50 protein-coding genes and 1 other RNA gene (1 of these 51 cut by a window edge) are annotated in these 56,008 nt (G+C 63.2%); 34 read left to right on the forward strand and 17 right to left on the reverse strand.

Annotation, left to right across the window (positions count from 1 at the left end; translation table 11 throughout):
- Positions 1 to 1,188: oligopeptide/dipeptide ABC transporter ATP-binding protein (locus tag AC0L2B_RS13385; RefSeq protein ID WP_473745654.1), on the forward strand; the 1,188-nt coding region annotated here is incomplete at its 5' end.
- Between the two features lie 13 nt (positions 1,189 to 1,201).
- Here the strand turns inward: AC0L2B_RS13385 and AC0L2B_RS13390 are convergent.
- A complete protein-coding gene (locus AC0L2B_RS13390) occupies positions 1,202 to 1,792 on the reverse strand; it encodes a transglycosylase SLT domain-containing protein (protein ID WP_287076877.1) in 591 nt (196 codons plus the stop codon).
- Positions 1,793 to 2,010: 218 nt separating this feature from the next.
- Between AC0L2B_RS13390 and AC0L2B_RS13395 the strand changes: the two genes are divergently transcribed.
- Both AC0L2B_RS13395 and AC0L2B_RS13400 read left to right on the forward strand, forming a co-directional pair.
- Entirely contained in the window at positions 2,011 to 3,549 is a 1,539-nt protein-coding gene (locus AC0L2B_RS13395) for a trimethylamine methyltransferase family protein (RefSeq protein WP_473745655.1), read from the forward strand.
- A gap of 91 nt (positions 3,550 to 3,640) precedes the next feature.
- Positions 3,641 to 6,082, forward strand: a complete 2,442-nt coding sequence (locus AC0L2B_RS13400) for a GcvT family protein (protein ID WP_473745656.1) — start codon at positions 3,641 to 3,643, stop codon at positions 6,080 to 6,082.
- Between the two features lie 112 nt (positions 6,083 to 6,194).
- Here the strand turns inward: AC0L2B_RS13400 and AC0L2B_RS13405 are convergent, their stop codons facing one another.
- Positions 6,195 to 6,971, reverse strand: a complete 777-nt coding sequence (locus tag AC0L2B_RS13405) for a VOC family protein (RefSeq protein WP_287242385.1) — start codon at positions 6,969 to 6,971, stop codon at positions 6,195 to 6,197.
- A gap of 218 nt (positions 6,972 to 7,189) precedes the next feature.
- Between AC0L2B_RS13405 and AC0L2B_RS13410 the strand changes: the two genes are divergently transcribed.
- From AC0L2B_RS13410 to AC0L2B_RS13430, 5 genes are all read left to right on the forward strand, one after another.
- Positions 7,190 to 8,554, forward strand: coding sequence for an NAD(P)-dependent oxidoreductase (locus tag AC0L2B_RS13410; RefSeq protein ID WP_473745658.1), 1,365 nt, complete (start codon positions 7,190 to 7,192; stop codon positions 8,552 to 8,554).
- A gap of 2 nt (positions 8,555 to 8,556) precedes the next feature.
- Positions 8,557 to 9,870 (forward strand): NAD-dependent dihydropyrimidine dehydrogenase subunit PreA, encoded by a 1,314-nt coding sequence (preA, locus tag AC0L2B_RS13415; protein ID WP_473745659.1) that lies wholly within the window; start codon positions 8,557 to 8,559, stop codon positions 9,868 to 9,870.
- 328 nt (positions 9,871 to 10,198) lie between these two features.
- Entirely contained in the window at positions 10,199 to 10,717 is a 519-nt protein-coding gene (locus AC0L2B_RS13420; RefSeq protein WP_473645171.1) for an RrF2 family transcriptional regulator, read from the forward strand.
- Positions 10,718 to 10,728: 11 nt separating this feature from the next.
- Positions 10,729 to 11,187, forward strand: coding sequence for a carboxymuconolactone decarboxylase family protein (locus AC0L2B_RS13425; RefSeq protein ID WP_473745660.1), 459 nt, complete (start codon positions 10,729 to 10,731; stop codon positions 11,185 to 11,187).
- Between the two features lie 63 nt (positions 11,188 to 11,250).
- Positions 11,251 to 11,628, forward strand: a complete 378-nt coding sequence (locus AC0L2B_RS13430; protein ID WP_473745661.1) for a DoxX family protein — start codon at positions 11,251 to 11,253, stop codon at positions 11,626 to 11,628.
- Between the two features lie 84 nt (positions 11,629 to 11,712).
- On the opposite strand, the gene AC0L2B_RS13435 is transcribed toward AC0L2B_RS13430, so the two are convergent.
- The gene (locus AC0L2B_RS13435; RefSeq protein WP_473745662.1) at positions 11,713 to 12,342 is read right to left on the reverse strand and encodes a TetR family transcriptional regulator C-terminal domain-containing protein; all 630 of its coding nucleotides are present in this window, start codon (positions 12,340 to 12,342) and stop codon (positions 11,713 to 11,715) included.
- A gap of 254 nt (positions 12,343 to 12,596) precedes the next feature.
- Here AC0L2B_RS13435 and aptA point away from each other — a divergent pair, with 254 nt between their 5' ends.
- The 3 genes from aptA to hydA all read left to right on the forward strand — a co-directional run bounded on the left by aptA (position 12,597) and on the right by hydA (position 16,748).
- Positions 12,597 to 13,925 (forward strand): omega-aminotransferase AptA, encoded by a 1,329-nt coding sequence (gene aptA, locus AC0L2B_RS13440; RefSeq protein ID WP_473745664.1) that lies wholly within the window; start codon positions 12,597 to 12,599, stop codon positions 13,923 to 13,925.
- A gap of 56 nt (positions 13,926 to 13,981) precedes the next feature.
- Positions 13,982 to 15,232 (forward strand): Zn-dependent hydrolase, encoded by a 1,251-nt coding sequence (locus tag AC0L2B_RS13445; protein ID WP_419693805.1) that lies wholly within the window; start codon positions 13,982 to 13,984, stop codon positions 15,230 to 15,232.
- Positions 15,233 to 15,296: 64 nt separating this feature from the next.
- The gene (gene hydA / locus AC0L2B_RS13450; protein ID WP_473479954.1) at positions 15,297 to 16,748 is read left to right on the forward strand and encodes a dihydropyrimidinase; all 1,452 of its coding nucleotides are present in this window, start codon (positions 15,297 to 15,299) and stop codon (positions 16,746 to 16,748) included.
- 77 nt (positions 16,749 to 16,825) lie between these two features.
- Here hydA and AC0L2B_RS13455 read toward each other — a convergent pair whose 3' ends face one another.
- Complete coding sequence (locus AC0L2B_RS13455) at positions 16,826 to 17,230, reverse strand: cupin domain-containing protein (RefSeq protein WP_027153830.1); 405 nt, start codon at positions 17,228 to 17,230, stop codon at positions 16,826 to 16,828.
- 107 nt (positions 17,231 to 17,337) lie between these two features.
- Here AC0L2B_RS13455 and AC0L2B_RS13460 point away from each other — a divergent pair, with 107 nt between their 5' ends.
- The 6 genes from AC0L2B_RS13460 to AC0L2B_RS13485 all read left to right on the forward strand — a co-directional run bounded on the left by AC0L2B_RS13460 (position 17,338) and on the right by AC0L2B_RS13485 (position 22,442).
- Entirely contained in the window at positions 17,338 to 18,129 is a 792-nt protein-coding gene (locus AC0L2B_RS13460; RefSeq protein WP_473745665.1) for an ABC transporter ATP-binding protein, read from the forward strand.
- 106 nt (positions 18,130 to 18,235) lie between these two features.
- Positions 18,236 to 18,754: an endonuclease domain-containing protein gene (locus AC0L2B_RS13465; RefSeq protein WP_473745666.1), complete on the forward strand. Its 519-nt coding sequence runs from the start codon at positions 18,236 to 18,238 to the stop codon at positions 18,752 to 18,754.
- Positions 18,754 to 19,632, forward strand: coding sequence for an ABC transporter permease (locus AC0L2B_RS13470; protein WP_023798697.1), 879 nt, complete (start codon positions 18,754 to 18,756; stop codon positions 19,630 to 19,632). Before AC0L2B_RS13465 ends, AC0L2B_RS13470 begins: the two co-directional genes overlap by 1 nt.
- A complete protein-coding gene (locus AC0L2B_RS13475) occupies positions 19,629 to 20,765 on the forward strand; it encodes an ABC transporter permease (protein WP_473745667.1) in 1,137 nt (378 codons plus the stop codon). Before AC0L2B_RS13470 ends, AC0L2B_RS13475 begins: the two co-directional genes overlap by 4 nt.
- Positions 20,766 to 20,848: 83 nt before the next feature.
- Positions 20,849 to 21,820: an ABC transporter substrate-binding protein gene (locus AC0L2B_RS13480; RefSeq protein ID WP_023798699.1), complete on the forward strand. Its 972-nt coding sequence runs from the start codon at positions 20,849 to 20,851 to the stop codon at positions 21,818 to 21,820.
- Between the two features lie 172 nt (positions 21,821 to 21,992).
- Complete coding sequence (locus tag AC0L2B_RS13485) at positions 21,993 to 22,442, forward strand: CHRD domain-containing protein (RefSeq protein ID WP_287252271.1); 450 nt, start codon at positions 21,993 to 21,995, stop codon at positions 22,440 to 22,442.
- Positions 22,443 to 22,530: 88 nt separating this feature from the next.
- On the opposite strand, the gene AC0L2B_RS13490 is transcribed toward AC0L2B_RS13485, so the two are convergent.
- The 3 genes from AC0L2B_RS13490 to AC0L2B_RS13500 all read right to left on the reverse strand — a co-directional run bounded on the left by AC0L2B_RS13490 (position 22,531) and on the right by AC0L2B_RS13500 (position 26,446).
- Positions 22,531 to 24,180, reverse strand: coding sequence for a thiamine pyrophosphate-binding protein (locus AC0L2B_RS13490; protein ID WP_473745668.1), 1,650 nt, complete (start codon positions 24,178 to 24,180; stop codon positions 22,531 to 22,533).
- Positions 24,177 to 25,352 (reverse strand): CaiB/BaiF CoA transferase family protein, encoded by a 1,176-nt coding sequence (locus AC0L2B_RS13495; protein ID WP_473745669.1) that lies wholly within the window; start codon positions 25,350 to 25,352, stop codon positions 24,177 to 24,179. Before AC0L2B_RS13495 ends, AC0L2B_RS13490 begins: the two co-directional genes overlap by 4 nt.
- A 158-nt stretch (positions 25,353 to 25,510) precedes the next feature.
- Positions 25,511 to 26,446, reverse strand: a complete 936-nt coding sequence (locus AC0L2B_RS13500) for an alpha/beta fold hydrolase (protein ID WP_473745670.1) — start codon at positions 26,444 to 26,446, stop codon at positions 25,511 to 25,513.
- Between the two features lie 196 nt (positions 26,447 to 26,642).
- Between AC0L2B_RS13500 and AC0L2B_RS13505 the strand changes: the two genes are divergently transcribed.
- The 5 genes from AC0L2B_RS13505 (at position 26,643) to AC0L2B_RS13525 (ending at position 32,374) form a co-directional block, all read left to right on the forward strand.
- Positions 26,643 to 27,668, forward strand: a complete 1,026-nt coding sequence (locus AC0L2B_RS13505) for a ribonuclease T2 family protein (protein ID WP_473745671.1) — start codon at positions 26,643 to 26,645, stop codon at positions 27,666 to 27,668.
- Between the two features lie 157 nt (positions 27,669 to 27,825).
- Entirely contained in the window at positions 27,826 to 29,475 is a 1,650-nt protein-coding gene (gene ettA / locus AC0L2B_RS13510; protein ID WP_473745672.1) for an energy-dependent translational throttle protein EttA, read from the forward strand.
- Between the two features lie 43 nt (positions 29,476 to 29,518).
- On the forward strand, positions 29,519 to 30,289 hold the full coding sequence (gene tam / locus AC0L2B_RS13515) for a trans-aconitate 2-methyltransferase (protein WP_473745673.1): 771 nt from the start codon (positions 29,519 to 29,521) through the stop codon (positions 30,287 to 30,289).
- Between the two features lie 208 nt (positions 30,290 to 30,497).
- On the forward strand, positions 30,498 to 31,619 hold the full coding sequence (locus tag AC0L2B_RS13520) for a beta-ketoacyl-ACP synthase III (protein WP_473745674.1): 1,122 nt from the start codon (positions 30,498 to 30,500) through the stop codon (positions 31,617 to 31,619).
- A gap of 137 nt (positions 31,620 to 31,756) precedes the next feature.
- Entirely contained in the window at positions 31,757 to 32,374 is a 618-nt protein-coding gene (locus tag AC0L2B_RS13525) for an MOSC domain-containing protein (RefSeq protein ID WP_473745675.1), read from the forward strand.
- A gap of 109 nt (positions 32,375 to 32,483) precedes the next feature.
- Here the strand turns inward: AC0L2B_RS13525 and AC0L2B_RS13530 are convergent, their stop codons facing one another.
- Together AC0L2B_RS13530 and tsaA are read right to left on the reverse strand one after the other, a co-directional pair.
- Complete coding sequence (locus AC0L2B_RS13530; protein WP_473745676.1) at positions 32,484 to 32,795, reverse strand: DUF2293 domain-containing protein; 312 nt, start codon at positions 32,793 to 32,795, stop codon at positions 32,484 to 32,486.
- A complete protein-coding gene (gene tsaA, locus AC0L2B_RS13535) occupies positions 32,792 to 33,328 on the reverse strand; it encodes a tRNA (N6-threonylcarbamoyladenosine(37)-N6)-methyltransferase TrmO (protein ID WP_473745678.1) in 537 nt (178 codons plus the stop codon). The genes AC0L2B_RS13530 and tsaA overlap by 4 nt, the downstream gene beginning before the upstream one ends.
- Before the next feature lie 144 nt (positions 33,329 to 33,472).
- On the opposite strand from tsaA, the gene AC0L2B_RS13540 reads away from it, so the two are divergent.
- Together AC0L2B_RS13540 and metF are read left to right on the forward strand one after the other, a co-directional pair.
- Positions 33,473 to 34,495: an ArsR/SmtB family transcription factor gene (locus AC0L2B_RS13540; RefSeq protein ID WP_473493937.1), complete on the forward strand. Its 1,023-nt coding sequence runs from the start codon at positions 33,473 to 33,475 to the stop codon at positions 34,493 to 34,495.
- On the forward strand, positions 34,495 to 35,412 hold the full coding sequence (gene metF, locus AC0L2B_RS13545) for a methylenetetrahydrofolate reductase [NAD(P)H] (RefSeq protein WP_023798712.1): 918 nt from the start codon (positions 34,495 to 34,497) through the stop codon (positions 35,410 to 35,412). Before AC0L2B_RS13540 ends, metF begins: the two co-directional genes overlap by 1 nt.
- A 511-nt stretch (positions 35,413 to 35,923) precedes the next feature.
- Here the strand turns inward: metF and AC0L2B_RS13550 are convergent.
- Complete coding sequence (locus AC0L2B_RS13550) at positions 35,924 to 36,838, reverse strand: DMT family transporter (protein ID WP_473745679.1); 915 nt, start codon at positions 36,836 to 36,838, stop codon at positions 35,924 to 35,926.
- A gap of 217 nt (positions 36,839 to 37,055) precedes the next feature.
- Here AC0L2B_RS13550 and AC0L2B_RS13555 point away from each other — a divergent pair, with 217 nt between their 5' ends.
- A complete protein-coding gene (locus AC0L2B_RS13555) occupies positions 37,056 to 38,276 on the forward strand; it encodes an alanine racemase (RefSeq protein ID WP_473745680.1) in 1,221 nt (406 codons plus the stop codon).
- Between the two features lie 167 nt (positions 38,277 to 38,443).
- Here the strand turns inward: AC0L2B_RS13555 and AC0L2B_RS13560 are convergent, their stop codons facing one another.
- Positions 38,444 to 39,175 (reverse strand): SDR family oxidoreductase, encoded by a 732-nt coding sequence (locus tag AC0L2B_RS13560; RefSeq protein ID WP_473745682.1) that lies wholly within the window; start codon positions 39,173 to 39,175, stop codon positions 38,444 to 38,446.
- Positions 39,176 to 39,307: 132 nt separating this feature from the next.
- Between AC0L2B_RS13560 and AC0L2B_RS13565 the strand changes: the two genes are divergently transcribed.
- Entirely contained in the window at positions 39,308 to 40,201 is an 894-nt protein-coding gene (locus AC0L2B_RS13565; protein ID WP_473745683.1) for a LysR family transcriptional regulator, read from the forward strand.
- A 133-nt stretch (positions 40,202 to 40,334) separates the two neighbouring features.
- Here the strand turns inward: AC0L2B_RS13565 and AC0L2B_RS13570 are convergent, their stop codons facing one another.
- Both AC0L2B_RS13570 and AC0L2B_RS13575 read right to left on the reverse strand, forming a co-directional pair.
- Positions 40,335 to 41,510 (reverse strand): lytic murein transglycosylase, encoded by a 1,176-nt coding sequence (locus AC0L2B_RS13570; RefSeq protein WP_473745684.1) that lies wholly within the window; start codon positions 41,508 to 41,510, stop codon positions 40,335 to 40,337.
- 80 nt (positions 41,511 to 41,590) lie between these two features.
- A complete protein-coding gene (locus tag AC0L2B_RS13575) occupies positions 41,591 to 42,382 on the reverse strand; it encodes a glycoside hydrolase family 25 protein (protein WP_287138262.1) in 792 nt (263 codons plus the stop codon).
- 225 nt (positions 42,383 to 42,607) lie between these two features.
- Here AC0L2B_RS13575 and AC0L2B_RS13580 point away from each other — a divergent pair, with 225 nt between their 5' ends.
- Positions 42,608 to 43,987: a serine hydrolase domain-containing protein gene (locus AC0L2B_RS13580; protein ID WP_473745685.1), complete on the forward strand. Its 1,380-nt coding sequence runs from the start codon at positions 42,608 to 42,610 to the stop codon at positions 43,985 to 43,987.
- Between the two features lie 536 nt (positions 43,988 to 44,523).
- Here AC0L2B_RS13580 and AC0L2B_RS13585 read toward each other — a convergent pair.
- From AC0L2B_RS13585 to AC0L2B_RS13595, 3 genes are all read right to left on the reverse strand, one after another.
- The gene (locus AC0L2B_RS13585) at positions 44,524 to 45,210 is read right to left on the reverse strand and encodes a class I SAM-dependent methyltransferase (protein ID WP_473745686.1); all 687 of its coding nucleotides are present in this window, start codon (positions 45,208 to 45,210) and stop codon (positions 44,524 to 44,526) included.
- Complete coding sequence (locus AC0L2B_RS13590; protein ID WP_473745688.1) at positions 45,207 to 46,454, reverse strand: BtaA family protein; 1,248 nt, start codon at positions 46,452 to 46,454, stop codon at positions 45,207 to 45,209. Before AC0L2B_RS13590 ends, AC0L2B_RS13585 begins: the two co-directional genes overlap by 4 nt.
- Before the next feature lie 82 nt (positions 46,455 to 46,536).
- Positions 46,537 to 50,469 (reverse strand): hydantoinase B/oxoprolinase family protein, encoded by a 3,933-nt coding sequence (locus AC0L2B_RS13595; RefSeq protein ID WP_473745689.1) that lies wholly within the window; start codon positions 50,467 to 50,469, stop codon positions 46,537 to 46,539.
- A 200-nt stretch (positions 50,470 to 50,669) separates the two neighbouring features.
- Between AC0L2B_RS13595 and AC0L2B_RS13600 the strand changes: the two genes are divergently transcribed.
- The 7 genes from AC0L2B_RS13600 to AC0L2B_RS13630 all read left to right on the forward strand — a co-directional run bounded on the left by AC0L2B_RS13600 (position 50,670) and on the right by AC0L2B_RS13630 (position 55,027).
- Entirely contained in the window at positions 50,670 to 50,870 is a 201-nt protein-coding gene (locus AC0L2B_RS13600; RefSeq protein ID WP_023798723.1) for a hypothetical protein, read from the forward strand.
- Between the two features lie 329 nt (positions 50,871 to 51,199).
- On the forward strand, positions 51,200 to 51,919 hold the full coding sequence (locus AC0L2B_RS13605; protein ID WP_128174196.1) for a J domain-containing protein: 720 nt from the start codon (positions 51,200 to 51,202) through the stop codon (positions 51,917 to 51,919).
- Complete coding sequence (locus AC0L2B_RS13610) at positions 51,916 to 52,677, forward strand: N-acetylmuramoyl-L-alanine amidase (RefSeq protein ID WP_473745691.1); 762 nt, start codon at positions 51,916 to 51,918, stop codon at positions 52,675 to 52,677. The genes AC0L2B_RS13605 and AC0L2B_RS13610 overlap by 4 nt, the downstream gene beginning before the upstream one ends.
- Before the next feature lie 183 nt (positions 52,678 to 52,860).
- A complete protein-coding gene (locus AC0L2B_RS13615; RefSeq protein ID WP_473745692.1) occupies positions 52,861 to 53,670 on the forward strand; it encodes a lytic transglycosylase domain-containing protein in 810 nt (269 codons plus the stop codon).
- A gap of 78 nt (positions 53,671 to 53,748) precedes the next feature.
- An RNA gene (rnpB, locus tag AC0L2B_RS13620) (RNase P RNA component class A) lies at positions 53,749 to 54,146 on the forward strand.
- A 306-nt stretch (positions 54,147 to 54,452) separates the two neighbouring features.
- Positions 54,453 to 54,728 carry a type II toxin-antitoxin system ParD family antitoxin gene (locus AC0L2B_RS13625; protein ID WP_473745693.1) on the forward strand — a complete coding sequence of 92 codons (276 nt, stop codon included), beginning with the start codon at positions 54,453 to 54,455 and terminating at the stop codon, positions 54,726 to 54,728.
- Positions 54,725 to 55,027, forward strand: a complete 303-nt coding sequence (locus tag AC0L2B_RS13630) for a type II toxin-antitoxin system RelE/ParE family toxin (protein WP_473745694.1) — start codon at positions 54,725 to 54,727, stop codon at positions 55,025 to 55,027. Before AC0L2B_RS13625 ends, AC0L2B_RS13630 begins: the two co-directional genes overlap by 4 nt.
- Before the next feature lie 9 nt (positions 55,028 to 55,036).
- On the opposite strand, the gene AC0L2B_RS13635 is transcribed toward AC0L2B_RS13630, so the two are convergent.
- Positions 55,037 to 56,008, reverse strand: partial view of a cystathionine gamma-lyase gene (locus AC0L2B_RS13635; protein ID WP_473745695.1) — the 3' portion only. It continues 156 nt past the right edge of the window; only the last 972 of its 1,128 coding nucleotides appear in the window; its start codon lies beyond the right edge, outside the window — the gene reads right to left on this strand; it ends in the stop codon at positions 55,037 to 55,039.

The following is a 56,008-nucleotide window of genomic DNA, read 5'->3' on the forward strand; positions in this document are numbered from 1 at the left end:
CTGCCGCCCGGCGCCAAGAAGGTCAACGAGCGCGTCGAGCCCGGCGCGCCGGTGCTCAAGATCGAGGATCTCAAAAAATACTACAAGGTTAGCGGCAGCGAGGTGTTCGGCTCGAGCGAGGGCCGCGTCGTCAAGGCCAATGAGACGATCTCCTTCATGGCGCGCGAATCCGAGACCGTCGCCATCGTCGGCGAGTCCGGCTGCGGAAAGTCGACGCTGGCCAAGGTGCTGCTCGGGCTGGAGACGGCAAGCTCCGGCAGCGTGACGCTCGGCAACCAGCGGATCGAGTCGACCGGGGTTGAAAACCGCAGCGTCGAGACGGTGTCGTCGATCCAGATGGTGTTCCAGAATCCGTTCGACACGCTCAACCCCAGCCATACGGTCGGCTCGCAGATCATCCGCACGCTGGAAAAGTTCAATGTCGGCAACACCGTTGCCGATCGCCGCAAGCGCATGCTGGAACTGCTCGACCTGGTGAAGCTGCCGCGGGCGTTCGAGACCCGCAAGCCGCGCCAGCTTTCAGGCGGCCAGAAGCAACGCATCGGCGTGGCGCGGGCTTTTGCCGGCGATGCCAAGGTGGTGGTGGCCGACGAGCCGGTCTCGGCACTCGATGTGTCGGTGCAGGCGGCGGTGACCGAACTGTTGATGGACATCCAGCGCAAGAACAAGACGACGATGCTGTTCATCAGCCACGATCTGTCGGTGGTGCGCTACATCGCCGACCGCGTCGTCGTCATGTATCTCGGCTATATCGTCGAGCAGGGCACGACCGACCAGATCTTTTCGCCGCCCTATCATCCCTATACCGAGGCGCTGCTGTCGGCGATCCCGATCGCCGACACCAGCGTGATCAAGAAACACATCGTGCTGGAGGGCGACATCCCGTCTGCGATGAACCCGCCAACCGGCTGCCCGTTCCAGACCCGCTGCGGCTACAAGAAGCTGGTGCCGGACAATCTTTGCGAGACGCAGGTGCCGCCGGTCAAGCATCTCGGCGACGGCCATATGAGCCTGTGCTGGCTCGCCGACGACGTGCTGGCGAAAATGGAGCCGGTGATCAAGTTCGACAAGGAGCATGCCGCCAATGAAGGCGTGCCCGACGACGCGCCGCAGGGCGTCGGTCCGGGCTTTGCCGGCGCTCCGCCGCAGCGTCCGCACGGCAAGAGGCCGAAGCTGGCGGACGATTAGGTCCGTGGCGCCATCAACGCGCGCATTGGCGTAGCTGCACGGCGTAGTCCCGAGCCATCTGCTCGGTGGCCCGCGCATAGCGCTGCACGCCGGCATCGCCGCGGTTGCCGCGGCCATAGGCCGTCCAGCCGAGATAATAGGCCAGATAGAGATTGTAGGTGTCGTTGCGGGCGACGCCGAGCGTGTCTGATGTCTTGGAATGATACCAGCCGACGAAATCGACGGCATCGGCGAAGCTGGTGCGGCGCGCCGCCCAGCTGCCGGTCTCGCTCTGATATTGCGCCCAGGTGCCGTCGAGCGCCTGCGAGAAGCCGGTGGCGCTGGAGGCACGTTTCCAGGGAATGAAGCCGAGCAGCTTCTTGCGAGGCGGCCTGGCGTTGCTCTTGAAGCCGGATTCCTTGCGCACCGTCGCCATCAACACGGGAACCGGCACGCCGTGCTTCCGTTCGGCGCGTTCGGCCGCCGCCTGCCAGTTGTCGAGCCAGCCGTCATTCTGGTCGAAGACGGCGCAGACATCGTTGATATGGCTCGGCGGCGTCGCGCAGGCCGACAGCGCCAGCATCACGGCAACGGCTACAATTTTACGAAAACTCGACCTACCCATCGCAAGAGGATTAGGCCGGAATCATAAAGGGAATCTTGCGGCGTTCCTTAACGGCTGATCGGCCGCTTTGGCCGGGACACGGCGAGGATAGATATTCCGACGTTTTCCGTCGCTTTTGTCGGCATGAAAATCACAAAATGCCGCCTTGGCTAAAATCACGCCCGCAGGTGGCGGATTTCTGACAGCCCGATCGTAGTGCCGGCGCTTTGATGCGCCGCATGACCGAACCGAGACGCAAGCGCGGCGCCGAGCGACCCAGCAACAGGGGACCGGCCGCCATCCCGCAACTGCCGTTGCGCCGCGTGACAAATCCCTATCCGCCGATGGCGATGCTCTCGGCCGACCAGATCGAGGCGATCCACCAGGCGTCGATGCACATTCTGGAGAATTTCGGCATCGAGGTGATGAGCCCGCGGGCGCTTTCGCTGTTCGAGACGGCCAGGGCCAAGGTCGATCATGCGTCGATGACTGTCCGCATCGACCGCGGCATGATCGACGAGGCACTGAAGACGACGCGGTCCAGCTATACGCTGACGCCTCGCAACCCGGCCCACACAGTCCGTCTCGGCGGCAACACCATCAATTTTACGCTCGTCGCCGGACCGCCGAACGTGCATGACATGGAACGCGGCCGGCGCGCCGGAAACCTGCGCGACTACCGCGATCTCACCCGGCTGGCGCAGCATTTCAACTGCATCCACATGCTGGGCAATCAGGTCTGCGCACCGGTGGAACTGCCGGCCAATTCACGCCACCTCGACACCTATTTCGCCAATCTGACGCTGGCCGACAAGAGTTTTCACGTCTCGGCGATCGGCCGCGGCAGGGCGCTGGACGGCATCGAAATGATGGCGATCTCGCGCGGACTGACGCTTGATCAGATGTGCGACAATCCTGGCGTCACCACCATCATCTCGGTCAACTCGCCGCGCCGCTTCGACGAGATGATGGCCGAAGGGCTGATGACCATGGCCGAGTTCGGCCAGTCGGTTGCGGTGACGCCGTTCACGCTGATGGGGGCGATGAGCCCGGTGACGCTTGCCGGCGCGCTGGCGCAACAGAACGCCGAGGCGCTGTTCGGCGTGGTCTTGACGCAGCTTGTCCGCCCTGGCGCCCCGGTCATGTATGGTGCCTTCACCTCCAATGTCGACATGAAGTCCGGTGCGCCGGCCTTTGGCACGCCAGAGAACACCAAGGCCAACATCGCCTCCGGGCAGCTGGCGCGGCGCTATGGACTGCCCTACCGAACGACACCGGGCTCGGCCTCCAACGCCGCCGACGCGCAAGGCGCCTATGAGACGCTGATGGCGCTGTGGGGCGCGGTGCTCGGCCACGGCAATCTCGTCTACCACGCAGCCGGCTGGCAGGAGGGCGGGCTGACCGCATCGTTCGAAAAGTTCATCATCGACGTCGAGATGATCCAGCACATGATGGAGTTTTTGCGCCCGATCGAAGTCAACGAGGCGGAACTCGCCGTCGAGGCGCTGGGTGCGGTGCCGACCGGCGGCCATTTCTTCGGCGAGCCGCACACGCTGGAGCGCTATGCCACCGCCTTCTACCAGCCGATGCTCTCCAATTGGCAGAACTACGAGGCCTGGCAGGAGGCCGGCGGGCTAGACGCCACGGCGCGGGCGACGCGGCTGTGGAAGAAAGCGCTGGAGGATTATGTCGAGCCGACGATGGATATTGCGGTGCGCGAGGCGCTGGAGGCGTATGTGGCCAGGCGCAGGGAAGCGATCGGGCAGGGCGAGCCGTGATGCTACGTTGTGCGCCTGCGAGGGGTGGCTTGGCTCCTCCCGCCCCGATTCATCTCACCCCTCCAACTCCCTGAAATAACGAGAAAAACCCATGAAATCGCATGCGAAGGTCGTGGTCATTGGCGGAGGCGTCGTCGGCTGTTCGGTGCTGTTCCATCTCGCCCGTCACGGCTGGACCGACATTGTGCTTCTGGAGCGTGACGAGCTGACTTCCGGCTCGACCTGGCACGCGGCCGGCGGCATGCATACGATCAATGGCGATCCCAACGTCGCCAAGCTGCAGAAATACACGATCTCGCTCTACAAGGAGATCGAGGAGCTGTCCGGCCAGGCGACCGGCGTGCATCTGACCGGTGGCGTGCTTCTGGCGGCGACCGAGGCGCGGCTCGACTGGCTGCGCGGCGTCGTCGCCAAGGGCCGCTATCTCGGCATCGACCTCGAGGAGATTTCGCCTGATGAGGCGGCCGAGCTGATGCCGCTGCTCGACCCGAAGCAGTTCGTCGGCGCGGTGCGCAACAAGGAGGACGGTCATCTCGACCCGTCCGGCGTCACCCACGCCTATGCCAAGGCGGCCAGAAAACTTGGCGCCGAGGTTGAGCGCTTCACCAAGGTCGAGGATATCGTGCGCCGCGCCGACGGGCTGTGGCGCGTCATCACCAACAAGGGTGAGGTGGTGGCCGAGCATGTCGTCAACGCCGGCGGCCTGTGGGCGCGCGAGGTCGGCCGCATGGTTGGTCTCGAACTGCCGGTGCTGGCCATGGAGCACATGTACCTGATCACCGAGGACATGCCGGAGGTCGCCGCCTGGAACCAGAAGACCGGCACCGAGATCATCCACGCGGTCGATTTCGACGGCGAGCTCTATCTGCGCCAGGAGCGCGGCGGCATGCTGATGGGCACCTATGAGAAGGCCAACAAGCCATGGTCCGAGCTTCAGACACCGTGGAATTTCGGCCACGAGCTTCTCGAGCCCGACATCGACCGCATCGCGCCGTCAATGGAAGTCGGGTTTCGGCATTTCCCGGCCTTCCAGAACACCGGAATCAAGCAGATCATCAACGGCCCCTTCACCTTCGCGCCCGACGGCAACCCGTTGGTCGGGCCGGTGCGCGGCCTGCCTGGCTTCTGGGTCGCCTGCGGCGTCATGGCCGGCTTTTCGCAGGGCGGCGGTGTTGGCCTGGCGCTGTCGAACTGGATGATCGAGGGCGATCCCGGCGCCGACATCTGGGCGATGGACGTCTCTCGCTACGGCGACTGGGCAACGATGGCCTACACCAACGCCAAGGTGCGCGAGAATTATTCGCGGCGTTTTTCCATCCGCTTTCCTAATGAGGAACTGCCTGCCGGGCGGCCGCTCAAGACCACGCCGGTCTACGACCTCTTGTCGGCCAAGGGCGCGCAGTGGGGCGTGGCCTATGGGCTGGAAGTGCCGCTGTGGTATGCGCCCGAAGGCGTCAGGGACGAGTTCTCGTGGCGGCGCTCGAGCGATTTCGAGCATGTCGCAAAAGAGGTGAGGACGGTGCGGACAAGTGTCGGCCTGTCGGAAATCTCGTCCTTCGCCAAATACAGGGTGACGGGCGCGGGCGCGGCGGCCTGGCTCGACCGCCTGCTTGCCTGCAAGCTGCCAAAGCCCGGCCGCATGACGCTGGCGCCGATGCTGAAGCAAGACGGCAGGTTGATCGGCGATTTTTCGCTGGCCAATCTCGGCAGCCGCAATTCCAGCGGGGAGGGCTGGTTTCTCGCCGGCTCCGGCATTGCCGAGCAGTATCACATGCGCTGGTTCGAGGCGCATCTGCCGCAAGACGGTTCGATCCATATCGAGGCGCTGGGGGCGAGACTGACGGGCCTGTCGATTGCCGGTCCGAGGGCGCGGGACGTGCTGGCAAAAGCCACGCGGGCGGATGTGTCGAATGCGGCGTTTCCGTTCATGGCGACGGCCAGGATGGATATCGGCATGGCGCCGTGCCTGGTCGGCCGCGTCAGCTACACCGGCGATCTCGGCTACGAGATCTGGGTGGCGCCGGAATATCAGCGTGCCGCGTACCAGACCCTGATGGCGGCCGGCGAAGACTTCGGCATCGGCCTGTTCGGCGCGCGCGCGCTCAACGCGCTGCGGCTGGAGAAGAATTACGGCTCGTGGGCGCGCGAATACCGGCCGATCTACGGACCGCTGGAGGCCGGGCTCGACCGTTTCGTCGCCTACGGGAAAGAAACCGATTTCATCGGCAAGCAGGCGGCACTCGCCGAGCGCCAGCAAGGCGGCAAGCTGCGACTGCGCGCCTTTGTCGTCGATGCGGCAGACGCCGACGTCATCGGCGACGAGCCGATCTGGTTCGACGGCGCGGTGCGCGGCTGGGTCACGTCAGGCGGCTACGCACATCATTCAAAGACGTCCGTGGCCCTGGGCTATGTGCCGAAGGAGATCGCCGACGAGGCCGATGGTTTCGAGATCGAGCTCTTGGGCAAGCGCTACACCGCACGGGTGCAGCCGACGCCGCTGTTCGACGCGAATCTCGAGCGGATGCGAGGGTGATGGCGCCGTCATTGCGCGGGGTCGGCGGTGCAGCGCCCGGACAGCGCCCCCTCTGTCCGGCAGGACAGAGGGGGCGAAGGAACGCCAACCGGGAAACAAACCGTACGCCCAGCTACCGCACCGGCGCCGTCAGCGCGAAATGAGCACCCTGTGGGTCCGTGCACATCACGATCCAGCCGCCGCCGGGAACCTCCATCGGTCCCATCAGGATTGTGCCGCCATTATCGGTGACACGCTTGGCCGCCGCGTCGATTGCGGGGACATTGAAATAGAACTGCCAGACTGGCACCGGAACCTGCTCGGGCTTGTTCATCATGCCGCCGACAGGTTCGCCGCCGGCGGCAAACAGCTGGTAGGTGCCCATCGGCCCCATATCCATGGCGTCGCCCTTGGTCCAGCCGAATTGCCCGGCATAGAAATCGAACGCGGCGTGCCAGTCGGTCGTGTAGAGTTCATGCCAGCCGATATTGCCGGGAGTAGTAGCCGGCAACGGCGGCTGGTCAGGGCCGTCAGGCTGCAGAAAGTTGAACACCGCGCCTTGCGGATCGGCGACGACGGCAAAGCGGCCGACGCCCGGAATGTCATCGGGTTCGCGGTGAACCGCACCGCCGGCCCCCTTCAGCGATTTCGTAGAAGCATCGACATCCCCGGTATGGATGTAACCGACCCAGGCTGGCGGCATGCCCGTCTTGCGCACTTCGTCCGGCTGCGTCATCAGCCCGGCAACGCCGCGCTCGCCGACGTTCATGACGATATAGCGCGGCATGCCGGGCGCGCCGTCGAAGGGCTGCGCCTTCCAGCCGACCACGTCGGTGTAGAACGCTTCGGCGGCGTCGAGATCGGTGGTCATCAGCTCGTACCAGAAGAAGGACGTCGGGGAGTTTGGCATTGTCGTGCTCCTTGGGTTTCCAGTCATCGATCATGCGTGATCCATCTAGGACGATCTTCGCGACGGAATTCCGACAGCCAAGGCCAATATAGAAAACATGAGTATTGATATCATGTTTTTGTCGTGGCTTTTCAGCGGCTTGCGTCGAAAATTGACCAATTGATAAAAAAACAAAACGTGCTAGCCTTCTGCAAAACAACAAGGAATGGGGAAGCGGAATGGCGACTGGTCATTTCAAGCAGGGCATTGCCGGCGGGCGGCTTTCGCCCGAGCAATATGCCGATAATTTTTCCGACCTGCATCCGCCGCTCGATCATCACGAGGCGCTGGTCGAGTCCGATCGCTGCTATTTCTGCTACGATGCGCCGTGCATGAACGCATGCCCGACCTCGATCGACATCCCGCTGTTCATCCGCCAGATCTCGACCGGCAATCCGATCGGCTCGGCCAAGACGATTTTCGACCAGAACATTTTGGGCGGCATGTGCGCCCGCGTCTGCCCGACCGAGACGCTGTGCGAAGAGGTCTGCGTGCGCGAAGTGGCTGAAGGCAAGCCGGTGCAGATCGCCCGCCTGCAGCGTTATGCCACCGATGTCGCGATGGCTGAGAACAAGCAGTTCTATGCGCGCGCCGCTCCGACCGGCAAGACGGTCGCCGTGGTCGGCGCCGGACCGGCCGGGCTTGCCGCCGCCCATCGGCTCGCCCGCCACGGTCACGACGTGACCATCCTCGAGGCGCGCCCGAAAGCCGGCGGTCTCAATGAATACGGCATCGCCGCTTACAAGAGCATCGACAATTTTGCCCAGGCCGAGGTCGACTATGTCATTTCGATCGGCGGCATCGACATCCAGAACGGCAAGGCGCTTGGCCGCGATTACCAGCTGTCGGACCTGACCAGGAATTACGATGCAGTGTTCCTCGGCATGGGGCTTGGCGGCGTCAACGCGCTGCGCGCCGACGGCGAGGACGCGCAAGGCGTCACCAATGCGGTGGAGTTCATTGCCGAGCTTCGCCAGGCCAGCGATCTTGCCAGCCTGCCGGTCGGCCGGCGCGTCGTCGTCATCGGCGGCGGCATGACGGCGATCGACGCGGCGGTGCAATCAAAGCTGCTCGGCGCCGAAGAGGTGACGATCTGCTACCGGCGCGGCCGGGAGCACATGAACGCCTCGGAATTCGAGCAGGACCTGGCCGCAGCCAACGGCGTCATCATCCGTCACTGGTTGCAGCCGAAGCGGGTCATTGCCGAAGGCGGCAAGGTGTCGGGCATCGAACTCGAATATACGGCGATGGAAGGCGAGAAACTCGTCGGCACCGGCGAGCGGCTGACGCTCACCGCCGACCAGGTGTTCAAGGCGATCGGCCAGAGCTTTGTCCCGGCTGCGCTCAACGGCAGCGGCGCCTTGCTGGCGCTGGAAGCCGGCCGCATCAAGGTCGACGCCGAAGGCCGCACCTCGTTGCCAAACGTATGGGCCGGCGGCGACTGCATCTATGGCGGCGACGACCTCACAGTCTCGGCCGTCGCGCAAGGGCGCGACGCGGCCGAATCGATCCACCGGGCACTGACCTCGAACGGGAGGGCATGAGCATGGCAGATATCAGAAACAATTTCGTCGGCATCAAATCGCCGAATCCGTTCTGGCTGGCCTCGGCGCCGCCGACCGACAAGGCCTACAATGTCATCCGCGCCTTTAGGGCGGGCTGGGGCGGCGTTGTCTGGAAGACGCTCGGCGAAGAGGGGCCGCCGGTGGTCAATGTCAACGGCCCGCGCTATGGCGCGATCTGGGGCGCCGATCGCCGCCTGCTCGGCTTGAACAACATCGAACTGATCACCGACCGCGACTTGCAGACCAATCTGCGCGAGATCAAGCAGGTCAAGATGGACTGGCCCGACCGCGCCATCGTCGTCTCGCTGATGGTGCCTTGCGAGGAGCATGCGTGGAAGGCGATCCTGCCGGTGGTCGAGGAGACCGGGGCCGATGGCATCGAGCTCAATTTCGGCTGCCCGCACGGCATGTCGGAACGCGGCATGGGTGCCGCCGTCGGCCAGGTGCCGGAATACATCGAAATGGTGGTGCGCTGGTGCAAGGCCAACACCCCCATGCCTGTGATCACCAAGCTGACGCCGAACATCACCGACATACGAAAGCCGGCGCGCGCCGCCCATGCCGGCGGCACCGACGCGGTGTCGCTGATCAACACCATCAATTCGATCACCGGCGTCAATCTCGACAGTTTCGCACCGGAGCCGACGATCGACGGCAAGGGTTCGCATGGCGGCTATTGCGGCCCGGCGGTGAAGCCGATCGCCATGAACATGGTCGCCGAGATCGCCCGCGATCCGGAAACGCACGGCCTGCCGATCTCCGGTATCGGCGGCATCACCACCTGGCGCGACGCTGCCGAATTCATGGCGCTCGGCGCCGGCAATGTGCAGGTGTGCACGGCGGCGATGACCTATGGCTTCAAGATCGTGCAGGAGATGATCGCCGGCCTGGAAAACTGGATGGACGAGAAGGGCCATGCCTCGCTCGACGACATCGTCGGCCGCGCCACGCCTAACGTCACCGACTGGCAATACCTCAACCTCAATTACGTCGCCAAGGCGCATATCGACCAGGAGGCCTGCATCAAGTGCGGCCGCTGCCACATCGCCTGCGAGGACACTTCGCACCAGGCGATCACCGCAATCGTCGACGGCGTCAGACGTTTCGAGGTGATCGAGGCCGAATGCGTCGGCTGCAACCTGTGCGTCAATGTCTGTCCTGTCGAGAACTGCATCACCATGGAGCCGCTGGCGGCCGGCGTCATCGACCAGCGCACCGGCAGACCGGTGTCGCCGGTCTACGCCAACTGGACGACGCATCCGAACAACCCGATGGCCAAGGTGGCCGCGGAGTAAGTTTCTTCCCGGTCGAAGCGGTTGAATCCTCGAGGTTGGCGCTGCCCCTCATCCGCCTGCCGGCACCTTCTCCCCGTGGACGGGGAGAAGCCCGCTGGCCGCGGCCTAGGCTCTCTATTCTGCAACGCTGGAGATTGGCGAAAACGTCGATGCCGGCGTCTTTCTCCCCGTTTACGGGGAGAAATGCCCGGCAGGGCAATGAGGGGCGGCGCCATCGATCGGATGAAATCGCCGTCAGCGCAGCCATCTATAGTCGAGACTCTTAATTTCCTATTGCGGATAAAAATTATCCACGATAAGATATATCCATGAATTGGGACTCAGAAAAATGAAGCTGGGCGAGGGCGTTGAAGCGGCCATCCACTGCGCCGCCATGCTTGCCGGCGTGGAAGGCGCGGCGACCATGCCGGGTGCTGCCATGGCGGAAGCGTTCGGCCTGTCGCCGAGCTATCTGCTCAAGCATCTCAACGCGCTGACGGCGTCGGGCATCCTGGAATCGGTGCCCGGGCCATCGGGCGGTTTCCGGCTGGCGCGGCCGGCGGAGCGCATAACGCTGCTCGACATCGTGCTCGCCGTGGAAGGGCGCGAACCGGCCTTCCGCTGCGGCGAAATCCGTCAGCGCGGGCCGGCCAGGCTCGATGCCTCCGCCTATGTCAAACCTTGCGGCATCAGCGTCGCGATGCTGAAGGCCGAGCGCGCCTATCGCGTTGCTCTTGCCGAGGCCCGGCTGTCCGACATCGTTGCCGACTATATGAGCGACGCCGATCCCCGTTCAGTCGCCGCCAACTGCGCCTTTGTCGAGCGCCATCAACGACCGCAGAAATCCAGTTCAACCAAGCAAGCGTGAAGGGTAAGAGAATGAAACAGAGGCTGCAATTCTTCGGCGCGGCGCCGGAAATCATGAAAGCGGTATCGGCGCTCAACAAGGCGGTCGACGAGTGCGGGCTCGAGGCAAGCCTGCTGCATCTGGTCAAGCTGCGGGCGTCGCAGATCAATGGCTGTTCGTATTGCGTCGAGATGCATAGCCGCGAGGCGCGCCGAGATGGCGAGACCGAGCAGCGGCTCTATCTCGTCTCCGCCTGGAAGGAATCGCCGCTGTTTTCCGAGCGCGAACGTGCTGCCTTCGCTTGGACCGACGTGGTGACGAAGATCGCCGACGGCGGCGTGCCGGATGATCTCTATGCAAAAACGCTTGGACACTTCTCGGAAGAGGAACTGGTCAAGCTGTCCGTCGCGATCGGCATGATCAACACCTGGAACCGGCTCTGCGTGCCCTTCCACGCCATTCATCCGGTAGCGGCTGCCAAGGCCGCCTGAGCGGACGAAACTGGGTGGGCAGCCTTAACGCCGCGCGTCTCTTTTTGCTTTGGGATCAAGACCATGTTGTTGAATTTTGAGAATGAGATTCTGGTTGCCGCACGCCTGCTGCTTGGCGGCGCCTTTGTCTTTGCCGGCCTGCGCAACATCCAGAATGCAGGCTTCCTGACCCAGCTGATGACGACGCGAGGCGTGCCGCAGGCGCGGCTGATGCTGTGGCTGGGGATCGTCATGCAAATCGTATCCGGAGCGCTGGTGATATCAGGTGTCTGGACCGCTGCCGCGGCTCTGTGCCTGGTGCTGTTCCTGATGGTGGCCACGCCGATGTTCCATAATTTCTGGGATCATCAGGGGTCCGAGCGCGCGTCGCGCATCAACGGCTTTGTCGGCAACGTGGCGCTGACTGGAGGTTTCCTGGCGCTGGCGGCGCAGCCGCTTTGATGGTTCGGTCGGTCGCCTTCGCGGAGGCAGCCACCGTAGCCTCTGGCAAACGGTCTCAATCTGTCAAACCATATTGCTGAAGCTTCAGCCCTTCGGCTTCAGCCCGTCGATGAACAATTGCTCTAAAAACCTTGCAGCGTCCTCGAAGCGGCCGTCGCCGCCTCGGTCGGGGCCGAGCACGGCGCGGACCTGAACGTCGAAATCGGCATAGTGCTGCGTCGTCGCCCAGATCGAGAAGATCAGGTGCCAGGGGTCGGTGGGGGCGATCCTGCCGGCGCGCATCCAGCCTTTGATGACGGCGGCCTTCTCGTCGACCAGCGTCTTCAGCTCGCCTTCCAGCATCGGCATGATGCGCGGCGCGCCCTGCAGGATCTCGTTGGCGAACAGGCGGCTTTCCCTGGGGAAATCGCGCGCCATTTCGAGCTTGCGCCTGATATAGCTGCGCAATTCGGTCAAGGGATCGCCGATGTCGTCGAGTTCGCGCAGCGGCGCCAGCCAGGTGTCCAGAAGCCGCTGCATCAGCGTCTCGTGGATATCCTCCTTGCGGCGGAAATAGTAGAGCAGGTTCGGCTTCGACATGCCGGCGGCTTCGGCGATCTGGTCGATGGTCGAGCCGCGAAAGCCGCTGGTCGAGAACACCTCGAGCGCCGCCTCCAGGATCAGCTCGCGCTTTTCCTGCTGGATGCGGGTGCGGCGAGGGGCCGGAATTTCCATGTCGGCCGTCACCGCGGCATACCATGGCTTGGAGAGCCATCTGGACCAATTCTCTGGACCAGTTTTTCTCCGGCCTGTGGAGCGCGCCTCAGCTGCCGCATTTCCGCTAGTAATCCCTTGACCGCCGACAGGGCGGTGCTAACGTTTGTCCAATCGGTCAAAATTTGCGTAGCACGAAAACGCAGCAGAGACCAAGTGTCGGGAAGACCAAGCGTTAGCCGCACCGAAACAGGTTACAAGGGGAAGTCTTGGTCATGTCCAACCGGCTGAAAGTCACGCCGAACGATCTCAGCGCATTCTGGATGCCGTTCACGGCAAACCGGCAGTTCAAGCAGGCGCCGCGCATGATGGTGTCCGCCAAGGACATGCATTACACGACGAGCGACGGTCGCACGGTTTTAGACGGCACCGCCGGCCTGTGGTGCGTCAATGCCGGCCACTGCCGGCCGAAGATCACCGAGGCGATCCAGAGCCAGGCCGCCGAGCTCGACTATGCGCCGGCGTTCCAGATGGGTCACCCGATCGTCTTCGAATTAGCGAACCGTTTGGTCGACTTGGCGCCGGAGGGCATGGACCACGTGTTCTTCACCAATTCCGGATCGGAATCGGTCGAGACTGCGCTGAAGATGGCGATCGCCTATCACCGCGCCAGAGGCGAGGGCTCGCGCACCCGCCTGATCGGCCGCGAGCGCGGCTATCACGGCGTCAATTTCGGCGGCATCTCGGTCGGCGGCATCGTCACCAACCGCAAGATGTTCGGCACGCTGCTCGGCGGCGTCGACCACATGCCGCACACCCACCTGCCCGAGAAGAATTCGTTCACCAAGGGCGTGCCCGAGTATGGCGCGGAATTGGCCAACGAGTTGGAGCGCATCGTCGCGCTGCACGACGCCTCGACCATCGCGGCCGTCATCGTCGAGCCGGTGGCGGGTTCCACCGGCGTCATCCTGCCGCCGAAGGGCTATCTCGAGAGGCTGCGCGAGATTTGCACCAGGCACGGCATCCTTTTGATCTTCGACGAGGTCATCACCGGCTTCGGCCGTCTCGGCACGCCGTTTGCCGCCGACTATTTCGGCGTCACGCCCGATATCATGACCACCGCCAAGGGTGTCTCCAACGGCGTCATTCCGATGGGCGCGGTGTTCGTCAAGAAGGAAATCCACGACGCCTTCATGACCGGCCCCGAGCATATGATCGAGTTCTTTCACGGCTACACCTATTCGGGCAATCCGATCGCCTGTGCGGCGGCGCTGGGCACGCTCGACACCTATAAGGAAGAGGGCCTGCTGACCCGCGGCCAGGAACTGGCGCCGTATTGGGAAGACGCGCTGCATTCGCTGACGGGCGAGCCGAACGTCATCGACATCAGAAACATCGGCCTGATCGGTGCGATCGAGCTGGCGCCCATCCCCGGCAGTCCGACCAAGCGTGCCTTCTCGGCTTTTGTGAAAGCGTTCGAGCGCGGCGCGCTGATCCGCACCACCGGCGACATCATCGCGCTGTCGCCGCCGCTGATCATCACCAAAGGCCAGATCAACGAATTGATCGACCATGTGCGTGAAGTGCTGAGGGCGGTGGATTGAGAAACGCGGCGCAGCTTTCCCTGGGGGACGCTGCGCAATCGATGAGGTTTTAGAAAATGGCCGCTCCGGGCGAGAATCTGCGAATCAATTCAGACCGTTTGTGGGATTCGATAATGGAGATGGCGAAGATCGGCCCCGGCGTTGCCGGCGGCAACAATCGCCAGACGTTGACCGACGCGGACGGCGAGGGGCGGCAGCTGTTCAAGCGCTGGTGCGAGGCGGCTGGACTTGAAATGGGCCTCGACGAGATGGGCACGATGTTTGCCCGCCGCGAGGGCACCGACCCCGATCTGCCGCCGGTCTATGTCGGCAGCCATCTCGACACCCAGCCGACCGGCGGCAAGTATGACGGCGTGCTCGGCGTTCTTGGCGGCCTTGAGATCGTACGCTCGCTCAACGAGCTCGGCATCAAGACAAAACATCCGATCGTCGTCACCAACTGGACCAACGAGGAAGGCGCGCGCTTTGCGCCGGCGATGATGGCATCCGGCGTGTTCGCCGGCGTCCTCGACCAAGCCGACGTCTACGAACATGTCGACAAGGACGGCAAGAAGTTCGGCGAGGAGCTCGAACGCATCGGCTGGAAAGGCAGCGAGAAAGTCGGTGAGCGCAAGATCCACGCCTTCTTCGAGCTGCATATCGAGCAGGGCCCGATCCTCGAGGACGAGGGCATCGACATCGGCGTCGTCACCCATGGCCAGGGATTGAAATGGCTGCAGGTGACGCTGACCGGCAAGGAGGCGCATACCGGCTCGACGCCGATGCCGAAGCGCCGCAATGCTGGGCTCGGCATGGCGCGGGTGATCGAACTGGTGCACGAGATCGCCATGGACTACCAGCCCGACGCCGTCGGCGCGGTCGGCCACATGGAGGTCTATCCGAACTCGCGCAACATCATCGCCGGCCGCACCATGTTCACCATCGACATCCGCTCACCGGAAAAGGAAGTGCTCGACGCCATGGACGGGCGCATCCGCGAAGGCATCGACACGATCTGCGAAGCGCTCGACATCAAATATCAAATCGACCAGGTCGGCCATTTCGATCCGGTGACTTTCGATCCGGGCTGCGTCAAGGCAGTGCGGGATGCGGCCGAGCGCTTGGGTTATACGCATCGCAACATCGTCTCCGGCGCCGGCCACGACGCCTGCTGGATCAACCGCGTCGCGCCGACGGCAATGGTGATGTGCCCCTGCGTCGACGGGCTCAGCCACAACGAGGCCGAGGAAATCACCAAGGAATGGGCGGCGGCCGGCGCCGATGTGCTGTTCCACGCGGTGGTGGAGACAGCTGTCATCGTGGGGTGAGCTAGAAACCAAGATTCCGAACGTCGCTCACCAAGAAGCGCGAAGAGAACAAGGGAACAAAAAAATGTCCAAAGTCATCAAGAACGGCACCATCGTCACCGCCGATCGAAGCTGGAAGGCCGACGTGCTGTTCAAGCACGGCAAGATCATCGCCATCGGGCCGGACCTGCATGGCGATCACGAGTTCGACGCCACCGGCTGCTACGTGATGCCGGGCGGCATCGATCCGCACACCCATCTCGAAATGCCGTTCATGGGCACCTATTCGGCCGACGATTTCGAGAGCGGCACCCGCGCCGCGCTTGCCGGCGGCACCACCATGGTTGTCGATTTCTGTCTGCCGGCGCCGCAGCAGTCGCTGCTCGAGGCCTTGCAGATGTGGGACAACAAGACCTCGAAAGCCTCCTGCGACTATTCCTTCCACATGGCGATCACCTGGTGGGGCAAGCAGGTGTTCGACGAGATGGCCACCGTCGTCGACAAGGGCATCACCTCGTTCAAGCACTTCATGGCCTACAAGGGCGCGCTGATGGTCGACGACGACGAGATGTATTCGTCGTTCCAGCGCTGCGCCGACCTTGGCGCGCTGCCGCTGGTCCATGCCGAGAATGGCGACGTGGTGGCGGCGCTGTCGCAGAAGCTGCTGGCCGCCGGCAATAACGGCCCCGAAGGGCACGCTTATTCGCGGCCGCCGGAAGTGGAAGGCGAGGCGACCAACCGCGCCATCATGATCGCCGACATGGCCGGCGTGCCGCTCTATGTCGTGCATGTCTCCTGCGAGCAGGCGCACGAAGCCATTCGCCGGGCGCGGCAGAAGGGCATGCGGGTGTTCGGCGAGCCGCTGATCCAGCATCTGACGCTCGACGAGAGCGAATATTTCAACAAGGACTGGGACCATGCGGCGCGCCGCGTGATGAGCCCGCCGTTCCGCAACAAACTGCACCAGGATTCGCTGTGGGCCGGCCTGCAGGCCGGATCGCTGCAAGTGGTGGCGACCGACCATTGCGCCTTCACCACCAGCCAGAAGCGCAACGGTGTCGGCGATTTCACCAAGATCCCGAACGGCACCGGCGGGCTTGAGGACCGCTTGCCGGTGCTGTGGACGACGGGCGTCAACACCGGCCGGCTCACGATGAACGAATTCGTCGCGGTGACCTCGACCAACATCGCCAAAATCCTCAACATGTATCCGAAGAAGGGCGCCATCGTCGAAGGCGCCGACGCCGACATCCTCGTCTGGGACCCGAAGCGCAAGAAGACGATCACCTCCAAGAAGCAGCAGTCGGTGATCGACTACAACGTCTTCGAAGGTTTCGAGGTGACCGGCCTGCCGCGCTTCGTCTTTTCGCGCGGCGAATTGTCGATCCAGGAGAACGAGGTCAAGGCGAAGCCCGGCCATGGCGAGTTCGTCGCTCGCGAGCCGAATGCCGCGGTCAACCGGGCGCTGTCGACCTGGAAGGAAATTTCCGCGCCGCGCAAGGTGGAACGGTCAGGTATTCCGGCGACCGGGGTGTGAGCTTGCGCGGGTTTGTCGACGTCGGCGCCGCCCCTCATGGGCAGCGCAAACCTGAAGCGATTGCACTGAAGCCGGCCTCAGGCGACCAGCCCATCCAGTTGCGGCAGCAGCACGACGCTTTCCTGTTCGTTGGGATCGGTGCGGGCGATGACCGCCGAGGCCGGGCTGTCGCTCAGATTGGCCGGCAAATGCGGCACGCCGGCGGGAATGTAGAAGAGGTCGCCGGCCTTGGCCACGGTCTGCTGCTCGAGCCGGTCGCCATACCAGGTATGGACCTCGCCGGAGAGCACATAGATCGCCGTCTCATGGCTTTCGTGCATATGCGCCTTGGCGCGGGCACCGGGCGGCATGGTGAGCAGGTGCATGCAGATGCCGGTAGAGCCGACCGTCTCGGCGGCGATGCCGGTGAAATAACTCAATCCCTGCTTGCCTTCATAAGAGCCTTCGGGGCGGATAAGATGGCAGGTGGGTTTGGACGACATCGGGCAAACTCTCGATCGAGTGGGACAAGATAAGTGGAAAGCAGCATTTTGGCAAAAGCAACGGGAGTGCGGCCGGCGCGGCGGCGGTGCGAAAAGCCAGGCGGCCTATGACCGGACAGTCGCCAGCCGTCGTTTCGGCAAGCAAGCTCGGCCTCACCTTCCAGACCAGCGACGGTCCGGTGCAGGCGCTGTCGGATGTCGACCTGACCATCGGCAAGGGCGAATTCGTCTCCTTCATCGGGCCGTCCGGCTGCGGCAAGACGACCTTGCTGCGGGTGATCGCCGATCTCGAGAAACCGACATCGGGACGCATCTCCGTCAATGGCGTGACGCCGGAGCAGGCGCGCGAAAACCGCGCCTATGGCTATGTCTTCCAGGCGGCCGCACTTTATCCGTGGCGCACGATCGAGCGCAATGTGGCGCTGCCCCTGGAGATCATGGGCCTGTCGAAGGCAGAGCAGGCGGCGCGCATCAAGCGCACGCTTGATCTCGTCAATCTGTCCGGCTTCGAGCAGAAATACCCGTGGCAGCTTTCCGGCGGCATGCAGCAGCGCGCCTCGATCGCGCGGGCGCTAGCCTTCGATGCCGATCTTCTGTTGATGGACGAGCCGTTCGGCGCGCTGGACGAGATCGTGCGCGACCACCTCAACGAACAGCTGCTGGAGCTTTGGGATCGGACCAACAAGACGATCTGCTTCGTCACCCATTCCATTCCCGAGGCGGTCTACCTGTCGACGCGGATCATCGTCATGTCGCCGCGCCCAGGCCGCGTCAGCGACGTCATCGAATCGACGCTGCCGAAAAAGCGGCCGCTCGACATTCGCGAGACGCCGGAGTTTTTGGCGATCGCCGCGCGGGTGCGCGACGGGCTCAGGGCAGGGCACAGCTATGAGGATTGAGCGGGATGGGCTCCCTCCTCTCCCCGACGGGGCCAGCGGGCCCAACCACGCCTTCGTCATCCTAGGGCGGAGCAAGGAGCGACGCGGTGCAGGGCAGGGCACAGCTATGAGGATTGAGCGGGATGAGCTCCCTCCTCTCCCCGACGGGGAGAGGGTGGCCGGAGCGAAGCGGAGGTCGGGTGAGGGGGCGGCGCCGACAGATCCGACGAAAAGAAATGCCGGGGCAACCGCTCGCGCTCGAAAGCTGCGGGTCGACGAAACCGAGGCTGAGTACCGACTTTGGGGGGAACTGAGAGGACGTCATCTCAACGGCTACAAATTTGTGAGGCAAGTGCCGCTTGGACCTTTCATCGCGGATTTCGTTTGTCGCGAGAAGGGTCTGATTGTCGAACTCGATGGTAGCCAGCATGCGGATTCACCAACCGACCCCGCCAGGACGGCCTGGTTGAATGGCCATGGTTATTCCGTTCTTCGGTTCTGGAACCATGAAGTTCTGGCCGAACGTCGAGCGGTCCTTGATACGATCTTGGCTTGCCTCGACGGAAAGATTTCTACCCCCTCACCCGGCCTCCGCTTCGCTCCGGCCACCCTCTCCCCGTTGGGGAGAGGAGGGGAGCTTCGCTGATGGACTCCTTTCGCGACAAGATCGTTCCGGTGACCTCGATCCTCGCAGGCGTGGTGGTCGTCTGGTATGTTTTCGCCGTCATCCTCAACGCGCCGTTCCAGCGCGATCTCGACCGCCGTGCCGGCGAGACGCCGGGGATCGTGGAGTTCATCGGCAAGACGATGGCGCAGCCCAAGCCGACACTGCCGGCGCCGCATCAGGTGGCGGTGAATTTCTTCGAGAACACGTTTCTGCGCAAGGTCACCAGCAATCGCAGCCTTGTCTACAATGCCTGGGTGACGCTGTCCTCGACGCTGCTCGGCTTCGCTTTCGGCACGGCGCTCGGCATCCTGATTGCCGTCGGCATCGTCCATGTGGCGACGCTCGACCGCAGCCTGATGCCGTGGATCATCGCCTCGCAGACCATTCCGATCCTGGCGGTGGCGCCGATGATCATCGTCGTGCTGGCGGCGATCGGCGTTACCGGCCTGATCCCGAAGGCGCTGATCTCGACCTATCTGTCGTTCTTCCCGGTGGCGGTCGGCATGGTCAAGGGGCTGCGTTCGCCCGAACTCACCCATCTCGACCTGATGCACACCTACAATGCCAGCCCCTCGCAGACCTTCTGGAAGTTGCGGGTGCCGGCATCGGTGCCGTTCCTGTTCACCTCGATGAAGGTGGCGGTCGCCGCCAGCCTGGTCGGCGCCATCGTCGGTGAACTGCCGACCGGTGCCGTCGCCGGCATCGGCGCCAAGCTGCTCGCCGGCGCCTATTACAGTCAGACCATCGACATCTGGTCGGCGCTGGTGGCCGGCTCGGTGGTGGCGGCCTTGCTGGTGATGGTGGTCGGCATTGCCGGGCGCCTCGTCGACCGCGCCATGGGCGGGAGGCCGGCATGAGTTCCCTCCTGAGCCTTTCGTCGATCACCCCCCGCTCGTGGCAAGGGTATGCCGCGCTTGTCCTTCTTGCCGGCGCGCTGCTTCTTTGGCCGCTTGTCGATGCGGCGCTCGGCTATGGTGTCGGTACCGCGGCTTTGATTTTTTTGTTGCTGCTCCTGGCAATCGAGGCCGATAATTTCCCGCCGGCAGTCGGGGTGGTGTTGCTCTTCCTTGGCGCGCATGGCGCGGCGTGGCTATTGCTCGCCGGCATAACCGGCAACGAAGGCACCGCTCGCGCGTCGTTCTATCTGCTGCTCGCCGCGGCATGGCTTCTGGCCTGGCGTTGCGTGACGGTGCTGTCAGCGCTTCGCCCGGCCTCGCGCTGGGCGGCGACCGCTTTGCGGCTGATCATCCCGGCGATCTTCGGCGCCTGGATCCTGATCATCTGGGAGGCGGTGACGCGCGGCGCCGGCATTCCTTTCATCCTGCTGCCGCCGCCAAGCGCCATCGGCGTGCGCATCGCCAATTCGCTGCCGGTGCTGGCCGCCGACGTGCGGCAGACCATCTTCAAGGCGGTGATCTTCGGCTATATTGTCGGTAGCGGCGCCGGCATCCTTGCTGCCATCGCGGCCGACCGCGTGCCGTTCCTGCGCCGCGGCTTGCTGCCGATCGGCAATATGGTGTCGGCGCTGCCGATCATCGGCGTGGCGCCGATCATGGTCATGTGGTTCGGCTTCGACTGGCAGTCGAAGGCCGCCGTCGTCATCATCATGACCTTCTTCCCGATGCTGGTGAACACGGTCGCCGGGCTTGCTGCCTCCGGCCATATGGAACGCGATCTGATGCGCACCTATGCGTCGAGCTACTGGCAGACGCTGTTCAAGCTGCGGCTGCCGGCGGCAGCCCCCTTCATCTTCAACGCGCTGAAGATCAATTCGACGCTGGCACTGATCGGCGCCATCGTCGCGGAGTTCTTCGGCACGCCGGTGGTCGGCATGGGATTCCGGATTTCGACCGAAGTCGGGCGGATGAATATCGACATGGTCTGGGCCGAAATCGCAGTTGCAGCACTTGCTGGTTCGGTCTTTTATGGCGTGGTCGCTCTTTTCGAGAGAGCAGTCACGTTTTGGCATCCCTCCGTCCGTGGTGGATAGGGCGGTGGCGGGTTTGGAATCAGGGGTTGGATTGAAGGTCCTGGTCCTAAAAGGGTGAACACTTAACTCCAGAGGGTAAAAGCATGAAAAGACTTGTTGTTTCGATGCTGGCCGGCGCGATGTCGCTTGCCGCGTTCCAGGCGATGGCCGCAGACAAGGTGACGCTGCAGCTGAAATGGGTCACGCAGGCCCAGTTCGCCGGCTACTACGTCGCCAAGGACAAGGGTTTTTATGAGGCCGAGGGCCTCGACGTCGAGATCAAGCCGGGCGGCCCCGATATCGCGCCCGAGCAGGTGATCGCCGGCGGCGGCGCCGACGTCATCGTCGACTGGATGGGCGGCGCGCTGGCAGCCCGCGAAAAGGGCGTGCCGCTGGTCAATATCGCCCAACCGTTCAAGAAGGCCGGCATGCAGCTGGTCTGCCCGAAGGACGGCCCGGTCAAGACCGAAGCCGACTTCAAGGGCCATACGCTCGGCGTCTGGTTCTTCGGCAACGAGTATCCGTTCTACGCCTGGATGAACAAGCTCGGCTTGAAGACCGACGGCGGCCCGGATGGCGTCACCGTGCTGAAGCAGAGTTTCGACGTGCAGCCGCTGATCCAGAAGCAGGCGGATTGTATTTCGGTCATGACCTACAACGAATACTGGCAGCTCATCGATGCCGGCTACAAGCCGGAAGAGTTGATCGTGTTCAACTACTCGGCCATGGGCAACGACCTGCTTGAGGACGGTCTCTACGCCTTGGAGGACAAGCTCAAGGATCCGGCCTTCGAGGACAAGATGGTGCGTTTCGTGCGCGCCTCGATGAAGGGCTGGAAATACGCCGTCGACAATTCCGACGAGGCGGCCGGCATCGTCATGGACAATGGCGGCCAGGACGAGAACCACCAGAAGCGCATGATGGGCGAAGTCGCCAAGCTGATCGACAATGCCGACGGCAAGCTCGACCCGGCGACCTACGCGCGCACCGCCAAGGCGCTGCTCGACCAGAAGATCATCACCAAGGAGCCGACCGGCGCCTACACGACCGCCATCACCGACAAGGCCATCAAGTAAAGGGCCATCAACCGGGGCCTCTGGGGCCCGCAATTCGAAAAAAAGGGGACGGGCGACCGCCCCCTTTTTTGGCATGTAAAATAGCCGTTACCGGTGGAAACATCCGCTCGCCACGACCGTTGTTCCAGTGCATCCTGCTTCAGCGGATGTCATCGCCACAACGGAGAATTCCATGCGCATGCAATCCTTCTCGCCGATGCTTTCGGCGCTCGCCGTTTCGGCTCCCTTCCTGTGCGCTTCACCGGCCTTGGCCGACATGATGAAGATGAAGGCGACGCTCGATGGCGCTCAGCAGAATCCAGCCGTCACCACGGAGGGCAAAGGCGAGGCCACTCTCGGCTTCAACACCGACACGAAACAGCTCACCTGGAACGTGATGTTTTCAGGTCTCAGTGGACCGGCGACGGCCGGACATATTCACGGTCCGGCAGCAAAGGGTGAAAATGCCGACGTCGTCGTCCCGTTCAAGGGCGCTCCGAAAAGCCCGTTCAAGGGGGCGGCGATCCTGACCGACGCGCAGGCTGCCGACCTGATGGCCGGCAAATATTATATCAACCTTCATACGGAGGCCCACAAGGACGGCGAGATCCGCGGGCAGATCGAGAAGGCGGCGACGATGTAGCGCAACGTCGGCCCGGCGAAGCGCTGCACTAGCCTGTCGAAGTTTGCGGGACAGCGCCGCGAAGAAATTCGGCCTATGCCTCTGGCGCTCACGACCTGTCCCGTATCTGGGTCATCGTCCGGGTCGGCGTGATCGCCTCGGGGTCGAGCCTGATCTCGACGATCGACGGCTTGCCGCTGGCACGGGCGCGTTCGAAGGCCGGCGCGAAGTCGGCCGTCTTCTCGACGGTTTCGCCATGGCCGCCATAGGCGCGGGCGAGCGCCGCGAAGTCGGGATTCTTCAGGTCGGTGGCGACGACGCGGCCGGGATACTCGCGCTCCTGATGCATGCGGATGGTGCCGTAGATGCCATTGTTGACGACGACGACGATGATCGGCAGATCGTACTGCACGGCGGTGGCGAATTCCTGGCCGTTCATCAGGAAGCAGCCGTCGCCGGCGAAGGCGATCACGTCGCGCTCGGGAAACAATTCCTTGGCGGCGACCGCTGCCGGCGTGCCGTAGCCCATCGAGCCGGAGGTCGGTGCTGCCTGCGTGGCAAAGCGCCGAGAACGGTGGAAGCGGTGCACCCAGGTGGCGTAGTTGCCGGCGCCGTTGGTGAGGATCGCATCGTCGGGCAGCATTTTTTCGAGATAGTTCATGATCGGCCCCATCTGGACGGCGCCGGGGCCGCTTTCGGGCGGTGTCGACCAGTCGAGATAGGCGGCGTGCAGCTTCGGTGTTTCATCCGCCCAGACCGGCGTGGCGGCCGGCTTGCGCCCGGCAAAGGCCTCGACGAAGGCGGACGGCGAGGCGTTGATCGCCAGCGTCGGCCGATAGACACGGCCGAGCTCGCCGGCGTCGGCATGGACATGGACCAGCGTCTGGTCGGGATAGGGGCTTTTGAGCAGCGTGTAGTCGGAGGACGGCATCTCGCCCATGCGGCCGCCGATCAGCAGCACGAGGTCGGCCTGCTTGATGGCGGTCGCCAGCTTCGGGTTGATGCCGATGCCGACATCGCCGGCATAGTTGGGGTGGAGATGATCGAACAGCATCTGGCGGCGGAAGGAGCAGCCGACCGGCAGCGACCAGGCTTCGGCGATCGTCCGCATCCGCGCGACGGCCGCCGCATCCCAGCGCGTGCCGCCGAGGATGACGAAGGGGCGTTTTGCCTTGCCGAGAAGCTTTTCCAGAGCATCGAGCTCGGCCTCGCCCGGCCGCGTTTCGACCGGCGTATGGGGCAGGGCTGCTGGCGCCTCGGCCAAGCTGGTCAGCATGTCTTCCGGCAGCGAGATGACGACCGGGCCGGGACGGCCGGATGTCGCCACCGCGAAGGCGCGGGTGACGAATTCGGGAATGCGCGCGGCGTCGTCGATCTCGACCACCCATTTGGCGATGTCGCCGAAGAACCTGACGTAGTCGACCTCTTGAAAAGCCTCGCGCTGCTTGGCGTGGCTGGCGACCTGGCCGATGAACAGGATGACGGGCACCGAATCCTGCATGGCGATGTGAATGCCGGCCGAGGCGTTGGTGGCGCCGGGGCCGCGGGTGACGAAGCAGATGCCTGGCTTGCCGGTCAGGCGGCCATGGCAGTCGGCCATCATCGCGGCGCCGCCTTCCTGGCGGCAGACGATGGTGCGGATCGGCGAGTCGTGCAGCGCGTCAAGCACCGCAAGGTAGGATTCGCCGGGCACGCAATAGATACGGTCCGTTCCGTTGGCTTCGAGCGCATCGACAATCAGTTGTCCGCCGGTCTTCATTTTCCTGACCTCTCCAGTTCGGCAAGGATTTCTTCGGTGTGTTCGCCGAGACGCGGCGAGGGCTGCTCATAGACCAGCGGCGTGCCCGACATGATCATCGGCGCGCGCACCGAGGGCAACAGATTGCCATGGCCGTCGTCGAGGTCGAGCCGCATGCCGCGCGCGATGGTCTGCGGGTCGGCGAACATCTCGCCGATCGTGTTGATCGGGCTGGCAGGCACGCCTGCCGCCTCCAGCCTGGCCAGCAGCGGATCGCGATCGAAGGTTTTCAGCGCCTCGATTATATGCTCGCGCAGCTTGGCCCGGTTGGCGACCCGGGCGGGATTGGTGGCGAAATCGGGGTTCGATGGCAGGTTGTCCAACCCGACGGCGGCGCAGAATTTGGCAAACTGGCCGTCATTGCCGATGGCAAGGATGATGTGGCCGTCCTTCACCGGCACCACTTCGTAGGGCGCGATGTTCATATGCGCGTTGCCCATCTGCACCGGCGATTTTCCCGAGACCAGATAGTTGAGGTTCTGGTTGCCGAGCGCCGAGATCTGGCTGTCGTAGAGCGCCATGTCGATATGCTGGCCTTCGCCGGTCTTCTCGGCATGGCGAAGTGCGGCCTGGATGGCGATCACCGAATAGAGGCCGGTGAAAATGTCTGAAATGGCGACACCGGCCTTTTGCGGCTCGCGGCCGGCCTCGCCGGTGATCGACATCATGCCGGCCATGCCCTGGATGATGAAGTCATAGCCGGCGCGTGGCGCATACGGCCCGTCCTGGCCGAAGCCGGTGATCGAGCAATAGATCAACCGCGGGTTGATTTTGCGCAAGCTGTCATGGTCGAGGCCGTATTTCTTCAGCCCGCCGAGCTTGAAGTTTTCGATCAACACGTCCGATGTCGCAGCCAGCCGGCGCACTGTCTCGGCGCCTTCGGGCGTCGAGAAATCGATGGCGATGGAGCGCTTGCCGCGATTGCAGGAATGGTAGTAGGCGGCCGAGAGGTTTTCGCCGTCATGGCTCATGACGAAGGGCGGACCCCATTTGCGGGTATCGTCGCCGCCATCAGGGCTCTCGACCTTGATCACGTCGGCGCCGAGATCGGCAAGCAATTGCCCCGCCCACGGCCCGGCCAGGATGCGGGCGAGTTCGATTACGCGGATGCCTTTCAGCGGAGGCTCGGTCATGGATCACCGTGGTTGATCGAAAGCGCAGGCTCTGGTTTTCTTTTTATGCATGTCGTTATCCCAAAACCGCTGCGCACTTTTGGGCAACATGCACTATCAATCCCGCGTGCCGAAGTCACGGTTCTTGCAATGGGCCAACCGGACCGTGCCAATCTCGGTCAGGCTTGTTTCAGCACGCTGTCGGCCCATGCGGCGAAATCGTCCATGATGATATTTCGATTCACCTCGTTCAGGCTTTCGTGGCGGGTCTCGGCGTAAACCTTTGAAACGAGATTCGAAAAGCCCATCCTGTGCAGGCGCCCAGCGAGATGGCTGACCGCCTTGCCACCGCCGGTGGCGGGATCCTTTTCGCCGCCGACCAGGCAGATCGGCAGGGTCTTGCGGATGCCGGAAAATTTGGTGTCGTCGGCGCCGTCGAAGACAAAGCCGAACAGGTCACGCCACATCGACACCGACGCATCCCAGCCGCACAGCGGATCGGCGATGTATTTGTCGACTTCGGCCGCGTCGCGCGACAGCCAGTCGAACGGCGTGCGGTGATCGGGGACGGCTTTGCCCCAGGCCTGGAAGGTCAGTCTCGGCAGCAGGCGCGACGGCATGTCGGAGCCGAGCCGGAATTTTTCCCAGGCCAGGATGATTTGCGCGGCACGGCCGGCGAGCCCGGCGGATAAATTGGCGTTCCAGATGGCCGCGGCGTGCAGCCGGTTCGAATTATGAAGCATGAAATTCAGCGCGACGAGACCGCCCATGGAATGGCCGAAGACGATGACCGGCAGGCCGGGATGGTCGCCGGCGATCAGGTCGTGCACCGCCGCGACATCGGCGATGACCTTGGCGCCGCGATCCACTTTGGCGAATGTGCCGAGCGGAGCGTCTGGCGCCTTGGTGGCGCCATGGCCGCGATGGTCATGGGCATAGACGTGGAAGCCGCACTCGCCCAGAAAGGTAGCGAAGCGGACATAGCGCGCGGCATGTTCGGCCAGTCCGTGATTGATCTGGACAACCGCACGCGGGCGGCCCTCGGCGCGTTTCACGTAAAGGTTGAGCTCGGCGCCGGTCGGCGATCGCAGCACGCGCTGCTGGCTGAATGACATTATCGATTCGTCTCCAACGCGACCTTTTCCGCCTGGAGATTTGTGTGCGCCGACGCCGGTTTTGCGTCAATCCGTTGGCGGTGTTTTGCAGCGCTGTTCTTGCGTCGCAACGCGGGTATCGCAATTCTGACATGGAGAATTTGCTACCCAGAGAGCGGCAGTCTGTTGCCCAGCATTATTCAACCGGAGAGTACCCATGCGTACGCTGACAGGTCTTGTTTTTGGATCGGCGCTTGCCGCCGCGTCGCTGACGGGTGCTGTGCGGGCCGAGGTCAAGATGAGCGGCTCTTTCGTCGCCGACGCCATCTGTCCAGCCACCCAGGCCATCAGGAGCGGCAAGAACCCGGGCAATATCGCGACCGATGCGGGACAGAGCTACGAGCTGCTGGCTGGCAACAAGGATGCTCCCACGCACTATCTGATCCGCGTGCCCGGGGCCGATCCGGAGCGCCGCTGGGTGAAGGTCGATTGCGGCCATGTTTCGGGCGGCAGCGCGTCCGGGGAATCGGCAGCACCGGTGCCGGCCGACCAGGAGAAGCCTGCTGAGCCGGCTTCGCGAAAGCCCGAATATGTCCTCGCGCTGAGCTGGCAGCCGGCGTTTTGCGAAACCAGGCCCGGCAAGACCGAATGCAAGGCGCAGACCGCGGCCGGTTTTGAGGCAACGCATTTCGCCTTGCACGGGCTGTGGCCGCAGCCGAACGGAAATTTCTATTGCCAGGTGGCAGCGGCCGACAAGGCGAACGACAATCCGGCGCACTGGCAGGACCTGCCGCCGGTCAAGCTCGAGCCGAACACCCGGTCGGAGCTCGATCGGGTCATGCCAGGCACCGCATCCGCTCTCGACAGGCATGAGTGGATCAAGCATGGCACCTGTTACGGCAAGAGCCAGCAGGCGTATTTTTCCGATGCGCTGAACTTGACGCGCGCGGTGAATGCGTCATCGGTGCGTGATCTTTTCACGCAGAAAATTGGCCGGGATCTGACCTCTGGCCAGATCCGCGCCGCCTTCGACAGTGCCTTTGGTCCCGGCGCCGGCGAGCGGGTTCGCGTCTCCTGCGTGAACGATCCTTCGAGCGGCAGGCGGCTGATCGGCGAACTGACGCTCGGCCTGACCGGCCCAATCGGTCCGAACTCTTCGCTCAGTGAGCTGCTGCTGGCCTCAGTGCCGACGAACAATGCCGGCTGTCCGAAAGGCATCGTCGATCCGATCGAGTTCCAGTGACACTGGATGCCTATGCGCCGATGCCGATCGCGCCCGTCTCGGCCGGAAGACAAATCCGAAATGCCAAAACAGTTTGCCGTTCGGCGCGGCATCGCCTACATAGCGCGCAACTTCCATTCAATCCGACATTCCAGTCGACTTTTCAGGGAAAGCGCGCGTGGCACGCCAGTTCATCTATCACATGGCCGGCCTCAACAAGGCCTACGGCACCAAGAAGGTGCTCGAGAATATCCACCTCTCCTTCTACCCGGACGCCAAGATCGGCATCCTCGGGCCGAACGGCGCCGGCAAGTCGACCATCCTCAAGATCATGGCCGGCATCGACAAGGAGTGGAGCGGCGAGGCGTGGCTGGCCGAAGGCGCCACCGTCGGTTACCTGGCGCAGGAGCCGGCGCTCGATGCGAGCAAGACCGTGTTCGAGAACGTCATGGAAGGCGTCGCCGCCAAGACCGCGATCATCGAACGCTACAACGAATTAATGATGAACTATTCCGACGAGACGGCCGACGAGTCGGCCAAGCTCCAGGACGAGATGGACCGGCTCAACCTGTGGGATCTCGAACAGCAGGTCGAGATGGCGATGGAAGCGCTGGGCTGCCCGCCCAAGGAAGCCGACGTCACCAAGCTGTCGGGCGGCGAGCGCCGCCGCGTGGCACTGTGCCAACTGCTGCTGCGCCAGCCCGACCTCCTGCTGCTCGACGAGCCGACCAACCATCTCGACGCCGAGACGACGGCGTGGCTGGAAAAGCATCTGCGCGCCTATCCCGGCGCGGTGATGATCATCACCCACGATCGCTACTTCCTCGACAATGTCACCGGCTGGATCCTCGAGCTCGATCGCGGCCGCGGCATTCCCTATGAGGGCAACTACACCAAATATCTCGAAGCCAAGGCCAAGCGGCTCAAGCAGGAGGGCCGCGAGGACGATGCGCGCCAGCGGGCGATCGGCCGCGAGCGCGAGTGGATCCAGTCCAGCCCCAAGGCACGGCAGACCAAGTCGAAAGCGCGCATCCAGGCGTTCCAGGATCTGCTGGATGCGGCCGACAAGCGGCGTCCGAGCGACACCCAGATCGTCATTCCGCATGGCGAGCGGCTCGGCAATGTGGTGATCGAGGTCGAGGACCTGTCGAAGGGCTTTGGCGATACGCTGCTGATCGACGACCTCGACTTCAAACTGCCGCCCGGCGGCATCGTCGGCGTCATCGGCCCGAACGGCGCCGGCAAGACGACGCTGTTCCGCATGATCACCGGCCAGGAAAAGCCGGATGCCGGCACGATCCGCGTCGGCGAGACGGTCAAGCTCGGTTACGTCGACCAGAGCCGCGATGCGCTCGACCCGGCCAAGACCGTGTGGGAAGAAATCTCGGGCGGCGCCGAAGTGGTCAAGCTCGGCAAGTTCGAGGCCAACACCCGCGCCTATTGCGCCTCGTTCAATTTCCGCGGCGGCGATCAGCAGCAGAAGGTCGGCAATCTGTCCGGCGGCCAGCGCAACCGCGTCCATCTGGCCAAGATGCTGAAGACCGGCGGCAATGTGCTGCTGCTCGACGAACCCACCAACGATCTCGATACCGAAACGCTGGCGGCGCTCGAAGACGCGCTGGAAAACTTCGCCGGCTGCGCCGTCATCATCTCGCACGACCGCATGTTCCTCGATCGGCTGGCGACGCACATTCTTGCCTTTGAGGGCGACAGCCATGTCGAGTGGTTCGAGGGCAATTTCGAGGATTACGAGCAGGACAAGATCCGCCGGCTCGGCCCCGACGCCATCAACCCGCACCGCATGACGTACAAGAGGTTGACGCGATAGGGGTTTTAGGGCGGCGCATTCTCAAATGATCTGAGGAGCTGAAATGGCAGACTGGTCCGCCGCCCAATATCTCAAATTCGAGGACGAGCGCACGCGTCCGGCGCGCGATCTCGTTGCGCAGGTGCCGATGGCGGCGCCGCGCCGGGTCGTCGACATCGGCTGCGGGCCGGGCAATTCGACGCAATTGCTGGTCGAACGCTGGCCGAGCGCTGAGGTCAGCGGTTTGGACACCTCGCCCGACATGATCGAGAAGGCGAAGGCACGTCTGCCGGATGTGGCTTTCGAACTGGCGGATGCGGCGGCGTGGCAGCCCGAAGAGCCGGTCGACGTGATCTTCGCCAATGCGGTGTTCCAGTGGCTGCCCGAGCATCCGGCGATCTTCCAGCGGCTGATGGGATTTTTGGCGCCAGGCGGCGCGCTTGCCGTGCAGATGCCCGACAATATGGGCGAGCCGTCGCACCGGCTGATGCGCGAGACGGCGGCCGAAATGCCGTTTGCCGAAAAGCTCGAGGGTGCTGCTCGCGGGCCGCTGCCGCCGGTGTCGTTCTATTACGATCTTTTGTCGCCGCTCTCCGACCGGCTCGACATCTGGCACACCGCCTACAATCATCCGCTGGCCGATGCCGGGGCGATCGTCGAGTGGCTGAAGTCGACGGGGCTGAAGCCGTTCCTCGATCCGCTCGACGCGGACGAGCGACGGTTTTTTCTCACGCGCTACACCGCTGGGATAACCGAAGCCTATCCGAAGACGGCGAACGGCAAGGTGCTGCTGCGTTTCCCGCGCCTTTTCATCGTCGCACGGCGCGCTGCCTAGAAACGATTGGCCGCATCGAGACGCACTGCCTGGCTGCGCTTGATTCGGTTTCGCCACAATGCGCATTTCAGCCACGCAAGGTTGTGGTCTTTTGCCTCAGGCCCTTGATTTAAGCCGGCTTAAACTAGCTTGATGCGAATAATGTTGCGCCGAGCTCTCGCGGCGCCCACATCAAGCCGTAGCGCCTGCGCATGGGGACGAACTGAAAATGCATCGCGTCATCATCAGCGGCATCGGCGCTGAAATCCCCGGGCCTTCGATCACCAATGAGGAATTGGTCGACAGCTTCAATGCCTGGGTCGAGATGGAGAATGTCCGCCGCCAGGCTTCGGGCGAGACGCTGCTGCAGAAGTCGGACAGCGCCTTCATCGTCCATGCTTCGGGCGTGCAGACGCGCCATGTGATCGAGCGGGAAGGCATTCTCGACCCGACCCGCATGGCGCCGCGCATTCCGGCGCGGCCGGACGACGCGCTGTCGCTGGAAGCCGAGTTCGGCATCGCATCGGCCAGGAAAGCGCTCGACCATGCCGGCCTGGAGCCACCTGATGTCGACCTGGTGATCTGCTCGGCCTCGCATCACCAGCGGCCCTATCCGGCGATCGCCATCGAGATGCAGCAGGCGATGGGCACGAAGGGCGCCGGTTTCGACATGGGCCTTGGCTGCTCGTCGGCGGCGGCGGCGTTGCATATTGCGGTCAATCTGGTGCGGGCAGGCGCACACAGGCGCGTGCTGGTGACGACGCCCGAGATCATCACCGGCCATCTCAACTTCCGCGACAGGCAGACGCATTTCATCTTCGGCGACGCTTCGGTCTCGATGGTCGTCGAGGGGCTTGCCCAGGGCGACAAGCGGCCGGGACGCTTCGAGGTGCTCGACACCCGGACCTGGACGCAGATGTCCAACAACATCCGCACCAATCTCGGCTACTACACGCGCACCGCCCAGGACGATCCGTATATGATCAACCTGGAAGGCAACCTGATCAAGCAGGTCGGCAACAAGGTGTTCAAGGAAGTCACCGTCGCCGGGCACAAGTTCATCGTCGAGTTCCTGGCCGAGCATGGGCTGACGCCGCAAGCGATCCGGCGCTTCTGGCTGCATCAGGCCAATGCACGGATGAACGCCATGATCCTGAAGCTGTCGTTCGGCCACGAGGTCGACCATGACCGCGCGCCGATGGTGCTGGAGCGCCTCGGCAACACCGCCGGCGCCGGTGCGGTCGTCGCCTTGTCGGAAAACCACGCCGACATGAACGCCGGCGACTATGGCCTGCTCTGCGCCTTCGGCGCCGGCTATTCGATCGGCGGGGCGCTGTTGCGCATGCTCTGATTGGCGCGAACGGCACCGGCATTGGAAGGCGCCGGTGTAATCGCATCAGCCTGCTTGACTGGAGCATCAGTGCTTTAGGCTGGACCTGATGAACTCACTGCGGCTAATTGCTTGGCATCACGCACGGAGCGAAGCCTATGCTGGACCTCTTCCCCGAGACGGTAAACCCGGTCGAAATCATCCCGGCGCGGAAACTTGTCGCGCGGGTGGCCGCGCTTTACGTCGCGCCATCGGATCATTTCGAGACACGCGCGGTGGATGAATTGCGGCTTGGCTTCGACGGCATCGACGGCGATTTCCACGCCGGCGCGACGCGGCGCTCCGGCGGGCGCGAGCCCTGGTATCCGCGCGGCACCGAGATGCGCAACGAGCGCCAGCTGTCGATCGTGGCCGCGGACGAGCTGGCGATCGTGGCAGGGCGGATGGCCATCGCCGAGATCAAGCCGGAGTGGATCGGCGCCAATCTGTTGATCGAAGGCCTGCCGCATCTCTCGATGCTGCCGTCCGGCACGCTGCTGTTCTTTAAAGGAGGCGTCACCGTCAAGGTCGACGCGCAGAACGGACCTTGCCGCATCGCCGGGCGATCGGTCGCCGAGAATGCCGGAATGGCCGACCACGAGGCCGGCGCATTGCTGTTCCCGAAGGCGGCAAAGCGGCTGCGCGGCCTCGTCGCCTGGGTGGAAAAACCAGGCCGCATCACGGCCGGCGAGGAGATTTCGGTGCGTGTGCCCGAGCAGTGGATTTACCGGGCATAGTTGTTCGTCGAGGCGCATTGCCAGCGGGGGGAGGTGGTCGCCCACGGGTCTTGCCTTTGGCAAGCCCGAGGACAGACGCCGTAGAGCTCATACGGGTGCCATCGCTCCTCTATTCCTCGTCCTCATCCTGGAGCAGACGGGTGGCGCGCCAGCGGGTCAGCACTGTGTTGGTTTGCTCGATGACGAAGAAGCGCGCGGAATCGCGGTCATAGCCTTCGGCCAGCAGCTTTTCGTAGTCGGTGTGCATATGGCGGATATGAGCGATGGTTGCCAGCCACACGGCAATGCTCGGCGGCAAGCTCTTCATATGCACCGCGCCGGCGTCGGCGCGGATCTTCTCCATGTCGGCATAGGGCGCCAGCGGCAAAAGCGCTGTCAGCGCCTTGGCGATGGCGCGGCGGCGACCGGTCGGCGCGCTCATCGCATGACCTGTCCGGGCATGACCTGTCCGGGCTCGTCCCGTCCGGCAATGGTCGCATCGGCAAAGGCATCGGTCGAAGCGAAATAAGGCTTGATGTCGATCACCGGCGTGCCGTCGAGCACGTCGATGGCATCGAGATCGATACGGCCCGTTTCGATGTCGAGGGCGACGAGTTTTGCGATATGCAACCCGACCGGGTTCGGCCGGGCCGGGGAGCGCAGCGAAAAAACGCCTTTCGGTTCAGCCGCATGGCGGGGTTTCTGAACAATCAAGGTCCGCGGTGCGTGGTGCAGCCAGGACAGGATGATGACGTGGCTGGCGCGTTCAAGCCCGAGCAGGCCATCGCGATAAGGCAGCTCGATCGTCAGAACCGCCGGCCGTCCCGTTTCCTGCGCGGCCTTCATGTTCTTGGGGCAAGTTTCCCGCGTGGTCCAGGGCGAGGCGATGCGGCCGATGAAGACGACATGGCCGTCCGGCGGCATATCGGCGGGATCAGTTTCCAGAAGCTTTTCGCCGCTGCGCGTTTCGAACATGGTTTTCCACCCCGATCATGCATCCGGCTGTTGGCGATCCGCACCGCATGCGTCATTTTCTTGTCCGGGAGCGACATAGCGCTTGCAAGCCAACCAAAATCGACATAAACATATGTTTATATCTTTTTCAAAGAGAATGCTCGCATGCATGTCGCGCTCGACACCATGGTAGATACATTGAAGGCGGCGGCCGAATCCAGCCGGTTGCGCATCCTGGCGTTGCTGTCGCGCGGCGACCTCACCGTTTCCGATCTCACCGAAATCCTCGGCCAGTCGCAGCCGCGCGTCTCGCGCCACCTGAAGCTTTTACTGGAGGCGGGGCTGATCGGCCGCTATCAGGAGGGCTCCTGGGCCTTCTTCCGGCTGTCGGATTCGGATGCGGCGCGGGGTTTCGTGCTCAGGCTGGTCTCCGGTATCCGGGGTGCCGATCCGCAGGTCGAGCGTGACCTCGAGCGGTTGGCGGCGGTCAAGCGCAAGCGGCAGGATCGCGCCGCCGAATATTTCTCCGCAAATGCCGCAAGCTGGGATCACATCCGCTCGCTGCATGTGCCGGACCGCGCCGTGGAGGCAGCGCTGCTCAAGCTCGTCGGCAAGCGGCCGTTCCAGTCGATGCTCGACCTTGGCACTGGGACCGGGCGGCTGCTCGAGATCTTTTCGCCGCTCTACCGGCGCGGCATTGGCATCGACATGTCGCGCGAGATGCTGACGGTGGCGCGCGCCAATCTCGACAAGGCCGGCATTTCGAATGCGCAGGTGCGTCAGGGCGACATTTTTGCGCCGCCGGTCGAGCGCGACGCCTTCGATCTCGTCACCATCCACCAGGTGCTGCACTATCTCGACGATCCTGCCCGCGCGATCCGCGAGGCAGCTCGGCTGCTGCGTCCGGCAGGCCGGCTGGTGATCGTGGATTTCGCTCCGCATTCGCTGGAATTCCTGCGCGACGCCCACGCGCATGTGCGGCTCGGCTTTGCCGACCGGCAGATCACCGAGTGGTTTTCCGAGGCCGGGCTCGACCTCGAGGAGAGCCAGGAATTCGAGCCGCGCGCCGGCAACGAACCCAGGCTCACCGTAAAACTGTGGCTCGGCCGTGACCAGCGCATGCTGATCGCCGATCCTTCCAACCACGCACAACCGGCCAATGCCTTTCCGATAGGGGAAACCGCCTGATGAACCAGTTCCGCTTTTCCCGCCGCCCTGACATTGGCGACAAGATCAGGGTTTCGTTCGAGTTCTTCCCGCCGAAGAGCGACGAGATGGAAGCAAGGCTGTGGGACACCGTCACCCGGCTGCAGCCGCTCAAGCCGAAATTCGTCTCCGTCACCTATGGCGCCGGCGGCTCGACCCGCGAGCGCACGGCGCGCACGGTCAAGCGCATCCTCAACGAAACGACGCTGACGCCGGCGGCGCACATGACGTGCGTCGATGCGGCGCGTCACGAGGTCGATGAAGTCATCCAGGAATTCGCCGACATGGGTGTCACCCGCTTCGTCGCCCTGCGCGGCGATCCGGCCGAGGGCGTCGGCGCCGCCTATCGTCCGCATCCGGACGGCTATGCCAACGGCGCCGAACTGGTGGGGGCGCTGAAAGGTGTCGGCGATTTCGACATCTCGGTCTCCGCCTATCCGGAAAAGCATCCGGAGAGCCCGGATTTCGCCACCGATATCGATATGCTGAAGCGCAAGGTCGACAATGGCGCGACGCGGGCGATCACCCAGTTCTTCTTCGACAACGACCTCTACGAGCGCTATGTCGAGCGGGCGCGGCGGGCGGGCATCTACATACCGATCGTGCCGGGCATATTGCCGGTCCACAATTTTACCCAGGTCGCCAATTTCTCGGCGCGTTGCGGTGCGCTGGTGCCGGCGTGGATGGCCGAGCGCTTCGACGGGCTGCAGACGGACCCGCAGACGCATGCGCTGGTGGCGTCCGCGGTGGCGGCCGAGCAGGTGCTGGACCTTGTCGAGCGCGGCGTCGGCGATTTTCATTTCTACACCATGAACCGCGCCGATCTGGTCTTCGCCGTCTGCCACATGATCGGCATCCGCTCGCATGAGGCTGAAGCCGCGGGGTCCGCCGCGGCGTAAGTCTCTGTCAAATCCGGGATGCAAAAAGGCCGGGTAAAAAACCCGACCTTTTCAACGACTTGGACTATTTTGTGCTGCTTCCGTTGCTTGGCGGGTCTACGGAAGAAAGCCCATAATCAGCGCCCCGATGAATGCAAATGCAGCACAAATCATCAATGCGTTGATTGGCCTGGTAAGCCCCATGTCATAGCCTCCTCTTAAAGAGCTATGGCCAGAGTCTAGGGGCATTTCTGCCACAGGCAAGCGGAAACTATGCTGCAATGCGACGACAATGTGGAATTTGCGACAGGCCATTTGCCGTTAGGCATTGAAACTCTTCGGCAAAATTCCGCTTCGGCCCTGTGTACAAAATGTGACGGAGCTGGGGCAAGAATGGGTATGGCAGCGCTACCGTCGCCGAAAGTCGGGATCGATTTCGGGTCGATGCGAAGATTCGACGAATTGGAGCGTCGTTCGATTGGATACGAAGCTCTCAAGCGTGTCGCGCCTGGGCGCGCTTTGGTGACATGCATCAGCGTCGGCCGAACAGGCGGCCGTCGATGGTGACGAGGCCAAGCGCGATCAGCGCCATGCCGCCGAGCTCGAACAATTCGAGCCGTTCGCCCAGGAACAGAAAGCCGAGCAGGATCGCGCTGGCGGGCACGATCAGCGTGACCAGCGAGGCGTTGGTGGCGCCAGCCGAGGCGACGAGGTTGAAATAGAGGATGTAGGCGAAGGCGGTGGACAGCAGGGCCATCGCCAACACCGCCGCCCAGACCGGCGGCGAGGCCGAAAACAGATTGGCAGTGCCGTGGCCAAGCAGCACGATCGGGATCATGATGATGGTCGAAGCGGTCAATTGTCCAGTGGCGATGACCGGTGACGGCACACCCTTGAAGCGGCGGGCGATCATCAGGGCCACCGCATAGGACAGCGAGGCGCCGACCAGCGCGAATTTCGCCCAGACCGGACCGCCCAGCCCGGCAAGCAGGCCGGGACCGATCATCACCGCCGTGCCGACGATGCCGAGCGCGATCCCGGCAAGCTTGTTCCAGGAGAGCTTTTCGTCTGATGTCAGCGCGTTGGCGAGGATCAACGTCCAGAACGGCGTCGTCGAATTGAGCACCGAGGCGACACCGGCGCCAAGCTCGGTCTGGCCGGCGAAGATCAGCGAGAACGGTATGACGTTGTTGACGAGCGCCAGCAGAAAGAACAGGCCGGCATGCGGCAAGGCGATGCGGAAGGACGGACCGCGCAGGCCGAGATAGAGATGCAGCGCCAGCGCCGCGATGGCGACGCGAAACAGCACCAGCACCAGCGGCGGAATCTCGGCAACCGCAATGCGGGCAAAGAAGAACGAGCCACCCCAGATCGCACCGAGCAGCAGAAGCTGCGCCCAGTCTTTCAAGACCATGGGGCCGCGCATTGCCGTCGTCGAAATCGCCATGGATCATCCTCCCGGATGGTTCTGAATGCCAAGTCAATCAGGCTTCTGTTCAGGCCATATCCTGTTCGACGGCAAGGGCCACCCGAAACCAGAACAGTGGACTAGCATTCCATCATCTGCCGTAGCGCCGCAGCGTAAGGGGTGCGAGACACAGAATTGTTTTCATTCCCGCATAGGTTGGATTAATTGTGCGCAGTCTAAGCCAAGGGATTCGTCCATGCAGCAATTCGAAAATGCGCGCGAAGCGGCGCTGGCGCTTCGCCCGGACGATCCGATCTATTGCTTCCGCCCGCAGGTGCTGAAGGCGGACGCCAGACAGTTCATGGGCATGTTTCCCGGCAAGACCGCCTATGCGGTCAAGACCAACGGCGAGCAGATCGTGCTGAAGGCGCTGGTCGAGGCCGGCGTCGGCGCTTTCGACGTGGCCTCGCCCGGTGAGTTCGCCGCCGTGCGCGCAGTCTCGCCGGACGCCGAGATGCTCTACATGCATCCGGTCAAGGCACAGTCGGACATCAAGCTGGCGCTGGAGAAATATGGCATCCGGGTCATCTCGCTCGACCACGAGGACGAGATCACCAAGCTGACCCGCGTGGTGCGGGCGCTCGATATCGATCCGGGTGCGATCACCGTGTTCGTGCGCATCCAGACGAAAGGATCGGCCGCCTACGAACTGTCGAAGAAGTTTGGCGCCGGACCGGCCAATGCGGTCGATCTGGCCGAACGGCTGAACCGGACCGGCTACAAGGTCGGCCTGTGCTTTCATGTCGGCAGTCAGATCGAGGATCCCGACACCTATCAGCGCGCGCTGGCCTCGGCCGACTGGGTGCGCAACCGCGTCAGCTTCGACATCGCCGGCCTCGACGTCGGCGGTGGTTTTCCCGCCGAATACGGCCATGATCCCAACCGCAAGCAGATCGAGATGCCGTCGCTCGGCCAGATCATGTCGCGGCTGTCGGGCGACCTCAAGGAATACCAGTTCGACCAGATGCCGCTGGTGGCGGAGCCGGGCCGGGTGATCGTGGCGCGCTGCCTGTCGCTGATCGTGCGTGTGCTGCTGCGCAAGGGCAAGCGGCTCTACATCAATGACGGCATCTGGGCGTCGCTGTCGGATTCATGGACCGGCAAGATCACGCTGCCGGCGCGCTTCATTCCAGACCCGGCGATCCGCTCGCGCAATGGCGAGGAGAAGACCATCGTGCCGTTCAAGGTCTGCGGCGCAACCTGCGATTCCGTCGACATCCTGTCGCGGCCGTTCTGGCTGCCGGAAACGGTCGATACCGGCGATTGGATCGAGATCGGCCATATCGGCGCCTATTCGCTGTCGCTGAGGACACGGTTCAACGGCTTCTATCCCGACACGTTTGTCGAGGTGACGACGCCGTTCGATGAAGGTGACGCGCCGCAGGGGTTTGCCAGCCTGGAGACGATGGCGGATTAGTGAATGGTGAATGGTTAATAGTGAATAGTGAATAGTGAATAGTGAATAGTGAATAGTGGATAGTCAGTAGTCAGTAATCAGGAATGAATATCTAATTCCATTCACCATTCACCATTCACCATTCACCATTCACCATTCACTACTCACTACTCACTACTCACTACCCACTAAGCAACGCCGCCGCCGGCCTGGATGTTCTCGCCGGTCAGCCAGCGGGCCTCGCCGGAGGCGAGGAAAACCGCGACGTCGGCAACATCGCGCGGCGCTCCGATCCTGCCGAAGGGCGACATGCCGGCAGCCACGGCCCGGTCCCGCTGCGGAAGCAGGTCGGTGTCGGTAAAGCCCGGCGAAAGCGCGTTCACGGTGACGGAGCGCGGTCCGAGTTCGCGCGAGAGGACGCGGACGAACTGCTCGACGGCTCCTTTGCTGCCGAGATAAAGGGCGGTCTGGGTGAAGAACATCTTGGTTCCACCGGTGGAAACCGCGATGATGCGGCCACCGTCGCGCACGCGCCGCGCCGCTTCCTGAAGCGTGAAGAAGGTGCCTTTGGCATTGGCGCCGAAGACGTGGTCGAAGTCGGCTTCGGTGGCCTCGACGAACGGCTTTATGACGGCGACGCCGACATTGGCGACGACGATGTCAATCGCGCCCATCTGCTTCTCGGCTTCATCGAACAGCCGGCGAATGTCGGAAACAATGGAGATATCGGCCCGAATGGCGACGGCCTTGCCGCCATTCTCGCGGATGGCGGCAACGGCTTCCTGGGCGGCTTTCTCGTTGCCGACACAATTGACGACCACGGCCGCGCCGTTTGCCGCGAGCCCCTCGGCGATGGCGCGGCCGATGCCGCGCGAACTGCCGGTCACGAGCGCGGTTTTGCCATCAAGCGAATGATACATAGCTGCTGTCCCTTTTCTCGTCTGGCTACGCCCGCTCCAAATCGAGCGTCGGTCCCATGTCGAAGTTAGGGGCATGCTATTGCTCAGATAATAGTCTATTATCGAACAGCTTTGTTAAGTCTGAAGTACATAATGCGAGGGACCGAGTTTTCCGAGCTGAAGGCGTTCGCGACGATCGTCGAGGAAGGCAGCTTTGTCCGCGCCGCGGCCAGGCTCAGGATTTCGCCGCCGGCGCTTAGCCAGACGATACGCGGGCTGGAGGAGCGTGTCGGTGTCCGGCTGCTCAACCGCACGACACGCAGCGTGTCGCCGACCACTGCAGGCGAAACGCTGTTTGCCCGCCTCGCTCCGGCATTCAGTGAACTCGAAGGGGCTGTCGCCGACGCGCATGCATCGCGCGATCGACCGGCAGGCTCGTTGCGCATCAACGTTCCACGCATCGCCGCCATGCGTTTCATCGTGCCCATCGTCGGCGATTTCCGCCGGGCCTATCCCGATATTGCTCTCACCATCATCGTCGACGACACACTGACTGACATTGTCGAGGGACGATTCGATGCCGGAATCAGGCTTGGTGAGCGGCTGCATAAGGATATGGTGGCGGTGAAACTCAGCGACGAACTGGAGATGGCTGCGGTGGCGGCGCCCAGCTATCTCGAGGATCACCCCATGCCCCGTCATCCCGCCGATCTGCACCATCACCAATGCATCAATTTCCAGTGGCCCGGTGGCGGCAACATCTATCGATGGGAGTTCGCGCGAGGCCAGCGCGCTTTCGAAATAGCCGTGAACGGCGGTCTGACGGTCAACGACACGGAACTGATGATCAGGGCGGCCCTGGATGGGATCGGCGTGGCTTACATGCTGGATTACCAGGTTCGGCCGTGGATCGAAACCGGCAAGCTCATCCGTTTTCTCGAAGCCTGGTCGCCGAGATTTCCGGGCTTTCACCTATATCATACAAGCTCCCGGCAGGTTCCGCCGGCCTTGCGAGTGTTTATCGACTTCCTGCTTGCCAGGCGATGACGGATTAGTAATGGTGAATAGTGAATAGTGAATAAGTCAGTAGTCAGTAGTCAGTAGTCAGTAGTGAGTAGTGAGTACCTAGTTCCACTCACCACCATTCACCATTCACTACTCAATACTATGCACTAACCTGCTACAGCTTCGCCAAAAGCTCCGGTGTCGGCCAGCCGTCGACCGGCAGGCCTAGCCGCATCTGCTCCTTGCGGATCGCCTCGCGGGTGTTGGTGCCCAGGATGCCGTCGACCGTGCCTACGTCATAGCCTCTGGCCTCAAGCTTTGTCTGCAATGCCCTCATCTGGTCGCCGTTGAGGCCGGGTTCGGGATTGCGCGGGTCGAATTGCGGCGCACCCGCCAGCCGCGCGGCGAGATTTGCCGCGGTCAGTGCATAGGTGAAGGACTGGTTCCATTCGAGGTAGACGTCGAAATTGTCGTAGACCAGGAAGGCTGGCCCCTTGCGGCCCATAGGCAGTGCGAGGCCTGCCTTCAGGCCGTTGTCGACAAGCGGCGTGCCGTTCGGGTTGGTGACACCCCACTGAGCCCATTGCGTCAGCGGCAGCTTGTTGGTGCGGCCGGTCTGGTCCCAGGGCAAGTCGTCGGGCACGCGGACTTCCTCGATCCAGGGCTGGTCGCGTTTCCAGCCGCGCGACGTGATCTTGTTGGCCGTGGTCATGATCACATCAGGCGCGCTGCCGCGCAGGTCGATCACTTCGTCGCCGTCGCCGTCGACGCCTCGGCCGAGATAGTCGGAAGGCAGCATCTGCGTCTGGCCGATTTCGCCCGCCCAGGCACCGGTGACGTCGGCCGGGACCACGCCGCGATCGATCAGCGTCAACAATGGCACGATCTGGGGCCGGAAGAGCTGCGGGCGACGACAGTCGTAAGAGAGCGTGACCAACGCGTTCAGCGTTTGGAAATCGCCCTGCACGGCGCCGAAATCGGTTTCCAGCGCCCAGAAGGCGGCAATGACCGGGGCCTGAACGCCGAATTCGCGATCGGCGCGGGCAAACACGTCGGCATATTCCTTTAAGATGACCGCGCCCTGCTTCAGCCGATAGGCCGATATCATGCGGTTCGAAAACTCGATGAAGGTCTGGGTAAAGACGCCTTGAGCGCGATCTCGCGCCAGCACCTTTCCATCGAGAGCGGCGGTTTCCAGCGCCTCGAGTCCGGCAGTGCCGACGCCGGCATTCTTCGCCTCGGCCACAACGCCCTGCTTCCATGCCTGGAAATCGCCACCACATTGCTGTGCCACCGCCGGCGCCGTGGCGGCCAGAAACAGCGCCGCGAGAATTTCCAAGCGCAATCGCATCGCCATCCTCCCGAGAAGATTACCGGCGGTTGCAGGCGTCCTTCATTGGCTGTGTCGAAAAGCAGGCTGCAGGCCCGCTGTCAACGGGTGTTCTGCCGCAGCCATTTGTTCCAGGTGGCTTCCGAGCCGTTGAACACGTTGATATCGGCCTTCCCTGAGATGCCCGGCACAATACCGGTTCCGGTGTACTGCCAGAAGGTGAACGGGTGGCTGCCGTATCTTTTGCGCGGATGGCCGGCCACCGAACGCAGCCAGTAGGGATAGCCGCGGAAGGCCGACAGGCCGTTGTCGTCGAAGAAATCGATCGAGGTGTAGATGATCGGCTTCTTGCCATAGTGCTTTTCGACGATTTCGAGGAAAGTGCTCATCTCGCTGCGCACCGTGGCCGCATTGGGACGCAGCTTGCAGGTCGGCGATTGCGGGTTCCATTCCATGTCGAGAACCGGCGGCATTGCCGAGCGGTCTCTGGGCACGTTCTGGATGAACCAGCGCGCCTGCGTCGCGGCCGGCGTGCAAAAATAGTAGAAATGATAGGCGGCGCGCGGAATTCCGGCGGCTTTCGTGCGGCTCCAATGCTCGTTGAAATACGCGTCGAAGCGATCGCCACCTTCCGTCGCCTTGACGAAAACGAAGGAAATGCCGCTGGCCCTGGCCGCCGGCCAATCGACCGAGGTCTGGTATTTGGAGACGTCGGTACCATGAACGGCATAGCTCCACGGCGCGCCGCTGTCCCACTCATGCGGGTCGGAGTCGTCAAAACGGGGTGCGCGCACCGCAACGCTCGGCGCGCCCGGCAGCGAGGGCGCAAGATCGTCGACGGTCGAGCAGGCGCCCAGCAGCGTCAGCATAATGAAAGCCGCGAAACGGCGCATCGCTACTCCTGAACCGGTTTCAGCCGGCCGCTGATGGGTTGTTGCTGCAGGTGGTCCCTCGACCGTGCCCCCAAGCGATCGCCCCACAGGACCGCTCTCCTATCCCTGGTGTATCGCCGATCATGGTTGATATTCCGTTGACAGCGCTCGACCAGAACCGCGATTTTGCCGAAGCAATGGCGGCAAATCAATGGCATGGATGAGCGTCCGGGGAGAGTCGGAAGAATGCTGACTGTTCTGAGGCTGGTGAAATGGCTGCTCGGGCTGGCCGTGCTGGCGGTCGCAGCACTCGCTGCCTGGCTGTATCTGGCGCCGCCGGAACTGATCCGCGTCGGCTCGGGCTATACGGCCAAGATCGTCTGCTCGAACGTCTTCATCGCCGGACGCGATGCCGATGAGGTGCTCGCCGTCGACGTGCAGGCGCCGGGCCATCCACTGCTGCGGCTGATGAGGATGTCCGTCGACAAGGAACAGGGCACGGTTTCGGCCGGGCTGTTCGGCGTGTTCGGCAAGAGCGTCGCCGTCGTTCGAGACGGGCTTGGCTGCACCGCGGTTCCGGGCGGCGACATCGCCAGGGCCAAAGCAGTCGCCGGGCCGGCGCTGACACCGGCGCCGCCGCTCGACGCGCTCTGGCCGGAGGGCGACAAGGTCGACGCATCGCAAAACCCCGAGATCGCGAAAATCCTCGACGATCCTGCAATGACCGGCGCCGGTATGCGGGCGGTGGTGGTGGTCAAGAACGGCCGCATCGTCGCCGAGCGTTATGGCGCAGGCTTTACCCAAAAGACGCCGCTGCTTGGCTGGTCGATGACCAAGACGGTCAATGCCGCGATCGTCGGCACGCTGGTGAAGGACGGCAAGATGGTGATGACGAACCAGGGCCTGTTCGGGCCCTGGAAAGCGGACGGCCGCGCCGCCATCAGCCTCGCCGACATGATGGCGATGTCGAGCGGGCTGGAATTCAACGAGGATTATGGCGACGTCACCGACGTGACGCGGATGCTCTACCTCGAGCCTGATATGGCGGGCTTTGCCGGATCCAAGCCGCTGACCGGCGAGGTGGGCAAGGTATTTTCCTATTCAAGCGGCACGGCAGCGATGCTGTCGCGGCTTTGGCAGGATGCGGTCGGCGACAAGGACAAGGCGCTGGCGTGGCCAAGGATTGCGCTGTTCGACCCGCTCGGCATGCAGAGCGCGGTGCTGGAGACCGACGAGCACGGCACCTTCGTCGGCTCGTCCTATCTCTACGCCACCGCCCGCGACTGGGCGCGCTTCGGCCAGTTCCTGCTGCAGGATGGTGTCTGGAACGGCCAGGAGGTCCTGCCTGCGGGCTTCGTCGCCTGGATGCGGGAAGCCGCAACCGCCTCGAAAGTCTACGGCAGGGGCCAGGTGTGGATCGAGGGTCCGGGCGACGAGGAGAGCCCCGGCGCCGGCATCGCTGCGGGCCTGCCAAGGGATAGCTATTGGATGGAAGGCCATGACGGGCAGACGGTCGCCATCATCCCCTCGGCGCAGCTTGTGGTGGTGCGGCTCGGCCTGACGCCGGCCAACCTCGGCTACCGGCCGCAGATCATGCTGGCAGCGCTGGTGAAGGCGCTGCATTAGAGGAATGCGGCGATCGCTCGCCGCAGGGTCTATGCAGCTGTCGCCAAAGGCCTTGCACGATCAATACGCGCCCGCTCGTCGGGCGAGGAGCGAAGCGACGCGACCGATCTTGGGATTCCGTGACCTTGGAGCGCTGCTGCGGTGCAGAACCTTCGATCGCGGAGCGAGGCGCCCCCCTCTGTCCTGCCGGACATCTCCCCCACAAGGAGGGAGATTGGCAGCTCGCGCGCCTCACCCTTCTTTCAACGTTGAAGATTGGCGAAGCCGGACGCGACATCTGATCTCCCCCCAAGTGGGGGAGATGTCCGGCAGGACAGAGGGGGGCGCGAAGGATCGCTACCGTTTTCGTTCTACCGCTGCATCCTTCGGGTGATGTCACGGAATGGATCCCAGGGTCTGCGCCGTCGCTTCGCTCCTTGCTCGCCCTGGGATGACGAAGGCGCAGGGGGCTTACGGCTAATTGCAGACGTTGGAGATTGGCGGCTGCAGGTCGGTCGGCAGCGACCATCCAGAGGGCTCAGTCAAGAGCCAAAAAACTAAATGGCGATGTTGGTGACGGCCAGCCAGGCGTAACCGCGATAAAGCGTTCTAAACCGAAGGGTTGCGCCCACTCTTGCAGATTCTGATTCCAGGACGTCCCGCAGGGCCTCGCGCGGCTCGACGTGGAATTTTCTCAGCCAGCCGCGCAGCAGCGTGCGGAACCAGCGGGGCAGGGCCTCCTGCTGGCCGAAATCGACGACGTGCAGCGAGCCGCCGGGTGACAGGACTGCAAGTGCCGCTGATACGGTCTTCTCCCAGCCGGGGATCATCGACAGCGAATAGGAGACAAAAATGCGGTCGAAACGTTCGACGGAGAATAGCGCCTTCGCGTCGAAATCAGTGGCGTCGCCGCGCGCCAGCTTGGCGCGGCCGGAGAGACCTTCGCGGGCAATGGCAGCGGTGGCCGTTTCCAGCATCTCGGCTGAAATATCGAGACCGAAGAAGCGGGCGTCGGGATAAAGCCGGGCGGCGAGGACGATGTTGCGGCCGGTGCCGCAGCCAAGCTCGAGCACGGTGCCGCCGGCGGGCACATTCAGCCCCGCGATCAGCCGGTCGCGGCCGAGCAGGTAGTATTTGCGGGTCAGGTCGTAGACGTGGCGCTGCCAGCGGTAGACGCCGTCCATCAGCTCGGCGTGCCCGGCCGGCGGTTCGCCGTGCCTGGCCGGCAGTTCGGTCGCGCTCATGCGGCCTGCTTCACATAAAGGTGGAAGCCGCCATAGATGGCCGAACGGTCGCGGGCCGAGAATTCGCGCGACGCCTCGTCCGCATAGCTCCACTGGTCGAGCAGCGAATTCGAGACCCGGCCGGGCAACAGGCTGGGTTCGGCCGCGGTGCGGAAGATGACGCGGGCATCGGTCGACGCGGTACGGGTGATCTCGGCCCACAGCGCATTGAGCTGGTCGTCGGTCATCCAGTCCTGCGCGTCGAGCAGGACGAAGCGGTCGACCGAACCGGCATCCTTGCCGGCAAGGAACTCGATCAGATTGGCATGGTGGATGGCGACGCGGTCGACATTGTTGCGGATCGTTTTGTAGTTGCGTTTTTCGAGATAGGCAGGCAGCGCCGCCTCGCCGGGATTGGGGTAGCGGCGGGCAAAAGCCTGCCAGGCGAAATAGTTGTTCTCCAGCGGAAAATCGCAGGCGAGCTTTTCCAGCCGGGCCTTCAGCACGCTGGCCATGGTGCCGTCGCCCGAGGTGATCAGCGAATCGTACTGTGCCGGCGGAATGCCGAGGCCGAACAGCGAGGCTTTTCGCGATGTTGCCCATTTCAGCAGCGGTTTTTCGAAAACCGGCGCCAGTTCCTCGTCGAAGAAGCGGCGCTGGTCGACGAGGCTTTTGGCTTCCATGATGCCGGCCGGATCGACGCCGAAGAATTTGGCGGTGCGATGGCCCATGGCAATGAACAGGCCGAGCAGCCCGGTCTGGTAAAAATTGCTGTCGAAGACGGCGATGCGGCGACGCCGGCGCCAGTTGCGATGTTCCCAGTAATGACGGCTGACCGGGTCGAGATGCGGCGCGATGAAACGGTCGTAGGCTTGCGAATTGTGACGGGTCTCGGCAGCGCCGAAGAAACGGAACAGGTCACCCTGCGACGGCAGATGGCGCACCGCTTCGAGCTTCATGCGGTTCAGCGCGATATGGGCGGCGTTGAGATCGACGGCGTCGATCCGTTCCGGTGACCGGGTGAGATAGGCAAGGATGTTACAGCCACCCGAGGCGATGGTGACGACGCGGTGGCCCTGGCCAAGCTGCATCGCCTCCATGTCGACGTCGGGGTCTTCCCAGATCTGTGGATAGACGAGGCCGGAAAACAGAAAGGCGAAGAGCCGCTCGGAGAGGCCGGCCTTAGACAGCGGGCGGTTCTGGTAGACGGCCTTGCCAACTTGCTTGCCGCGGCGAAAAACCAGTTCTCCGGAAACATCCGTCATGACAAGGCGATTCCCCGTTTGCTCTGGCGCAAGCGGGTAGCGCAGGTGGATGACAGGCCGGTGACAGTCTGTTGAGGCGAGTTCAGGCGTTGCCAAATCCGCCCGGCGTCGGCGTCGTCACGATGACGGCTTCACCGGCCTCGAGCAGCGTCTGGTCGCAAGCCTTCAGGACTTCGATGCGGCCATCCTTGCGACGGACCTTGGTCGAGCCGACCTCGCCATTGCCGCCGCCGTCCAGGCCTTGCGGCGGGCGGTTGCGATGTGAGGACAGGATCGCGCATTCCATCTTTTCGAGGAAACGGATGGTGCGCTCGGTACCGTCGCCGGCACTCCATTTGCCTTTGCCGCCGGAGCCTTCGCGGATGTGGAAATCCTCGAGCAGGACGGGGAACCGCAACTCCAGCACTTCCGGGTCGGTCAGGCGCGAATTGGTCATGTGGGTGTGGACGCCGGAGGTGCCGGCAAAGCCGCGACCGCTGTTCATCCGGCCTGCCGGCGAGCCGGAGCAGATGGTCTCGTAATACTGGTACTGCTTGTTGCCGAAGGTGAGGTTGTTCATCGTGCCTTGCGCATTGGCCATCGCGCCCATGGCGCCGAACAGCGCATTGGTGACATGCTGCGAGGTCTCGACATTGCCGGCGACGACCGCGGCCGGGTAGGTCGGCTTCAGCATGCAACCTTCGGGAATGATGATGTTGATCGGTCTCAGACACCCGGCATTCATCGGGATCATGTCCTCGACCATGACGCGGAACGCATAGAGCACGGCTGCGCGGGCGACCGGTTCGGGGGCGTTGAAGTTGTTCTTCATGACCGGCGATGTGCCGGTGAAGTCGACGGTTGCCTCGCGCTTTTGCCGGTCGACCGATATCTTCACCTTGATGATTTGGCCGGTGTCGGTCGGATACTCGTATACGGAGCTGTCGGGCAGCCGCTCCAGCACGCGGCGCACGCTTTCGGCGGCATTGTCCTGGACATGGCCCATATAGGCCTCGACCACGCCAAGGCCGAAATGCGCGACCATCTCGCGCAACTCGGCAACGCCCTTTTCATTGGCGGCAATCTGCGCCTTGAGGTCGGCGATGTTCTGGTGCGGATTGCGCGCCGGGTAGGGGTGGTCGGTGAGCAGTGTCTCCAGCTCCTTCTCGCGAAACCGGCCGCGATCGACGATGCGGAAATTGTCGAACAGCACGCCTTCCTCGTCGACGGTGGTGGCGAGCGGCGTCATCGAGCCGGGCGCCGTGCCGCCAATGTCGGCATGATGGCCGCGCGAGGCGACGTAGAAGAGGATCTTTGGCGATTGGCCGATCTCCCCCCTTGTGGGGGAGATGCCAATTGGTGACAAAGAGGGCAGGGCAGAGGGGGGCAACGTCGAGCGCTCAGCTTCGCGGTATGCCGGCTCGCCAATTGGAGGCGTTGGCGGGACAGCGCCCCCCTCTGTCGGCTTCGCCGACATCTCCCCCACATGGGGGGAGATTGGGCGCCCATCCTCAAAGACCGGCGTCACCACCGTAATGTCTGGCAGATGCGTGCCGCCATTATAAGGCGCATTCAGTGCAAAGACGTCGCCGGGGTGGATGTCGCCGGAGTTCAGCCGAATGATGATTTCCACCGAACGGTCCATGGAGCCGAGATGCACCGGCATGTGCGGCGCATTGGCGACCAGCGCGCCATTGCGGTCAAAGACGGCACAGGAGAAATCCAGCCGTTCCTTGATGTTGACCGAATAGGCGGTGTTTTGCAGCGTCACGCCCATCTGTTCGGCGATCGACATGAACAGGTTGTTGAACACCTCCAGCATGACCGGATCGGCCTCGGTGCCGAGCGCCGCCAGCCGGCGCTTTTTCTCGATGCGACGCAGGAGCACGTGGTTCCTGGCGGTGATTTCGGCCTGCCAGCCCGGCTCGACGACGATGGTCTGGTTCGGTTCGATGACCAGGGCAGGGCCGCCAAGCTTGTGCCCCGGTTTGAGCGCCTCGCGGCGGAAAATGCCGGCGTCTCGCCAAGTGCCGTCGATGAAGATTTGCCGATTTTCCGAAGGGCTTGCGGCGATGTCCTCAAGGATTGAATCACTTTCCTCGCGGCCGGCGTCGCCGCTGTCGATACCTTCGACGCCGACCGATTCCACGATCATCGGCTTGTCGTCATAGACGAAGCCGAACTGCGCCTTGTGCGCTGATTCGAAATCCGCCTTGGCGCGTGCGATCGAGCCGCGCTCGAAATTCACCGGCAGCGCGGTGTCGGTGCCGTCGTAGCGGATCTGCAGCACCGGTTTCGAGGCGACGGCGTCCTCGGCAATGCCTTGCGCGGCAAGCTCGTCGATGACGGCTTTGCGCAGCGTCGCGATGAGCTCGTCGATTGCCGGCCTGGACACTTCCGCCAGCGGTTTCAGCAGCGCCTGCTGGCGCGACGAAAAAATCGAGGACAATCCAATGCCATAGGCCGACAGCAGGCCGGAGAAGGGATGGATCAGCACCGCCTCCATGCCGAGTGCGTCGGCAACGAGGCAGGCGTGCTGGCCGCCGGCGCCGCCAAAACAGTTCAGGAGATATTCGGTGACGTCGTAGCCGCGCTGCACGGAAATCTTCTTGATGGCGTTGGCCATGTTTTCGACGGCGATGGTGACGAACCCTTCGGCGACCGCCTCCGGCGTGCGGCCGTCGCCGATTTCGGCGGCGAGTGCGGCGAATTTCTCGCGCACGGTTTGCACGTCGAGCGGCTCGTCCTGGCCGGGTCCAAAAATGGCCGGGAAGAAGTCGGGCTGCAGCTTGCCCAGCATGACATTGGCGTCGGTGACGGCCAGCGGGCCGCCGCGCCGGTAGGCGGCCGGGCCGGGATTGGCGCCGGCCGAATCCGGCCCGGCGCGAAAACGGCCGGCCTCGTAGTGCAGGATGGAGCCGCCGCCGGCGGCGACGGTGTGAATGCGCATCATCGGCGCGCGGATGCGCACGCCGGCAACCTCGGTGTCGAAGGCGCGCTCATAGTCGCCGTCATAATGGGCGACGTCGGTTGAGGTGCCGCCCATGTCGAAGCCGATGACCTTGTCGAAACCGGCGAGCTTTGCTGTCTCGACCATGCCGACGACGCCGCCGGCCGGACCGGACAGCAATGCGTCCTTGCCCTGGAACATATCGGCGGCGGTAAGGCCGCCGGACGACATCATGAACATCAGGCGAGGGGATTCCCTCCCCCTTGAGGGGAGGTTGGCGGCGAAGCCGCCGGGTGGGGTCGGCTCGACTGGGTTCGACGCTCTGGCGGGGCCTTCTGAGATGACCCCCTCTGTCGGCTTCGCCGACATCTCCCCCTCGAGGGGGGAGAGGACGCCCAGCTCTTGCGCCACCTTCTGCACATACCTTGCCAGAATCGGCGACAGATAGGCGTCGACCACGGTGGTGTCGCCGCGGCCGACCAGCTTGATGAGCGGCGAGACCTCATGACTGACCGAGATCTGCGAAAACCCCAGTTTCCTGCAGACTTTTGCAACCGCCTTTTCGTGGTCGGGATATTTCCAGGCATGCATGAACACGATCGCCACCGCGTCGATGCCGTCGGCCCTGGCTTGTTCGATGGCCGGGCGCATGGCGGCGATGTCGAGCAGCCTTTCGACGCGGCCGTCGGCGTGCACGCGCTCGTCGACCTCGATGACGCGCTCGTTGAGCTGTTCGGGAAGGATGATCTGCTTGGCGAAGATATCGGGCCGGGCCTGATAGGCGATCCTCAGCGCGTCGCGAAATCCCCTGGTGATGAGCAGCAGCACACGGTCGCCCTTGCGCTCCAGAAGCGCGTTGGTGGCAACGGTGGTGCCCATCTTGATGTCGCCGATCAGGCCGGATGGGATCGGCGCGCCGGATTTTAGCCCGAGCAGATCGCGAATGCCCTGGATGGCGGCGTCGGTATAGGCTTCGGGATTTTCGGATAGCAGCTTGCGCGGGTGCAGCCCGCCTTGCGGGTCCCGGCCGATGACATCGGTGAAGGTGCCGCCGCGGTCGATCCAGAAATCCCATTTGGCGGTCACGGCAGCTCTCCCGGGCATTTTATTGATTCAAATGTGCTAATTCGCCATGGTCTGGTGTTAATTCGCCATGACTTCGCCGGCATCGCAAAAGCAGATGATGTTACATACGGAAATGCAACGTTATGAAACCCATGGGGCGTTTGGTGCATTCTGTCCACGATCGTCACCGGTAGCGGGGGCGTGATCAGAGGAGAGATGTCATGAAGAAACTCATTCTTGCGTCGGTTTCGGCGCTTGCCCTGCTTGGCGTTGCGGCTTGCAGCGACAGCGGCACGGGCGGGGACGCTACCACCACGCAGAGCACCAATCCGCCGGCGAACGAACAGCCGATGCAGCCGGCTCCCGACGCGACCAAGCCGGCCGAGCCGGCTCCGGCACAGCCATCTGCGCCTGCGCAGTAATTCTTATGTGAATGAACAGAAGGCCGGCATCCTGCCGGCCTTCTGACTCCAGGACAGTCTTCTTGCGGCCGCCGCCGCAAGCGCGGTTTTGCCTGTCACTTTTTGGCCCAGCAGAAGGGGCCGAAATGGCGAGGTGACGAAGGCGTGCAGTTTCGCGTGCCATAGCCGTTGCTGCCTGCTAATATCCATGATCGACGGTTGCGCCAGCTGCTCAGGGAGGCCGCCTGCTCAGGAGGGCGCGAAATCGGCTGGGCCGGCCCTGCGGCATTGTCTTCAGCTTGATAGCGGTGGGCTTGATAGCGGCGGCCAGTTAGCCCTAATAGGTGCCCATGTCGATTTGGGATCGCCTCGGCGACTTCATCACCCGCGTTTCGTCCTCAACCTCGTCCGGCGTCGCCGACGTGGTCGAGGCTGTGCGCACGGTTTTCTCCGGCGACCCCGACCTGCGCCGGCGCGTCGCCTTTTCGGTGGCGATGATCGCGCTGTCGGCCAAGATGGCCAAGGCCGACGGCATCGTCACCCAGGACGAGGTGCGCGCCTTCCAGCAGATATTCGAAGTGCCGAAGGAGCAGACGCGCAATGTGGCGCGGCTCTACGATCTGGCCAAGCGCGACATCGCCGGATTCGAGACCTATGCCGCGCGCATGGCGCAGCTTTGCGGCTCCGGCCATTCGAACTGCGCGATGCTGGAGGACATTCTCGACGGGCTGTTCCATATCGCCAAGGCCGACGGGTTGGTCCACGAGCGCGAAGGCCAGTTCCTGCATCGCATCGCCGAGATCTTCCGGATCGAGGAGGCGCACTATCAGACCATTCTGGCCCGGCACGTCGATCTGGGTGCGGCCGATCCCTACGTCGTGCTCGGCATCGAGCGGGGAAAAACCTTCGAGGAGGTCAGGAAGCGTTACCGCAAGCTGGTTTCGGACAACCATCCCGACCGGCTGATCGCACGCGGCCTGCCGCAGGAATTCATCAAGATCGCAACCAGCAGGATCGCGGCGATCAACGCGGCCTATGAGATGATCGAACGGGGCCTGCGGCACGCATGAGCGGCTTCCTGCCCGACGAGCCGAGCGCCGAGGTCAGGGTATCGCCGAATTTCGGTCCACGACGCGAGACGGTCGACATGATCGTTCTGCACTACACCGGCATGGAGACCGGCGCCGGCGCCGAAGCATGGCTGTGCGATCCGGCCAGCGAGGTTTCGTCGCACTACCTCGTCCATGAGGACGGCCGCATCGTCCAGATGGTCAGGGAAAGCGACCGTGCCTGGCATGCCGGCAAGAGTTCCTGGTTCGGACGTAGCGACATCAACTCCTGTTCGGTCGGCATCGAGATCGTCAATCCGGGACATTCGCTGGGCTACCGGAATTTTCCGAAACGGCAGATCGATGCCCTGATCGGCCTGTGCAGGGGGATTGTTCAGCGCCATTCCATCCCGGCTCAACTGGTGCTCGCCCATTCCGACGTGGCGCCGGGACGCAAGATCGACCCGGGCGAGAGATTTCCCTGGACGGCCCTGTTCGAGGCCGGTGTCGGCCATCTCGTCGAAGCGGCACCCGTCAGGCGCGGCGCGGTGCTGAAGGCCGGCGACGCGTCTGCCGAGGTCGAGGCGTTGCAGTCGATGCTGGCGCTCTACGGTTATGGCGTGGAGATATCAGGCGCGTTCGACCGGCAAACCGAAATCGTGGTCGAGGCTTTCCAGAGGCATTTCCGGCAACGCAAAGTGGATGGCGTGGCCGACGGATCGACAATTCGCACGCTGGAACGGCTGCTTGGCTCGGTGAGGGCAGTTCCGTCCAAGTAGTCTTTTCCTGGCTGTAAGTTACAGCCTGTCATTTAAAGTGACTTGCCCCGCCTTTTTTGCCGCCAATTCGACCGTCAAAGGCGATCCGTGCAAGTTGTCGGACCTACAGCCTCCCAAATGTTCCGACGTTGATTGGCGTAGCTGCGTGAAGTTCTTCGCGCGGTTCAAACAGAACAGGATCCCATGCAGAAATTGACCGTTTTAACGGCAGCTGTTGCTGCCGGCGTAATGACTTTTGCCATCGGTGCGGCCAATGGCGCGCCTTTGAGCCAGCGGGCCGACCAGGGTTTCATGACCGCGCCCGATAAGACTGCCACGCCGAAAGCCGGGCAAGATGCCGGAGAAAAAAGGACAGCCTCCGCAAAGGCGAAAAAAGTTGCTGCGGTGAAAGCGAAAAAGCCAGCATCCGCAAAGGCGGAAAAGGTCTCTGGAAAGAAGGCAATCGTTGCAAAGAAGGCAGTCGTTGCAAAGAAGCCAGTCCTTGCAAAGAAGGCAGTCTCCAAGCGGCATGTGAAGCGCAACAGGACCCGCATCGACCAGGCGACGACGGCGTCGATCGGCCGGCAAAGCCGGGCGTCGGCGCCGAAGCCGGCGGCCGCTGGCGATAGCGGCCAGTATTCGACGATCATCGAGCGTCATGCGGCCAGCAATGGTGTTCCGGTCTCGCTCGCCAAGGCCGTCATCATGATCGAGAGCAGGTTTCAGCCGAACCAGGTCGGCCGCGCCGGTGAGATCGGCCTGATGCAGATCAAGCCGTCGACGGCGCGGATGATGGGTTACAGCGGCTCGATCAAGGGTCTCCACGATCCCGAGACCAACATCAAATACGGCATGAAATACCTCGCCATGGCGCGCAACCTCGGCGACGGCACGACCTGCGGCACGATCCTGAAGTACAATGCCGGCCATGGCGCCAAGCGGATGAACCCGATTTCCGCGGCCTATTGCGGCAAGGTCAAAGTGCAGCTGGCCGCGCTTGGAGCGCCGGCGTAATAGACGTAATAGATCGTAATAGACTGGGACCTGCTTTTTTGTTTGCGTTTTCGAATGTGAATCCCTTTATACGCCTTGCCAGCTGGCCGGGCGGCCGCACCCGCGAAGCCGAAAGGCTGCGGGTGAGGAAAGTCCGGGCTCCATGGAGACACGGTGCCGGTTAATGGCCGGCGGGGGCGACCCTAGGGAAAGTGCCACAGAAAGCAAACCGCCACGATCCGTCGTGGTAAGGGTGAAAGGGTGGGGTAAGAGCCCACCGCGCGACTGGCAACAGGAGCGGCACGGTAAACCCCACCGGGAGCAAGACCGAATAGGGGCGGTGCGAGGGGAAACCCTCGAGGGCTGTTTCCGGCTCACCGCCCGGGTAGGTTGCGTGAGGCGCATGGCAACATGCGCCCAAGATGAATGGCCGCCACGTTCTCGCGCCGCAAGGGGCGAGGGCCATACAGAACCCGGCTTACAGGCCAGCTGGCAATTTTCGTCCAGATTCTACTTTTTCGTCCAGATTCTTGGGGGGAAACTCCCTGATATCAGCAGGTTGCGTCTTCGGGCGCGCTTGCTGGTTCAGGCGCTTCATTGACTGATTCAGCTTTTACTGGGCTGTGCATGGAGCAAGCGTTTCTTGAAACTGGTGCGATTAAATCGTACTTTCCTAAAGCGCGTCGCGTTCGACCGTTCTCTCGCGACGCGCTTTAGGTTGTTGTTTATGCATGTCGTTATCGCAGAACCGCTGCACACTTTTGCGCGACATGCATTAGTACGGGCAGTATCAGGAGCGCAGCATGGGGCAGGTCGACAAACGCAGCATCACGCTTTCGCCGGAACTGGCGGCGCTGGTCGACGATGTGGTCGCCGCCGGAGAATATGCTTCGGCGAGTGAGGTGATCCGCGACGCACTCAGGCAATGGAAGGACCGCCGTGACTTGCACGGCTACACGGTCGAGGAGTTGCGCAAGCTGGTGCAGGAGGGGATCGACAGCGGATCGGGACGATTTGCGTCGATCGATGAAATCAAGGCCGAAGCGCGTAGACGATTGAAATCCGATAACGCGGCATGAATTTGCTGCCCATCATCCGAACTGCACATGCAGAAGAGGATTTGATCGCGATCTGGCTTCATATCGCGCGAGGCGACGAGGCTGCAGCGGACCGGCTGCTCGACCGGATCGAAGCGCGCTGGCAGCAACTGACGATTTATCCTTTCTCGGGCGCACCGCGCGAAGACATCGCGCCCGGCATCCGCCATCTGGTCGTCGGCGAATACCTCACACTGTACCGTGTCGGCGAGGATGCAGTCGAGATCCTGCGTGTGCTGCATGGCCGGCGCAATATCGAAGCCGACGATCTGGCTTCGTGATCGGTTCGCTCAACCGTCGACGCTGTCTAGCCCCCGGGCCAGCGACGCCTCGATCGCCTGCCAAAGCGCTTCCACCGGCTCGCAGCCGACCGACAGGCGAACAAAGCCGGGCGGCACCGCATCACCCCAGCGGGCGCGCCGCTCGGCCGAAGAGTGGACACCGCCGAAGGAGGTCGCCGGCTGGATCAGGGCGCAGGCGCCGATGAACGCTTCGGCCCTGGCTTCACTCCCCAGGTCGAGGCCGACAAGGAAGCCGAAACGCTCCATCTGGGTGGTCGCCAGATTGTGTGAAGGGTCATCCTCCAGTCCAGGAAAGCGGACGGATTTCACGGCCCGATGATTTGTCAGGCGTCGGGCGATCAGTTCGGCCGATGTGCACATGCGCTCGAAGCGGACTTCCAGCGTCTCGAGGCCTCGATGGACCAGCCAGGCTTCGAATGGTCCGGGGATCGAGCCCGACAGTTTGCGCCACTCGCGGATGGCGGTGATGATCCCGGCGTCACGGCTGGCGACATGGCCGAACAGCGCGTCGGAATGGCCATTGGGCGCCTTGGTGTCAGCGGCAACGACGATATCGGCGCCGAGGTCGAGCGGGCGCTGACCGTAAGGCGTCATCGTGGTGTTGTCGGCGACGACCAGCGCGCCGGCCTCGCGCGCAAGGCGCGCCACGCCGGCCAGGTCGCAAATGTCCAGCCCAGGATTGGATGGGGTCTCGACGAACACCAGCCGGTAGCCGGAAAAACCGCCGTCCACAAAGGACTTGGTCGGTCGTGTGTCGAACGGGAGGTCGAAAGGTTTGAGGAAGCGCTCGGCAAGCAGGCGCGGCGTGTAGTAACCATCGGACGGCAACAGGATGCGATCGCCCGCCTTGAGCAGCGCGAAGAAGACCGCAGCGATCGCGGCCATGCCCGACGGGAACGCTACGGACGGCGCCTCCTCGAGGTGGCCGAGCATGTCTTCCACCGCTTCCCACGTCGGATT

The sequence above is a fragment of the Mesorhizobium sp. WSM4815 genome, assembly GCF_055811575.1.

Excerpts from the sequence above, each read along its gene's own strand:
- AC0L2B_RS13390 (WP_287076877.1), bottom strand. The coding sequence starts at position 1,792 with ATGGGTAGGTCGAGTTTTCGTAAAATTGTAGCCGTTGCCGTGATGCTG.
- AC0L2B_RS13395 (WP_473745655.1), top strand. The coding sequence starts at position 2,011 with ATGACCGAACCGAGACGCAAGCGCGGCGCCGAGCGACCCAGCAACAGG.
- AC0L2B_RS13400 (WP_473745656.1), top strand. The coding sequence starts at position 3,641 with ATGAAATCGCATGCGAAGGTCGTGGTCATTGGCGGAGGCGTCGTCGGC.
- AC0L2B_RS13405 (WP_287242385.1), bottom strand. The coding sequence starts at position 6,971 with ATGCCAAACTCCCCGACGTCCTTCTTCTGGTACGAGCTGATGACCACC.
- AC0L2B_RS13410 (WP_473745658.1), top strand. The coding sequence starts at position 7,190 with ATGGCGACTGGTCATTTCAAGCAGGGCATTGCCGGCGGGCGGCTTTCG.
- preA (WP_473745659.1), top strand. The coding sequence starts at position 8,557 with ATGGCAGATATCAGAAACAATTTCGTCGGCATCAAATCGCCGAATCCG.
- AC0L2B_RS13420 (WP_473645171.1), top strand. The coding sequence starts at position 10,199 with ATGAAGCTGGGCGAGGGCGTTGAAGCGGCCATCCACTGCGCCGCCATG.
- AC0L2B_RS13425 (WP_473745660.1), top strand. The coding sequence starts at position 10,729 with ATGAAACAGAGGCTGCAATTCTTCGGCGCGGCGCCGGAAATCATGAAA.
- AC0L2B_RS13430 (WP_473745661.1), top strand. The coding sequence starts at position 11,251 with ATGTTGTTGAATTTTGAGAATGAGATTCTGGTTGCCGCACGCCTGCTG.
- AC0L2B_RS13435 (WP_473745662.1), bottom strand. The coding sequence starts at position 12,342 with ATGGAAATTCCGGCCCCTCGCCGCACCCGCATCCAGCAGGAAAAGCGC.
- aptA (WP_473745664.1), top strand. The coding sequence starts at position 12,597 with ATGTCCAACCGGCTGAAAGTCACGCCGAACGATCTCAGCGCATTCTGG.
- AC0L2B_RS13445 (WP_419693805.1), top strand. The coding sequence starts at position 13,982 with ATGGCCGCTCCGGGCGAGAATCTGCGAATCAATTCAGACCGTTTGTGG.
- hydA (WP_473479954.1), top strand. The coding sequence starts at position 15,297 with ATGTCCAAAGTCATCAAGAACGGCACCATCGTCACCGCCGATCGAAGC.
- AC0L2B_RS13455 (WP_027153830.1), bottom strand. The coding sequence starts at position 17,230 with ATGTCGTCCAAACCCACCTGCCATCTTATCCGCCCCGAAGGCTCTTAT.
- AC0L2B_RS13460 (WP_473745665.1), top strand. The coding sequence starts at position 17,338 with ATGACCGGACAGTCGCCAGCCGTCGTTTCGGCAAGCAAGCTCGGCCTC.
- AC0L2B_RS13465 (WP_473745666.1), top strand. The coding sequence starts at position 18,236 with ATGAGGATTGAGCGGGATGAGCTCCCTCCTCTCCCCGACGGGGAGAGG.
- AC0L2B_RS13470 (WP_023798697.1), top strand. The coding sequence starts at position 18,754 with ATGGACTCCTTTCGCGACAAGATCGTTCCGGTGACCTCGATCCTCGCA.
- AC0L2B_RS13475 (WP_473745667.1), top strand. The coding sequence starts at position 19,629 with ATGAGTTCCCTCCTGAGCCTTTCGTCGATCACCCCCCGCTCGTGGCAA.
- AC0L2B_RS13480 (WP_023798699.1), top strand. The coding sequence starts at position 20,849 with ATGAAAAGACTTGTTGTTTCGATGCTGGCCGGCGCGATGTCGCTTGCC.
- AC0L2B_RS13485 (WP_287252271.1), top strand. The coding sequence starts at position 21,993 with ATGCGCATGCAATCCTTCTCGCCGATGCTTTCGGCGCTCGCCGTTTCG.
- AC0L2B_RS13490 (WP_473745668.1), bottom strand. The coding sequence starts at position 24,180 with ATGAAGACCGGCGGACAACTGATTGTCGATGCGCTCGAAGCCAACGGA.
- AC0L2B_RS13495 (WP_473745669.1), bottom strand. The coding sequence starts at position 25,352 with ATGACCGAGCCTCCGCTGAAAGGCATCCGCGTAATCGAACTCGCCCGC.
- AC0L2B_RS13500 (WP_473745670.1), bottom strand. The coding sequence starts at position 26,446 with ATGTCATTCAGCCAGCAGCGCGTGCTGCGATCGCCGACCGGCGCCGAG.
- AC0L2B_RS13505 (WP_473745671.1), top strand. The coding sequence starts at position 26,643 with ATGCGTACGCTGACAGGTCTTGTTTTTGGATCGGCGCTTGCCGCCGCG.
- tam (WP_473745673.1), top strand. The coding sequence starts at position 29,519 with ATGGCAGACTGGTCCGCCGCCCAATATCTCAAATTCGAGGACGAGCGC.
- AC0L2B_RS13520 (WP_473745674.1), top strand. The coding sequence starts at position 30,498 with ATGCATCGCGTCATCATCAGCGGCATCGGCGCTGAAATCCCCGGGCCT.
- AC0L2B_RS13525 (WP_473745675.1), top strand. The coding sequence starts at position 31,757 with ATGCTGGACCTCTTCCCCGAGACGGTAAACCCGGTCGAAATCATCCCG.
- AC0L2B_RS13530 (WP_473745676.1), bottom strand. The coding sequence starts at position 32,795 with ATGAGCGCGCCGACCGGTCGCCGCCGCGCCATCGCCAAGGCGCTGACA.
- tsaA (WP_473745678.1), bottom strand. The coding sequence starts at position 33,328 with ATGTTCGAAACGCGCAGCGGCGAAAAGCTTCTGGAAACTGATCCCGCC.
- AC0L2B_RS13540 (WP_473493937.1), top strand. The coding sequence starts at position 33,473 with ATGCATGTCGCGCTCGACACCATGGTAGATACATTGAAGGCGGCGGCC.
- metF (WP_023798712.1), top strand. The coding sequence starts at position 34,495 with ATGAACCAGTTCCGCTTTTCCCGCCGCCCTGACATTGGCGACAAGATC.
- AC0L2B_RS13550 (WP_473745679.1), bottom strand. The coding sequence starts at position 36,838 with ATGGCGATTTCGACGACGGCAATGCGCGGCCCCATGGTCTTGAAAGAC.
- AC0L2B_RS13555 (WP_473745680.1), top strand. The coding sequence starts at position 37,056 with ATGCAGCAATTCGAAAATGCGCGCGAAGCGGCGCTGGCGCTTCGCCCG.
- AC0L2B_RS13560 (WP_473745682.1), bottom strand. The coding sequence starts at position 39,175 with ATGTATCATTCGCTTGATGGCAAAACCGCGCTCGTGACCGGCAGTTCG.
- AC0L2B_RS13565 (WP_473745683.1), top strand. The coding sequence starts at position 39,308 with ATGCGAGGGACCGAGTTTTCCGAGCTGAAGGCGTTCGCGACGATCGTC.
- AC0L2B_RS13570 (WP_473745684.1), bottom strand. The coding sequence starts at position 41,510 with ATGCGATTGCGCTTGGAAATTCTCGCGGCGCTGTTTCTGGCCGCCACG.
- AC0L2B_RS13575 (WP_287138262.1), bottom strand. The coding sequence starts at position 42,382 with ATGCGCCGTTTCGCGGCTTTCATTATGCTGACGCTGCTGGGCGCCTGC.
- AC0L2B_RS13580 (WP_473745685.1), top strand. The coding sequence starts at position 42,608 with ATGCTGACTGTTCTGAGGCTGGTGAAATGGCTGCTCGGGCTGGCCGTG.
- AC0L2B_RS13585 (WP_473745686.1), bottom strand. The coding sequence starts at position 45,210 with ATGAGCGCGACCGAACTGCCGGCCAGGCACGGCGAACCGCCGGCCGGG.
- AC0L2B_RS13590 (WP_473745688.1), bottom strand. The coding sequence starts at position 46,454 with ATGACGGATGTTTCCGGAGAACTGGTTTTTCGCCGCGGCAAGCAAGTT.
- AC0L2B_RS13600 (WP_023798723.1), top strand. The coding sequence starts at position 50,670 with ATGAAGAAACTCATTCTTGCGTCGGTTTCGGCGCTTGCCCTGCTTGGC.
- AC0L2B_RS13605 (WP_128174196.1), top strand. The coding sequence starts at position 51,200 with ATGTCGATTTGGGATCGCCTCGGCGACTTCATCACCCGCGTTTCGTCC.
- AC0L2B_RS13610 (WP_473745691.1), top strand. The coding sequence starts at position 51,916 with ATGAGCGGCTTCCTGCCCGACGAGCCGAGCGCCGAGGTCAGGGTATCG.
- AC0L2B_RS13615 (WP_473745692.1), top strand. The coding sequence starts at position 52,861 with ATGCAGAAATTGACCGTTTTAACGGCAGCTGTTGCTGCCGGCGTAATG.
- AC0L2B_RS13625 (WP_473745693.1), top strand. The coding sequence starts at position 54,453 with ATGGGGCAGGTCGACAAACGCAGCATCACGCTTTCGCCGGAACTGGCG.
- AC0L2B_RS13630 (WP_473745694.1), top strand. The coding sequence starts at position 54,725 with ATGAATTTGCTGCCCATCATCCGAACTGCACATGCAGAAGAGGATTTG.